The sequence below is a fragment of the Micromonospora sp. NPDC049049 genome, assembly GCF_040649115.1.
Taxonomy (GTDB): domain Bacteria; phylum Actinomycetota; class Actinomycetes; order Mycobacteriales; family Micromonosporaceae; genus Micromonospora.
Genome location: NZ_JBEZEX010000017.1, coordinates 56,193 through 112,852, shown reverse-complemented (window position 1 = coordinate 112,852; position 56,660 = coordinate 56,193). Strand labels below are relative to the sequence as shown.

The following is a 56,660-nucleotide window of genomic DNA, read 5'->3' as shown; positions in this document are numbered from 1 at the left end:
GCGCCGGGACGTGGACACCGCCGCGGACCTGGCCGCCGCCGCCCGGCTCGGGCTGGGGCCGCGCACTGCCGCGCTGGTGGCCGCCGGTCGCCCGGCCCGCGCCGCAGGCTGAGCCGCCCGGTGGGCCGAGCCCGCGCCACAGGCCGAACCGCCCGGTGTACGGTGCCAGCATGCAGGGCACGGTGGCCAGCTACGACGCGGCGACGCGCAGCGGTGTCCTGCTGCTCGACGACGGCACCGAGATGCGTTTTCCCGCCCGGGCCTTCGACGCCTCCGGGCTGCGGCTTCTCCGGCTCGGGCAGCGGGTCCGCATCGACACGGATCCCGACGGCGAGGTTGTCCGGGTGACATTGCCGACGATGATCTGAGCCGGCGAGCCCAAGTTCATTTTGCGTTTACCGTAATCGGGTGATTATGAGCGGGTGAGCACCCCTCGCGAGCAACCGGCCCGCCCGCCCGCCACCGACCTCCGCAACGGCTCCCGTACGCGCGGCACCGATGGGCGCTTCCGCCCGTCCCGCGCCGAACGTGCCGGTGCCGCCCGCGCCGACACGCTCGCCGACGATCCCGGAGCCGCCTCCTCCGGGCTGGACGAGGTCATCGACCCCGCCCCGAAGGTCGAAGCGGACGGCCCCGCCGCCGGTGGCGTCCACCAGGTCCTGCCCGACGACCTGCCGACCCGTGCCGCGCCTGAGGACGACGACGAGGCCGCAGCGCCCCCGCCGCTGCCCGAGGACCGGTTTCTCAACCGGGAGCTGTCCTGGCTCGACTTCAACGCCCGGGTGCTCACCCTGGCCGAGGACCAGCGCACCCCGCTGCTGGAGCGGGCCAAGTTCCTGGCCATCTTCGCCAGCAATCTCGACGAGTTCTACATGGTGCGCATCGCCGGTCTGAAGCGGCGGCTCTCCGCCGGCCTGCCGGTGCGCGGCGGAGACCGGCTGCCCCTGCGTACGCAGTTGGAGCTGATCGCCGAGCGGACCGCCGCGCTGGGCGCCCGGCATGCCGCCTGCTTCGTCGACGACGTGCTGCCCAAGCTGGCCGACGAGGGCATCCGCATCCTGCGCTGGGGCGAGCTGGGCGACGGCGAGCGGGAGCGGCTGCGCACCTACTTCCGGGAGCACATCTTTCCGGTACTGACCCCGCTCGCGGTGGACCCGGCGCACCCGTTCCCGTACATCTCGGGGCGGTCGCTGAACCTGGCGGTGGCGGTCCGTGACCCCGACGGCGGTTCGGAGCTGTTCGCCCGGGTGAAGGTGCCCAACAACGTCCCCCGTTTCGTCCGGGTGGACCGGGACCAGCCGGGCGTCCGGATGTTGCCGGTGGAGGACCTCATCTCGGTGCACCTGGGGCAGCTGTTCAGCGGCATGCAGGTGGTCGAGTGCCACCTGTTCCGGGTCACCCGCAACGCCGAGGTGGAGGTCGACGAGGACCGCGACGAGGACCTGCTCCAGGCCCTGGAGCGGGAGCTGGCCCGACGGCGGTTCGGTCCCCCGGTCCGGCTGGAGGTCGCCGCGTCCATCTCCGACCACATGTTGGAGCTGCTCGTCCGCGAGCTGGACATGGACGACCAGGACGTGCTCCGGGTGCCCGGCCTGCTGGACCTGTCCGCGCTGTGGCAGGTCTACGGCGAGGCGGACCGGCCGGACCTGAAGGACCCGCCGTTCGTGCCGGCAACCCATCCCCGGCTCGCCGAGGGCGAGGTGCCGCGCAGCGTCTTCTCCACCCTGCGCGACGGTGACATCCTGGTGCACCACCCGTACCACTCGTTCGCCACCAGCGTGCAGCGCTTCATCGAGCAGGCCGCCGCCGACCCGAACGTGCTGGCCATCAAGCAGACCCTCTACCGGACCAGCGGCGACTCCCCGATCGTCGACGCGCTCGTCGACGCGGCCGCCGCCGGCAAGCAGGTGGTGGTGCTGGTGGAGGTGAAGGCCCGCTTCGACGAGGTGGCGAACATCGGCTGGGCCCGCACGCTGGAACGCGCCGGCTGCCACGTCGTCTACGGCCTGGTCGGCTTGAAGACGCACTGCAAGACCGCGCTGGTGGTCCGGCAGGAGGGCAACCAGATCCGTCGCTACTGCCACATCGGCACCGGCAACTACCACCCGAAGACGGCCCGACTGTACGAGGACTTCGGCATGCTCACCGCCGACCCGGAGATCGGCGCCGACCTCACCGACCTGTTCAACGTGCTCACCGGGTACAGCCGGCAGACCGCGTACCGGCGGTTGCTGGTGGCCCCGCAGGGCATCCGCAGCGGCCTCATCGAGCGGATCGAGCGGGAGATGTCGCACGTCCGCCTGGGGATGCCCGGCCTGGTCCAGTTCAAGGTCAACTCCCTGGTCGACGAGGGGGTGACCGACGCGCTGTACCGCGCCTCCCAGGCCGGCGTCCACGTCGACCTGCTCATCCGGGGCATGTGCACGCTGCGCCCGGGGGTGCCGGGGCTGTCGGAGAACATCCGGGTCCGCTCGATCCTCGGCCGGTTCCTGGAACACTCCCGGGTCTTCCGGTTCGGCAACAACGGTGAGGCCGAGTTCTGGATGGGCTCGGCCGACCTCATGCACCGCAACCTGGACCGGCGGGTGGAAGCGCTGGTGCAGGTGAGCGACCCGATCGCCCGCGCCGAGTTGGACCAGGTGCTCACCGCCGCGATGAGCCCCGAAGTGGACGCGTTCGAGCTGGCCGGCGACGGGACCTGGACCCGGCGTACCGGCGATGACAACGCGGCCCGGGCCCATCTGCAGGAACTACTGCTGCGCCGCGTCGGTGGCACGGCCAGCTGACCGCGCAGCGCATAGGCTGAGCTGATGGTCGAGGAGGAGCAGAAGTACGAGGTGGACGACGCCTACGTGCTGCCGGACCTGGCCGGCACGGCCCCGGCCGGCGGCCGGGTGCGGGCACTGCCACCGGTGACGCTAGTCGCCCGCTACCTCGACACCGTCGACCTGCGGCTGGCCCGGGCCGGTGCCTCGCTGCGCCACCGCAAGGGTGACGAGCTGCCCTGGACGGTGAAACTGCCGACCGGGACCCCGGGCGTCCGGCACGAGATCTCCCGCCCCGGGGGGAAGGGGCAGCCGCCGCCGGAGCTGGTGGAGTTGGTCACCGTCCTGCACCGGGGTGCGCCGCTGGCCCCGGTGACCGTGGTCCGCACGCTGCGGCACGCGTACGAGGTGTGTGACCGGGCCGGCACCGTCCTCGCCGAGGTGGTGGACGACCGGGTGACGGTGCTCGACGACTCCGGCACCACCACCGACACCTTCCGCGAGGTGGAGGTGGAGCTGAAGGCCGGCGACCGGGAGCTGCTCGACCGGGTCGGCGGGGTGCTGCGGGAGGCCGGCGCCCAGGGCGGGTCGTTCACGCCGAAGCACGTACGGGCGCTGGGCGCGGCGGCGCAGGCCGATCCGGATCTGGTCGCGCCGGCCGGGCTGACCGCCGAGCCGAACGCCGGTGACGTGGTGACCGAGTCGCTCCGCAAGGAGATCCGCCGGCTGTTGGCGCACGACCCGCTGGTCCGGCTGCGCGCCCCGGCAGCCGGTGGCGACACCGCAGTGCATCAGATGCGGGTGGCCTGCCGACGCCTGCGCAGTGACCTGCGCACCTTCAAACCGTTGCTGCGAAAGACCTGGTCCCGCCCGCTGCGCGCCGAGCTGCGCTGGCTGGCCGACGTGCTCGGCGCGGCCCGCGACGCCGAGGTGCTGCGCGCGCGGCTGCGCCGTACCGCCGACGCCGATCCGCTGAGCCCGCTCGACCGGGGCGCTGTGGACCGGCTCGACGAGGTGCTCGCCGAACGACAGCGGCAGGCGCTCACCGCCATCGACGAGATGCTGCGCTCCGCGCGCTACCTGGCCCTGGTGGACTCCCTGGTGCTGGCCGCCCGCGCGCCCCGTTTCACCCGAGGGGCGGCAGCGCGCGCCGCGCAGGCGCTACCCGCGCTGGTGGCCCGCCCCTGGCGGCGGTTGACCGGGCCGGACGGCGTCGGCGGGCTCGACGCGCAGTCGCCGGACGACCGCTGGCACGCCGTCCGCAAGGAGGGCAAGCAGACCCGGTACGCGGTCAACGCGGTGGCCCCGACTGTCGGCAAGGGCGCACGGCGGCTGTCCCGCGCACTCGCCCAGGTGCAGGACGTGCTCGGCGAGCATCAGGACGCGGCGGTGGCGGCGGACACCTGGTTGGAGATCGCCGCCGAGCGACCGGGCGACCACGAGCTGGCTGTCACCGCCGGGCGGCTGGCCGAGCGGGAACGCCAGTCGGTACGCCGGACGCGGGGTCTCCTCCCGGCTGCCTGGCACCGGGCCACCCGGCGACGGCGCACCAGTTGGCTGCCGTGACGGGCATCCGGGCAGCGGGCGGGGTGGCCTGGCGGCCGACCGACGACGGCGTACGCGTCTGCGTGGTGCACCGTCCCCGTTACGGCGACTGGACGCTGCCGAAGGGCAAGCTGGAGCCGGGCGAGCACGCGCTGGCCGCGGCCGTGCGTGAGGTGGCCGAGGAGGCCGACGTGCGGGGCGTGCCGCAGGTGCGGCTGCCGTCGGTGCGCTACCGCAGCGAGGGGCAACCCAAGCTCGTCGACTACTGGTCGATGCTCGCGGTGGCCAGCGGCGGTTTCCAACCCGACACCGAGGTGGACGACATCCGCTGGCTCGCGGTGGACGACGCGATCCGGTTGGTCAGCTACCCGCACGACGCCGAGGTGTTGGCGGCGTTCGCCGCGCTGCCGTCGGTGACGGCGACTGTCGCGCTGGTCCGGCACGCGCACGCCGGTAAGCGGGCCACCTGGTCCGGCCCGGACGTCGGGCGACCCCTGGACGCCGAGGGGTGGGCCCAGGCGAGCACGCTGGCCGGGCTGATCGCCCTGATCCGGCCGGCCCGGCTGGTGTCGGCGTCGCCGCGACGGTGCGTGCAGACACTCGATCCGGTCGCCGCGTTGCTCGATCTGCCGATCGAGGTCTGTGGCGACCTGGACGAGCCGCAACCCGGCCAGCAGGGCGACGAGCAGATCCTGCACACCGCCGCCCGGCTGTTGGAGTTGGCCGGCACCGGTGGGCAGTCGGCGGTGTGCAGTCAGGGCAAGGTCCTGCCGGGCGCCCTGGAGCGGCTGACCGGCCGCACCGATGAGGACTTCACCACGCCGAAGGGCGGCGGTTGGCTGCTCTCCTTCGCTGCCGACCGGCTGTTGGCCGCCGATCGCCTGTAGGGCCGGCCTTCGTCAGCGGGGCGGCAGGGTCACTGTCACCGCGACCGGCAGGTGGTCGCTGGCGGTGCTGCGCGGCGCGACCGGATCGCCGGGGGTCAGGCCGGGCGAGACGAAGATGTGGTCGATCTGCTGGCGCGGGTCGTCCGCCGGGCTGGTCGCCAGTGGTCGGGCAGCGGCCAACGCGTCGACCAGGCCGGCCTTGGTGAACTCCACGAACGCCTCGTCGCCCGGTTCGGTGTTCAGGTCACCGGCCACCACCAACGGCCGACCGGCCGCGTACCGGGTGGCGAAGTCGGCGACCGCGCGGGCCTGGACCACCGGGCCCTTGCCGGGCGGCGGTTGCAGGTGGGTGCTGACAACGGCGGTACGGACACCGTCGCTGAGATCGAGCGTGACGGCGAGGGCCTGCGCGCCGGTGGGGGCGCCGACGGCGGCCAGCGGCAGGGTCCGCGGATCGTCCACCGGCCAACGGCTGAGCACCGCGTCGCCCCAGACCGGGTCGGCGGCCGGCCCGAAGACGTACGGCATACCGAGCCGGTCGGCCAGCAGATCCAGGGTGTCGTGCCCGCCGTTGAGCAGCCACGCCCGGTCCACCTCGCTGAGCAGCACCACGTCGGGCCGTTGCCGCTCGACCACCTCGGCGAGACCGGCCAGGTCGAACCGGCCGTCCAGCCCGAACCCCATCCGGATGTTGTACGCCACCACTGTCAACCGTTCCGGTGGGCCGTCCCGGTTGCTGGCCACCGGCACCTCGTCGGCGAGCACCGGCGCCAGCAGGGCCAGCGCGGTGACCACGGCGGCGGCCCGGAGCGGCGGAAACGGCCCGGGAAGCCGGTCGACGACGGCGCGGGCGGTGAACGCCACGGCGGCGATCAGCACAGCCACCACCACCGGCACCGCCGCGTTCGGGTAGCCGAGGTCGTAGGCCGAGTAGTAACCGACCGCCCCCAGCGCGAAGACGAGCATCCCGGCGGCCACCGCGTACCCCCGCCGGGCGGCGCTGGTGCCGGCGCTCGCGGTGTCGGCGGCGGGCTGGCCGGTGTCGTCGGTCAGCGCGAGGCAGGCACCGAGGCCGACCGCGGCGAGGAGGATGGCCGGCAGGAGCAGGTCGCCCCGGTCGAGGGCGAACAGCACCGCGCCGCCGAGCAGCGCCACCGGACCGTACGCCCGGCCCCACCCACGCGGCGGCCCTGTCAACGCGGCGCAGAGGAACCCGGCGACCGCCACCGGCACCGGCGCCAGGCCGAACAGTGGCGAACGAGCCACCCCGTCTCCAGCGACCAGGTACGACATTCCGGTTCGGGCCAGCGCCGGGGAGAGCGCCACCATCCCGGCCAGCAGCAGCGCCGGCCCGGCCAGCAGCCAGGCCCGACCACCACCAGGGCCGGCAGGGGCCTCAGCGGGGCCGACAGGGGCGTCAGCGGGGCCGTTTCCCGCACCGCCGCGGCCGGGTTGCGCCGTGCCGACCAGGAACACGGCCACCGCGACGGCGCTGAGCAGCCAGGCCACCCAGTCACCCCGCCAGACCAGGTCGACGGTGTCCAGCACCGCGTGCAGGGCCGCGTTGACAGCGAACCCCAACGCCAGCCCCGGGACCGGGCGGTCGGTGTCGGCCGCGACGCCGACCAGCCAGACCAACCCGGCGAGCAGACCGGCGGTGGCCAACCAGAGCTGCGTACGCCCGCCAGGAGCGGCGGTGAGCGCGAGCCGGGCGACGGCGAGCGCGACGGCGGCGACGACAGTGACCGGGCGGGCTCCGACCCGGCGGACCACGGTGGGTGCGCCCATCGCGAGCACGAACCAGCCGAGGGCGAACGCCCCCATCAGCTCGGCCGGGGTGGACGCCGCCTGACCGAAGATGGTGATGATGCCGGGCAGCCAGACCCGCAGCACGTCGATGAGGAGGAGCACGCCCAGCGCGAGCGTGCCGGTGGTGAGCTGTCGGTAGCGCACCGGCGCCCCATTTCCCGTCGACGGGCCGGCCCAGGGGTGGCCGGCACGGCGATTCTGCGCGAGCGGGCCAACCCGGTCAACGGTCCCCGTACGCCGAAAAGTCGTCCTGGTACACCGAAAGGGCGCCCACCCACTGGTGGACGCCCTCGCGGTACCTGTCGGTCAGCGCTTGCTGGCCGCCTTCTTGGCCGGAGCCTTCTTCGCCGGCGCCTTCTTGGCCGCCGTGCTCTTGCTCGCCGCCGCGGTGGTCTTCTTCGCCGCGGTCGACCGGGTCGCGGCGGTGGTCTTCTTCGCCGCTGTGGTCTTCTTGCTGGCGGCCGTCTTGGTCGCCGTGGTGGTCTTGCTCGCCTTGGCCGGGGCGGTCTTCTTGCTGGCGACCGTCTTGGTCGCCGTGGTGGTCTTGCTCGCCTTGGCCGGGGCGGTCTTCTTGCTGGCCGCCTTCGCCGTGGTCGCCTTGGTGCCCGCCGCCTTGGCGGTAGCCGCCTTGGTGCCGGTCGCCTTCGTGCCCGCCGCCTTGGCCGTGGCAGTGCTGGTGGCGGTCTTCTTCGTCGCCGCCGCGGCCTTCGGCACCTTGCCGCTGGCCACCATTTCCTTGAACCCGGCGCCGGGGCGGAAGGTCGGGACTGACGTCTTCTTGACCTTCACCGCCTCGCCGGTACGCGGGTTGCGCGCTGTTCGCGCGCCACGCACACGCTTTTCGAATGCTCCGAATCCGGTGATCGCCACCTTCTCGCCCTTGGTGACCGCCGCCTGGACCTCGGTGAGGACCGCGTCGAGCGCGGCCGTCGCCATCTTCCGGTCCCCCAGGCGAACGGCGAGCGCCTCGATGAGCTCGGCCTTGTTCACGACTTCCTCCCGATTGTGCAACTGACTCGTCGCGAGCCATTCTGCGCGCACGGTATGCCCTGTGCTGCCGGGACACAAACATTCGGTAGAAAAAAGCCCTTGTGTCGTAACGGATTCACCCCCACCGGATGGACCGATGGGGGTGAAATCCGCTGCGCGGGCGGCCTAACGGCTATGCCACGGAGGGCAGGAAGGGCAGTCGGCGCGCCTCGTAGGAGTCGATGTCGGCGGCGTGGCGGAGGGTGAGTCCAATGTCGTCGAGGCCCTCCAGGAGGCGCCAACGGCTGAAGTCGTCAAGCGGGAACGACCAGCTGGCGTCCCCCGCCCGGAGCTGGCGGGCGGTCAGGTCGACCGTCACCGGAGTGGTGGGATCCGCTTCGACCAGGTCCCACAACTCTTCGACGGCTTTCAATTCCAACTCGACCGGCAACAGACCTTCCTTGAGGGCGTTGCCGCGGAAGATGTCACCGAAGCGCGGGGCCACCACGGCACGGAAGCCCCAGTCCCGTAGCGCCCAGACCGCGTGTTCCCGGGAGGACCCCGTGCCGAACTCCGGACCGGCGATGAGGATCGACGCTCCGGAATAGTTTTCATCGTTGAGCACGAATGCCGGATCTTCCCGCCAGGCGCTGAACAGCCCGTCGGCGAAGCCCGTCCGGGTCACCCGCTTGAGGTACACGGCGGGGATGATCTGGTCGGTGTCCACGTTGGACCGGCGCAGCGGCACGGCGGTGCCGGTGTGGGTGGTGAACTTGTCCATCTCGTCGGTCCCTTCTACAGGTCGGCGGGGGCGGCCAGCCGGCCGACCACGGCGGTGGCGGCGGCCACCGGCGGGGAGACCAGGTGGGTGCGCCCGCCCCGGCCCTGACGGCCCTCGAAGTTGCGGTTCGAGGTGGAGGCGGAGCGCTCGCCCGGCTTCAGCGTGTCGGGGTTCATCCCCAGACACATGGAGCAGCCGGCGAACCGCCACTCCGCCCCGGCGTCGGCGAAGACCTTGTCCAGGCCCTCGGCCTCGGCGGCCTCGCGCACCGCGGCGGAGCCGGGCACCACGAGCATCCGGACGCCGTCGGCGACCCGGTGGCCACGCAGCACGTCGGCGGCGGCCCGCAGGTCCTCCAGGCGACCGTTGGTGCAGGACCCCACGAACACCACGTCGATCGGCAGCTCCCGAAGCGGGGTGCCGGGACGCAGGTCCATGTACTCCAGGGCGCGGCGTGCGGCGGCACGCTCCGAGTCGGTGACGAACTCCTCCGGGTCCGGCACCGGCGCGCTCAGCGGCGCGCCCTGCCCCGGGTTGGTGCCCCAGGTGACGAACGGGGTGATCTGGCTGGCATCCAGGGTCACCTCGGCGTCGAAGCTCGCGCCCTCGTCGGTGGGCAGCGTCCGCCACCACGCCACCGCCGCGTCCCAGTCCGCGCCCTGCGGCGCGTTCGGTCGACCCTTGAGGTACGCGAAGGTGGTCTCGTCCGGCGCGATCATGCCGGCCTTGGCGCCCCACTCGATGGACATGTTGGCGATGGTCATTCGCCCCTCCATGGAGAGGGCGCGGATCGCCTCGCCGCGGTACTCGACGATGTGCCCGCGACCTCCACCGGTGCCGACCTGCGTGATCAGCGCGAGCACCAGGTCCTTGGCGGTCACGCCTGGCGCGAGCCGGCCGGTGACGTTCACGGCCATCGTCTTCGGCCGGCTCTGCGGCAGCGTCTGGGTGGCCAGCACGTGCTCCACCTCGCTGGTGCCGATGCCGAAGGCGAGCGCTCCGAAGGCGCCGTGGGTGGCGGTGTGCGAATCGCCGCAGACGATCGTCATGCCCGGCTGGGTGACACCGAGCTGCGGGCCGATCACGTGCACGATGCCCTGGTTGTCGTCGCCGAGCGGGTGCAGCCGCACCCCGAACTCGGCGCAGTTGCGGCGCAACGTCTCGATCTGCGTACGCGACGTGGGGTCCGCGATGGTGAGCAGGTCACCACGGCGGAGGCGGAACGCCGGGTCGTCGTACCCGGTCGGGGTGTTGTGGTCCTCGGTCGCGAGGGTCAGGTCGGTACGACGCACCCGGCGCCCGGCGAGCCGAAGCCCGTCGAAGGCCTGCGGGCTGGTCACCTCGTGCAGCAGGTGCAGGTCGATGAAGAGCAGGTCCGGCTCACCAGCGGCGGACCGTACGACGTGCGCGTCCCAGACCTTCTCGGCCAGGGTCCTCGGCTCAGGAGTGACTCCCACCATCTGGACATCCTAAATTCTGGGAGGTAAGTTTCGGCTTGTGGGACACAGTATGAGCGGTGTCGGCGTTCTCGACAAGGCGGTGGTCATCCTGGCCGCCTGCGTGGACGGCGCCAGCCTGGCCGAACTCGTCGAACGCACCAAGCTGCCCCGGGCCACAGCACATCGCCTGGCCCAGGCCCTGGAGATCCACCGAATGCTGGTGCGTGACACCCAGGGCAGATGGCGGCCCGGCCCCCGCCTGGGGGAGCTGGCAAACGCCGCACCGGACGTTCTGCTGACCGCCGCCGAGCCGCTGCTGGCCGCGCTGCGCGACGCCACCGGTGAGAGCGCGCAGCTCTACCTGCGCCGTGCCGACGAGCGGATCTGCGTGGCGGCGGCGGAACGCGCCAGCGGTCTACGGGACACCGTTCCGGTGGGCTCGGTGCTGCCGATGACGGCCGGCTCAGCGGCCCAGATCCTGCTCGCCTGGGAGCCGCCGGAGGCGGTCATGCCGCTGCTGCCGCGCAGCAAGTTCACCGGCCGCACCCTCGCCGAGGTACGCCGTCGCGGCTGGGCGCAGAGCGTCGCCGAGCGGGAGGCCGGTGTGGCGAGCGTCTCCGCCCCGATCCGCGACCGCACCGGCCGGGTCATCGCCTCGGTCAGCATCTCCGGCCCGATCGAGCGCCTGGGCCGCCGCCCCGGCGAACGCCACGCCATGGCAGTGGTGAGAGCCGGCCAACGCCTGTCCGGCCTCTAACCCCCACCCCCCTGCCCCCTCCAACCAGACCCGCCCTCGTTGATCATGAAGTTATTGCCACGACACGCCGAGGGCGAGGGCAATAACTTCATGATCAACCGGGGCGGAGGTGGGTGCGGCAGAGAGGGCGGTGGGGTGGGGTGGGGTGGGGTGGGGTGGGACGGGAAAAGGCTCATCTCGCTGGGCGAGATGAGCCTTTGGTTGTAGCCCCGACCGGATTCGAACCGGCGCTACCGCCTTGAGAGGGCGGCGTCCTGGGCCGCTAGACGACGGGGCCAGAACTTTTCCGTTCACCACCCTCGCGGGCGGTGCGAATGTAGTCTAGCGGCACCGTGCCCGGGCGCGAGCGCGGGGTGCGCCGCCACCCCAGGGCCCGCCGGGGGCCGGACCGGACGCCGCCGGGCGGACACGAAACAGCCCGCCTCACGAGGTGAGACGGGCCGTGCACGCTGTAGCCCCGACCGGATTCGAACCGGCGCTACCGCCTTGAGAGGGCGGCGTCCTGGGCCGCTAGACGACGGGGCCAGAACAACTTTTGCTCCCCCACCTTGGCGGCGGAGGAGCTGCACTCTACCGAAGACCACCCTCCGCCCCCGAAGGGGCGGAGTCGAACTCCGTCAGAATCCAGCGTCTGGAAATTCTCGCGAACTCCAGCAGCGCTGGGGTACCAGGACTCGAACCTAGACTAACTGAACCAGAATCAGTCGGGCTGCCAATTACCCCATACCCCATTGGCCCCTTGCGGCGCCGGGAGTGAACTTTACCCTCCCGGTGCCGGCAGGCCAAATCCGATCCCCCCGAACCACCCGTGAGCTGCGGAAACAGGGGCATCAGACGGATCAGGCGACGGGAACCACCGGGTTGGTGAGCTCGCCGATGCCGTCGATCCGCACGGTGACCGTATCCCCCTCGACAAGCGGGCTAACCCCGGCTGGAGTGCCGGTGAGAACGACGTCACCGGGCAGCAGAGTCATGACGTGCGAGATGTACGACACCAGGCCCGGCACGTCGAAGACCATGTCCTTCGTCCGGCCGAGTTGGCGTACCTCCATCTCCTCCGGGTTGCGACCCACCTCACACCGGATCTCCAGGTCGGACACGTCCAGCCCGGTGGTGATCCACGGGCCGATCGGGCAGAACGAGTCGAAGCCCTTGGCCCGGGTCCACTGGCCGTCCGACCGCTGGAGGTCCCGAGCGGTGACGTCGTTGGCGCAGGTGTAGCCGAAGATGGCGCGTTCGGCGGCGGCGCGGTCGGCGCGGCGCGCACCCGGCGCCCCGATCACGACCGCCAGCTCCGCCTCGTGCTCGACCTGCTTGGAGAAGATCGGCAGCCGGATGGCGTCCCGGGGGCCGATCACCGAGGTGGACGGCTTGAGGAAGAGCAGCGGCTCCTTGGGCACCTCGTTGCCGAGCTCGGCGGCGTGGTCGGCGTAGTTGCGGCCGACACAGACCACCTTGCTGGGCAGGATCGGCGAGAGCAGCCGAACGTCGGAGAGGGCCCAACGGGCCCCACTGAAGGAGAGATTGCCGAACGGGTGGCCCTCGATCTCGGCGATGGTCAGACCCTGCGGCCCGGCCTCCGCTTCGCCTTCGACGGCACCGAACGACATTCCCTTGGCATGGGCGAAACGAGCGATACGCACCCGGCCAATCTAGCGCCGTCGGCACCCCGGACGGCCAGGACAGGCGGTCGGGTGTGCTCAACCCGTCAGCGCGCGGCACCCTACCGGAGCTGGAGGTGACCGGGGCGGACTTCTCGACTTCGTACCCGCACGGAGGCGGCTGGCCCCTAGCGTCGGCTCCGGAGGTTCGTCGTATGCCTGCATCGACACGACACCACAGAGCCCTCGCAGTGTTCGTGCACTGCCTCGGCATCCTCGCCGCCGTGCCGGCCCTGCCGACGGCGGCGCCGGAGGCGGCGGCCACGCCACGACCACCGGCGGCCACGCCACGACCAACGGCCGCCGCACCACCGGCCGCCACACGACCACCAATGGCGGTCGCACCACCGGTCGCCACACCAGCACCAGTGGGAACCCGGCCGCCGGTGGCGATGGTCGCGCGGGTGACCGACCCCACCCCGCCCTCGGCGCCACCGGCGATGGCACCACCGACCCAGGCACCGGCTTCGGCTCCCCCGCAACAGGTCACTGTGGCGGTCGCGACAGAGAGCAGCCCGGCACCGAGGTACCGGATCCAGGTGCGCAACGTGAGCAACTCGCCGCTGGAGACCACGGTGCGTCAGGAACTGCCGCCCGGCTCGTCGACGACCGCGATCAGCGGTGGTGGCCGATCCAGCTCGGCCGGCGGATCGGCCACCGAGGTGACCTGGCGGCTGCGGCTACCCGCGCACAGCACCACCACCCTGGGCACCGCGCTCGCGGCGACCGCGCCGGGCCGGCCGCTGACCGCGCCGACCTGCGCGTTCACCAGTGACGGCAGCCGGCCGTACGACTGCGCCACGGCCACCTGGCAGGCGGCAGCGGCACCGCCGGCCGAGGTGAGCGAGGCGCCACCGTGGCGCCGCTACCCGGTGCTGCTCGCCGGACTGGCGGTCCTGCTGCTGATCAGCGCCGCCCTGGTCTGGGTGTGGCGACGTCGGCGCGGGCGTCGGGTGACGGCTGCCGCGCTCTCCACCGGCGGCGGCGCTGAGCATGGCCGCGGGACGGTCTATCCCCGGCCGGCGGCCCCAAGTCCGGTGCGACGTCGGCGTACCCCGCCGGTGTGGATGTTGGTGGGTGCCGCCGTGGTGGTGCTCGCCGGCGTGGTCGGCACCGCGGGCTGGACGGCGACCCGGCAGGTCGCGGCAATCGACACGCAGAAGCAGCCCACCAGCGGCGCGTGGGTGGGCACCGGGGTCGCCGGGGCCATGGGAGTGCCGCTGCGCGAGTCGGCGTTCGAGTTCACCGTGTACCGGATGACCTGCGGCGCGCCCGGCACCGCCGGGAAGACCGACGGCGGCGGTGCCGCACCGGCCAACGGGCGACGCTGCGAGGCCACCGTCGGAGTGCGCAACCTCACCGGGGACCACCAGCCCTGGCACAGCGAGCTGCAACGGGCGTACCTGCCCGACGGACGCTGGGTGAGCACCGACGAGCCGGCCACCCGGACGGCGAACCTGGGTCGGGACGTCTTCGCCGCCCCGATGGCGGCGGGCACCCGGATGGTGCTCCCGCTGATCTTCACCGTCGACGGGCGGGACCCTCCCCAGCAGTTGGAGCTGCGCAGCGGGGTGTTCTCCGCAGGCGTCCGGGTGCAGATGCCCTGACCGGGTGCGCGGGCGGCGGTCGTACCCTGGGGTGCGTGACCGCCGCCCTCGCCCCCGCCGTGCTCGACGCGGCGCAGTGGCAGGCCCGCCGACGGGCCCACGAGGAGCGGGTGGATGTCTGGCTGACCCCGCACCTGGCCCGGCGACGACGCGGTGAGCGGCATCCGGTGGCCGACTTCCTGTTCACCTACTACTCGCACCGCCCGGCCCAGCTGCGGCGCTGGCATCCGGGGCCCGGGGTCGAGCTACGGGACGCCGACCCGGCCGAGTTCGGCCGCGACTACCGCGCCGGCACCGCCGGGGTCACCCTCGACACCGAGGGGGTACGCGCGCGGCGCGGCGAGTCGATCGCCTGGATCCGCTCCCTGCTGGAGGCGACGCGCGGACGGGCGCCGCACTTCGGCTGCTTCGGGATGCACGAGTGGGCAATGGTCTACCGGCAGACCCGGGAGGAGTTGCGGCACAACGCCTGGCCGCTGCGGCTCAGCGCGGAACGCACCGCCGAGGTCGTCGAGGAGCGGGGCGTGCGGTGCAGCCACTTCGACGCGTTCCGGTTCTTCACACCGCCGGCCCGCCCGTTGAACCTGCTCACCCCCACCCGGGAGACGCAGCACGCGCACGAGCAGCCGGGCTGCCTGCACGCCAACATGGATCTGTACAAGTGGGCGTACAAGCTGTCGCCGTTGGTGACCTCGGAGCTGGTGGCCGACGCGTTCGACCTGGCCCGGGACATCCGCACCCTGGACATGCGGGCCAGCCCGTACGACCTGGCGGCCCTCGGCTACCCGCCGGTGCGGGTGGAGACTCCGGACGGCCGGGCGGAGTACGCGGCGGCGCAACGCGGCTTCGCCGAGCGGGCCGCCGTGCTGCGCGACCGGCTGCTCGCCGCCGTCCCGCGATAGTCGTCGGCGCGGCGCTGTCCCCGTTTGCGCTGGGACCGGCCTAGTCGTCGTCGGCGCGGCGGTCCCGTTTGCGTTGGGACTGGCGCTTCTTCTCGGCCAGTCGGCGTTCCTTGGCACCACGGGACGGCCGGGTGGCGCGCCGGGTCGGCGGTGGAGGCGCGGCGGCCTCCCGCAGCAGAGCTGTCATCCGGGCCCGGGCCGCCTCCCGGTTGGCCAGCTGGGCCCGGTGCTCGCTGGCGGCGATCGTCAGCACCCCGTCGACGAGGCGGTTGGCCAGCCGGGCCAGCGCCCGCGACCGCAGCCACTCGGGCACGGCCGGCGAGTTGGCCACGTCGTAGCTCAGCTCGACCCGGGAGTCCGCGGTGTTCACGCCCTGCCCGCCCGGCCCCGACGAGCGGGAGAAGCGCTCCCGCAGCTCCCCGGCGGGGACGACCCACCGGTCGGTCACCCGCAGTCCGTCGTCCACGCCCCGAGGCTAACCCGCGACGACCTACCGGGGGTCATCGGTGCGGAGGCTCACTCTGCGTCGGGGACTGGCTGGGCGGCGGCCCGGCGGTCTCCTCGTCGGAGCCGACGGCCGCGTACGCCACCGCGCCGAAGAGCAGCACCCCGATGACCGCGGCCTTCACGACGACGCCGCGGATCAGTGACCAGGCGCCGCGGCGGGCGCCTGGCACCGATTTCTTGACGGTCTGGTAATCGTTCCACCCGCGCCGTGCCCGGGCGTACGCCGACCCCACTGCACATCCGATGACCAGGCCCACCAGCAGGAGGACCGTGAGAAGAGGACGCTCCACCTCAGCCAGTATCCATACCGAGCGTAATATTTCCATTGTCCGATGCCGTCCGGCCGGATATCCGACAGTGCTGGCACCGTCAGGGTGTTCGGGCAGCTCAGCCGCCCTTGCCGATGATCGTGTCGGCGGTCTGCTGCACCTGGTCGATCGGGATGGCGAACCCAATGCCGATCGAGCCGTTTCCATCGATGGTGGCGATCGCGGTGTTCACCCCGACCACTTCCCCGCGCGCGTTGACCAGTGGCCCACCGGAGTTGCCGGGGTTGATTGACGCGTCGGTCTGCACCGCGGTGTGCCGGCTGTTGCCGAGCCGCACCTCCCGGTCGAGGGCGCTGACGATGCCCGCGGTGACCGTCCCCGCCAGACCGAGCGGTGAACCGACAGCGAGCACCGGCTCACCGACCCGGGTCGCGCCGGGCTTGGCCAGGGGCAGCGGGGCGAGACCCGCCGATGCCGGCACCTTCAGCACCGCCAGGTCGCTGCGCGGCTCCCGTCCGACCACCTCGGCGGCGAACCGGCGGCCGTCGGGCAGCTCGACGGTCACCGGTCCGCCACCCCCCTTGGCCAGGATGTGGTCGTTGGTGATCAGGTGCTGCTGGTCGTCGACGGCGAAGCCGGAGCCGGTCGCGGACCCGCTGGTCGCGCCACCGGCCAGCACCGATACCACCCCGGGTACGGTCCGTGCGGCCGCGGTGACCAGCTCGGCCGGCACCGGAGCGGCGGACGCCGCGGCCGGACCACCAGCCCCGTCCCGACTGGCCACCACGCCGCCGGCGAGAGCACCGGAGACGGCCGAGACCGCCACCACGGCCAACACGGTGAACAGCCTCCCGGGCCCTCGCCTGCCCGGGTCGCGCTCGGGCGCGTCCCACCACCCGCGCCCTTCCGGGTCGAGTTCCGGTGAGATGAACCAGGGACCGCGCGGTTCGCCCAGTCCGGTCTGCACTGCCATGCGCACTCCTCACTGTCGACGTCGGTTGTGCGTGCAGGTCAGGGCAGCCGGGAGAACCAGCGCATCGAGCCGGCGGCGGCGCCCATCGCGAACACCAGTCCGAGGCCGATGAAGCGGGCCGAGATGTCCTGTCGCTCCGTGCGGTAGCCGACCGAACTGCCGATGTCGTCGTAGACGGCCCGCAATTCGTCGGTGGTGCTGGCCTCGTGGAACATGCCGCCGGTCTCCTCGGCGACCGCCTTGAGGGTCTGTCCGTCCACCGGCACCTGGATGGGCCGTCCACCTCGGTCGACGAACCCGGACGGGGTGCCGAACGAGATGGAGTGCACCGGCACCTCCGCCTTCACCGCTTCCGCCGCCGCCTCCATGGGGTCCATCCCGGAGGTGTTGGCGCCGTCGGAGAGCAGGATGACCCGGGCGGGTGGCGTCTCCTTCGCGGCCTCGCTGTCCAGGCTCTTGACCGCGCCGAGTGAGGTGTTGATGGCCTCGCCGATCGCGGTGCCCTGGACGCCGGTGATGCCCTCGGCGAGCCGGTCGATCCCCTCGTCGAGGGCGTCCCGGTCGGTGCTCGGAGGCACCAGGACGGCGGCACTGCCGGCGAACGCCACGAGACCGACGTTGAACTCGTCGGGCAGGCCATCGACGAATCGCCGGGCGGCTTCCTTCGCCGCGCCCAGCCGGTCCGGTTCGACGTCGGTGGCGAGCATCGACGTGGAGACGTCCACCGCCACCATCACGGTGGCCCGTTCCCGGGGCACCCGGACCTCGGCGCTCGGGCGGGCGAAGCCGACCACGAGCAGCGCCAGCATGGCCAGGAAAAGCCCGGCCGGTACGTGCCGACGCCAGGCGGGCCGCTGCGGCGCAACCCGGTCCAGCAGCCGCAGGTTGGTGAAGCGGACCGCGTACCGGCTGCGTCGCCGCTGCAGCACCAGGTAGGCGACGACCAGGGCGAGCACGCCGAGCAGCAGCCAGAGGCGCAGCGGCGACTGCCAGATCACGCGGCACCTCCCCGAGGCCGGCCGGCCGGCGCGGCGGCCAGCCGACGCTGGGCGTGCACGTGCCGGACGATGTCGGCGCTCCAGTCGCCGTCGGTGCGCAGCGGCAGATGAGTCGCCCCGCTGCGGCGCAGCGCCTGGTGGACCTGTTCGCGCTGGGCGGTGGCGGCCTCGGCGTACCGCTCGCGCAGTCCACGGTCCGATGTGCACACCTCACGGTGCCGACCGGTCTCCGGGTCGACGAGCGTGATCAGGCCGACGTCCGGTAGTTCGAGCTCACGCGGGTCGGTCACCTCGATCGCCAGCACCTGGTGCCGGACGGCCAGCCGGCGCATGGTCCGTTCCCAGGGTGCTGTCTGGGCGGGGTCGTCGGGCAGTCCGTCGAGGAAGTCGGAGACCACCACGACCAGCCCACGCCGGTTGGCGATCCGGTGCAGCGCGTCGAGGCCGTCCGCCAGGTCGGGCGGTCGGGTCGCCGGCCCACGCCCCGGCCGGTCGGTGGGCGCGGTGGCCCGGGGGGCGGCGAGCAGCGCGCGGAGCAGGGAAAGCAGATGGGTACGCCCGCTGCGGGCCGGGAAGCGGCGTACCCCGTCGGCGCGGAGCACCTGTGCGCCGAGGCGGTTGCCGACGCCCGCGGTCAGGAACCCGACCGCCGCGACGGCAGCTACCGCCAGTTCCCGTTTGTCCAGTTCGGCGGTGCCGAACTCCATGCTGGCGCTGCCGTCGACGAGCAGCCAGGTGGTCAGTTCCCGGTCGGCGTCGACCTGCCGGACGTGCGGCACGGCGGTGCGGGCGGTCACCGCCCAGTCCATCCGGCGCACCTCGTCCTCGCCCGGCCGGTATTCGCGACTGCCGGAGGGTTCACTGCCGGGACCGGGCAGCAGACCACGGTACTGGCCGTGCAACAGGCCGTTCAGCCGGCGCGTGACGGTCAGCTCCAGGCGACGCAGGCGCTGGTCCGGGGCCAGCTCGGCCAGACCGGGGTCGGCTGGCGCGACAGTGGCGCGTCTCATGCCGCCGCCAGATCCGGTGTCTGCAGCGGGTGGCCGGTGGCCAGCCGGGGCGGCGGTACCGCCTCGACGAGCCGTCGCACCACGCTTTCCGCCGTCACCCCGTCGGCCACCGCGTCGAAGGAGAGCACCAGCCGGTGGGCAAGGACGTCGACGGCCAGCTCGCGAATGTCCTCGGGCAGCACGTACTCCCGCCCTCGCAGCAGGGCCTGTGCCCGGGCCGCCGCGACCAGGCCCAGTGTTGCTCGGGGACTGGCCCCGTACGCCAACAGCGGGGCGATCTCCGGTAGCCCGAACCGGCCCGGGTCGCGGGTGGCGAGGATCAGCCGCACCACGTACTCGGCCAACGCGTGGTGGACGAAGACCCGCTCGGCGTGGATCTGGAGGTCCCGCAGCCGTTGGGCGTCGAGCACCTGACGCGGGGTAGGCCGGTCGGTGCTCATCCGGTAGAGGATGGCCAGCTCGTCGGCGTCGCTGGGGTAGTCGACAACCACCTTCATCAGGAACCGGTCACGCTGCGCCTCCGGGAGCTGGTAGACCCCCTCGGACTCGATCGGGTTCTGGGTGGCCAGCACCAAAAACGGCTCCGGCACCGGCCAGCTGCGCCCGCCGATGGAAACCTGCCGTTCGGCCATCGCCTCCAGCAGCGCCGACTGGACCTTGGCCGGGGCCCGGTTGATCTCGTCGGCCAGCACCAGGTTGGCCATGATCGGGCCCAGCTCGATGTCGAAGGTCTCCTTCGACGCCCGGTAGATCCGGGTGCCGACGATGTCGGAGGGCACCAGGTCCGGGGTGAACTGGATCCGGGAGAAGGTGCCGCCGACCACCGTCGCGAGGGTCTGCGCGGCCAGTGTCTTGGCCACGCCGGGTACCCCCTCCAGGAGGCAGTGTCCGTTGGCGACCAGGGCGGTGAGCAGGCGTTCGACGAGGCGATCCTGCCCGACGATCACGCGTTTGACCTCGAAGAGGGTCTGTTCCAGCTCGATGCCGGTCGGCTCCGGATCGACCGGGCTGGGCATGCTGGCCAGGGTGTCCGAGATGTCCGTCACGGTGCTTGCTTCCCGGGCACAGGCCCGGCAAACGTGGGATTGTGCGGGCCGGACCGGCCCGGAGTGGCCGGAACGGGGATGAGCCGCGCGGAAGGGTGACGACCATCGCGAGCCTGCCGAGGGCTGGCCAACCGGCAGGTGACCGACCGCAGGGCGCCCGACCGGGGACGAACCGGTCGAATACGGCCCTCGCCGACCGCCGAACTCGCGGCGGCGGCGTCCAGCGCGCCGATCCGCTCGGGTTCAGGGAAGTCGGGGCGTCCCCGTACTCAGGGCACCCCGACTTGGGCGAAAGCCGAGCGAATCGGGTTGTCCGAGGTAGCGGCCAGCGGGCCGGCACGCTGAGCGGACAGGGTCCGGCCCCCGCGCCGGAGGCGACGGGGGCCGGGTGCCGGTTCGGTCAGGGTGTGTGGGTGAGCAGGGTGAAGCCCAGGTTGGCCGGTGTCCCGGCCGAGTTGCGGGTCTGCACGAAGACCGCGTTGGGCGTCAGCAACCGCGGGGCGACCGAGACCTCACCGCCCGGCGGAATGCAGCAGGAGCCGGACAGGGACAGGGTGGCCAGGAAGGCACCGGCCGAGACGTTGTAACCGAAGATCACCTCGTACTCCCCGACGCCGTACTTGACCACGGTGCCGGTGCCGCGCGCCTTGGTGCCGTTGGAGTTGACGACGGTGAAGACGTTGGTGGCCACCAGTGGGGTGGCCGCGCTCGCCTTCAGCGCGGCTTTCGCGATACGCGCCGACTCGGCGCTGACCGGCGGCTGCGAGTTCGTGCCGCGTGCCGGCTGGACCGTTTCCTGCGGCGCCAACGCCTGCGGCTGGGCGATAGCGATGCCGCCGCCGGCGAGACTGAGCCCCAGGACAGCGAACGTGACCGCCGCCACCTTACGTCGGAAGGATGTGCTCATGACAGGTCCCCCTTGTGTGAGCGTGCGAATTCGGCCGACCCGCGGGGCGGGACGGATGACTGCCAACAAATAGGCGTACGACGACAGTTGGGCAGGGAAAGCTGCCTTGCTCACACCCGGCGAGATTGATTTCTCAGCAATCTGCATCCCCTCTGAGCTGCTGTTACTACTCAGAGTTGCGTCGTTTAAGCCAGATGGAACGTAGCACCGGAAAAAGCTGGCAGTCAATAGTTGATCTCGCTTTTTCGGGGTGTCAACCAACCGTCAGACAATTGTGAAATGTGAGCGGATCACCATTCATGAAATGGGTTCGTCGGGCCCGACTACGATCATCTTCGTGATCGTCGACGCTCCACCCGCGCACCGGAACGCCCGGCTCGGCACTGCGCTCTGTTGGCTTGCTGTCGTACCCACCGCCCTCTGGGCAGGGGCCCGACTGCTCGGCCTGGACCGGGGGCCGTTGGTGCAGGCGCTCGCGTTCACGCCGTACGTCGCGGGAGTCAGCGTGCTGGTCCTGGCCCTCGCGCTCGCCCTGCGGCGCTGGTGGCCGGCGGCGGTCGCGGCCCTGGCGGCGGTGGCGTTGCTCGGTACCGTCGCACCTCGGGCTCTGGCCAACCCGCAGCCGGCGGCCGCCGGGCCGACCGTGCGGCTGCTCACCGCCAATCTGCTCGCCGGCGCCGGCGATGCGCGCACACTGGTGGAGCTGGTCCGGCGACACCAGGTGGACGTGCTCACCGTGCAGGAGTTCACGCCGGACGCGCAGGCCGCCCTGGATCAACTCGGCCTCACCACGCTGCTGCCGCACCGGCAGCTCAACCCCGAGATCGGCACACCTGGCTCCGGGCTCTACTCGCGGTGGCCCATCACCGACGGCGGCGTCCGACGCAACCTCGAGGGCTGGGGCTTCAGCCAGGCGTACGCGACGGTGTCCGTCCCCGGAGGGCCCCCGGTCCGCGTCGAGTCGGCCCACCCCTCGGCGCCGTACGCGCTGGACCAGGTGGGTGCCTGGCGTGCCGACCTGACCGCCCAACCACCGGCCACCCCGGACGGTGGCCTGCGGATCCTCGCCGGAGACTTCAACGCGACCCTCGACCACGGTCCACTGCGGGCACTGCTGCGCAGCGGTTACGTCGACGCCGCCGATGCCACCGGGGCGGGCCTGACCGGCACCTGGGGTCCCTACGACGGTGACCTCATCCCACCCGTCACCATCGACCACGTCCTGGTCGACCACCGGATAGCGGTCCGCTCAGTCGAGGTGTTCACCCTGCCCGGCAGCGACCACCGCCCCGTCCAAGCCACCCTCACCCTCCCCCAAACCACCCCCTAACCCCACCCCCAAGCCCCCCACGCCCCCACGCCCCCACGCCCCCACGCCCCCACGCCCCCACGCCCCCACGCCGATCATGGACTTGTGGTGGGGGTTTTGGGCACCGAAGCCCGGTACGTACACCACCACAACTCCATGATCGACCAGGAAGGGGCGGGCGGGGCGCAGGGCGGGGAGGGGCTGGGAGGGAGGGCGGGCGGGGAGGGGGTGGGCGGGGCTGGGAGGGGTGTGGGGTGGGGTTAGACGGAGGTGGGGGCTAGGCCGTAGGTCAGGGCGTCTACCAGGGCGTGCCAGCTGGCCTCGACCACGTTGGGGTGGACGCCTACCGTGGTCCAGTCGCGGCCATTGCCGTTCGAGGTTTCCAGCAGGACCCGGGTGACCGCGCCGGTGCCGTGACTGCCCTCCAGGATCCGCACCTTGTAGTCGGCCAACTCGAAGTCGCGCAGTTGCGGATAGTGCCGTGCCAGCCCCACGCGCAGCGCCTCGTCGAGGGCGTTGACCGGGCCGTTGCCCTCGGCGGTGGCGATCACCCGCTCACCGCGAACCCGGATCTTGACGGTCGCCTCGGAGACCACAGCGCCGTCCTCACGGTGCTCGACCAACACCCGGTACGACTCCAGGGTGAACGGTCGGGCCGGGCTGCCCTCCGGCATCTCGGAGCGGACCAGCAGCTCGAACGAGGCGTCGGCCGCCTCGAACGACCAGCCACCCGCCTCCAGCTCCTTGACCCGCTTGGTGACCCGGTTCAAGGCGTCCGGGCTGGCGGCCAGGTCCAGGCCGAGCTCACGACTCTTGAGCTCGACGCTGGCCCGACCGGCCATCTCCGTGATGAGGATCCGCATGTCGTTGCCCACCACCGACGGGTCCACGTGGTTGTAGAGCAACGGGTCGACCTTGATCGCGCTCGCGTGCAGCCCCGCCTTGTGGGCGAAGGCAGCGGCCCCGGCGTACGCCTGGTGGGTGTCGGGGGCGATGTTGGCGATCTCGGCGATGGCGTGCGAGACCCGCACCATCTGTGCCAGGCAGCCCTCCGGTAGGACGGGCATGCCGAGCTTGAGTTGAAGGTTGGCGACGACAGCGAAGATGTCGGCGTTGCCTGGGCGCTCGCCGTACCCGTTGGCGGTGCCCTGCACGTGGCGGACGCCCGCCTCGACGGCGGCGATGGTGTTGGCCACCGCGCAGGAGGTGTCGTTCTGGGCGTGCATACCGAGCAGCCCGGCGTCGATCCCCAGCCTGTTCGTCAGGTCCTGGATCACGGCGGTCACCTGGGACGGCAGCATGCCGCCGTTGGTGTCGCAGAGCACCATCCGCTCGGCGCCGGCGGCGAGCGCGGTCTGCACCACGGCGGCGCCGTACGCGGGGTCGTGCCGGTAGCCGTCGAAGAAGTGTTCGCCGTCGACGAAGACCCGTCGACCCTCGCGGACGAGGTGGTTGACGGTGTCGTGGATCATCGCGAGGTTCTCCGCGCCGGTGGTGCGCAGCGCGCGCTCGACGTGCCGGGTGTCGGCCTTGGCGACCAGGGCCACGGCCGGGGTCTGCGCGTCCAGCAGGGCGCGTACCTGGGGGTCGTCCGCAACCGCGACGCCGGCCTTGCGGGTGGCGCCGAACGCGACGAGTACGGCGTGCCGCAGGTCCAGTTCGGTGCGGGCGCGGCGGAAGAACTCGGTGTCCTTGGGCACCGCGCCCGGCCAGCCGCCCTCAATGAAGCCGACGCCGAACTCGTCGAGCAGCCGGGCCACGGCCAGCTTGTCGACCACCGAGTAGGTGAGCCCCTCGCGCTGAGCGCCATCGCGCAACGTGGTGTCGAAGACCTGGAACGTCATCAGGATCCTTTCTCGGAGCAACAAAAAGACCTCCCGCGGATGCGGGAGGTCTGCGCGCTCGGCAGAGGGGAGAGCCGGCGCGCTAGGTCGCAATAATCAGGGCGGTGCTGGTCACGATGGCCACTCTGCCACCCCTCCCCCGAATGTGGGAGGAACAATCCATATAGCGGGATGGTGACGGAGGGTTCGTACGCCCCGAACCACCGCTCGTGATCGGCTTCACAAGCCACCTGGGCCACTCATCGGGGGAACCAGCCATGCGGAAGCATCTGGAACGGATCCGATGATGGCCACCGCGCCGTCTGCAAGGAGGACCTGTGCTCACCGTCAGTGACCGCTTACCTGAGCACGGCCTCGCCGCCTGCGTATCGCTGGACGCGAACAACGCGTCCACGGCGGTCAACCACACGTCCCACGAGGGCACGTGGTGTGTGGTCTTCGTCGGGCCGATGGGTTTCACCTCCATCAGCCCGACGGGGATCGCCGACGAGACCTCCGCCGCCGGATCCTGACCATGGGCCTGGACGCGATCAAGGCAGCCCTGCCGGAGTACGCCAACGACATCAGGCTCAACCTGGGCGCCACGATCGGTTCCTCGGCGTTGACCCCGCCACAGACCTGGGGCGTCGCGCTGGCCTGTGCGGTGACCGCTCGCAACCCGGTGGTGCTGCGGGAGATCGCAGCCGAGGCGCTCGGGCACCTCGGGCCGGAAGGCGTCGAGGCGGCCAAGGGCGCTGCGGCGATCATGGCGATGAACAACATCTACTACCGGGCCAAGCACCTGATCGGCGATGAGCGGTACGCCTCGATGCCGGCCCGACTGCGGATGCGGATCATCGCGAGGCCGGGGGTGGACAAGGGCGACTTCGAACTCTGGTGTTTTGCCGTGTCGGCCATCGCCGGCTGTGAGGTGTGCCTGGAGTTGCACGAGAAGAAGCTGCGCGGCAGCGGCTTCACCAGAGAGCAGCTGCACGAGGCCCTGCGGATCTCCGCCGTGGTGCACGCCGCGGCGGTCACCCTGGACGCCGAGACCGCCCTGGCCTGAACACGTACGCCCGAGACGGGCCGACGCCGCACCCCGCGGCCCCGGCCCCTCGCCGTACAGCGGCCTGTCGCCGCGCCGCGGTCTGATCGCCGTTTCCGGCCCCCGACGGCCGGGTAGCTCCTGCGGGGACGCACCCACCTTCGGCGAGACGATCGGCGACAGTCAGGAGTGAACGGCATGGACAGGATCGATCCGCACGCCACCCACGCGGGGCCGGACCCGCTGCGCGGCGGCGACCAGGGCGCGGTGCCCGGCGGCGCGCCGGCCGGCACGTTCGACCCCTGGCGCTACCGGGACCACGCCGGCGTGGCCGACGTCGACCTGGTCGGCTACAAGGTCGAGGCCACCGACGGGGGAATTGGCAAGATCGACAGCGCCAGTCACGAGGTGGGCGGCAGCTACCTGGTCGTGGACACCGGGCCCTGGATCTTCGGCAAGAAGGTGATGTTGCCGGCCGGCACCGTCAACCAGGTCGACCACGACCAGCGCACCGTCTCCGTCGACCGGACCCAGGACCAGATCAAGGCCGCCCCGGAGTACGACGAGACCAGCCACAGCGACCCGAGCTACCGGGATCAGCTCGGCGGCTACTACGACGAGACGTACGGCGCGCTCCCGCCCGGCACCGCACGCTGACTGTTCGACCCGACGGCCGGTGGGGCACTGTCCCACCGGCCGTTACCGTGTGAACGTGGACGTCACCGAGAACAACCCCCAGCTCTCGCTCCCCGCCACCTTCAACTTCCGCGATGTCGGTGGCTACCTCGGCCACGGCGACCGGTCGGTACGCCGAGGTCGGCTCTACCGCTCCGACTCGCTGCACCGCCTCACCGAGCAGGACCGCGACGCGTTCGCCGCGATCGGGATCCGCACCGTCATCGACCTGCGCCGCCCCACCGAGGTGGAGCGCGACGGCCGGGTGCCGGAGTACCAGGGACTGACCTACCGGAACATCCACCCGGAGCACGCCGACTGGGCGGGTACGCCGCACGAGGAGGGCGCCAGCCTGGCCCGGTACCTCGCGGACCGGTACGCCGACCTGGCCCAGACCGGCACCGCCGGGCTGGCCGAGGCGGTCGGCCTGATCGCCGACTCCGTCAACGCCCCGGTGGTGGTGCACTGCGTCGCCGGCAAGGACCGCACGGGCATCGTGTGCGCGTTGACCCTCGCCGTGCTCGGCGTCGACGACGCGGACATCACCGCGGACTACGCGTTGAGCAGTGTGGCGTCGGCCCGGTACAGCGCCTGGCTGGCTTCCGTCACCCCGGGCGGCGTGGACGTGCCGGCGCCCTTCCTGAGCTCACCCGCGGAGGCCATGCAGATCTTCCTCGACGAGTTGCGCGCGGGGCACGGCTCGGTCGAGGCGTACCTGCGCCACGCCGGGGTGACCGAGGAACAGCTCGCCGCGCTCCGCGACCACCTGCTCGACGAGCCCACTGAGGCGCAGCCCAGCGACGCGTAGCGCCGCCGCCGCCGGCCCGTCCGGGTGGACGGGCCGGCGCGGCGACGGAGATCAGAAGACCCGCTGCACCCAGCCGTGCGGGTCGGCAGCCTTGCCCCGCTGGATGTCGACCAACTGCTGACGCAGGGCCATGGTGACCTGACCGGGCTCGCCACCACCGATCAGGAACTCGCCGTCGGGGAAGCGGACCCCACCGATCGGGGTGACCACCGCGGCGGTACCGCAGGCGAACACCTCCTTCAGGCGTCCGCTGGCGGCGTCGGCCTGCCAGTCGGCGAAGCTCACCGGCCGCTCCTCGACCTGGTGTCCGGCCCCGGCGGCCAGCGCGAGGACGGCGTCGCGGGTGATGCCCGGCAGGATCGTGCCGCTCAACGGTGGGGTGACCACTGTGCCGTCGTCGTAGACGAAGAAGACGTTCATGCCGCCCAACTCGTCGACGAACCGGCGCTCCACCGCGTCCAGGAAGACGACCTGGTCGCAGCCGGCCTCGATGGCCTCCGCCTGGGCGGCGAGCGACGCGGCGTAGTTGCCGCCGCACTTGGCCGCGCCGGTGCCACCGGGCGCGGCCCGGGTGTAGTCCGGGGAGACCCAGACGGTGACCGGCTTGACGCCACCGGTGAAGTACGCCCCGACCGGTGAGGCGATCACCATGTAGAGGTACTCGTTGGCCGGCCGGACGCCGAGGAAGACCTCGCTGGCGAACATGAACGGCCGCAGGTAGAGGCTGCCGTCCTCGCCGGTCGGGATCCACTCCCGGTCGATCTCGATGAGCTTGTGCAGCGAGTCGACGAACACGTCCGGCGGCAGCACCGGCATCGCCATCCGCTGCGCGGAGGTGGCGAAGCGGGCCGCGTTGGCGTCGGGCCGGAACATCGTCACGCCGCCGTCGGCAGTGCGGTACGCCTTGAGCCCTTCGAAGATCTCCTGCGCGTAGTGCAGCACCGCGCTGGCCGGGTCCATCGGGATCGGGGCTCGAGCCTCCACCCGGGCGTCGTACCAGCCCTTGCCGTCGGCGTAGCGGACGGTGACCATGTGGTCGGTGAAGACCCGACCGAACCCGGGGTTGGTCAACAGTGCGGCCCGATCGGCGACGGATACCGGCGCGAGATTCGGACGGATCTCGAAGTCGAGCTTGTCACCACCGCTCATCGCGCTGACCTCCCTGCGGGACAACGGCATGCGCGACCGCACACCGACATGGCTGTGCCAGAAACTTACCCCGAACGCTCGTTCAGCGGGTAACGCCGGTCGGGCTGCCTGCGGCAGACCGGTCGCCCCGCGGGCCGGGATGATCAGGCTACGGCGTGGGCGGCGAGCCGGTCGCCGACCTCTTCGGTACGCAGCGTCACGCCCGGCACGCGGCTGGCCAGCTCGGCGGCGACCGCCGCGTTGACCCGGGCGGCCGACTCGCCGTGCCCGAGCTGCTCCAGCAGCAACGCGGCGGAGAGCACCGCGGCGACCGGGTCGGCGATGCCCTGCCCGGCGATGTCCGGCGCCGAGCCGTGCACCGGCTCGAACATCGAGGGGTACGCCCCCTCGGGGTTGATGCAACCGCTGGCGGCCAGCCCGATACCGCCGGTGACGGCTGCGGCGATGTCGGTGAGGATGTCGCCGAAGAGGTTGTCGGTGACCACGACGTCGTAGCGCTGCGGCTGGGTGACCAGGAACATGGCCGCCGCGTCGACGTGCTGGTACTCGGTCTCGATGTCCGGGTGCTCGGCGGCGACCGCGTCGAAGGTACGCGCCCAGAGCGACCCGGCGTGGGTGAGCACGTTGGTCTTGTGCACGAGGGTGACCTTGCGCCGTTCCCGGCGGCCGGCGCGGGCGAACGCGTCGCGGATCACGCGCTCCACGCCGTGCCGGGTGTTCAGGCTCTCCTCGGTGGCGACCTCGGCCGGGGTGTCCCGGTGCAGGGAACCACCGGCGCCGGCGTAGAGCCCCTCGGTGCCCTCGCGCACCACCACGAGGTCGACCTCGCCCGGCTTCACGTTGCCCAGCGGGCCGGCGACCCCGGGCCAGAGCCGAGACGGGCGCAGGTTGACGTACTGGTCGAAGGCGAAACGGAGCTTGAGCAGCAGCCCACGCTCCAGCACACCCGGCGGGACCGTCGGGTCACCGACCGCGCCGAGCAGGATCGCGTCGTGCCCGGCCAGCTCGGTCAGCACCGAGTCGGGCAGCACCTCCCCGGTACGGTGCCAGCGGGCGGCGCCGAGGTCGTACTCGGTGGCCTGCACGTCGGGCAGCACCGCGTCGAGGACCTTGCGGGCCTGCGCGACCACCTCGGGCCCGATGCCATCTCCGGCCACCACCGCGATCCGCGCCACGACCGCACTCCTCTGCTCAACGGTTGTTCGGGCAACGGTACGTCGCCGTCCCGCCTCCCGGTACGCGGCGTCCACGATTTGGGATGGCCGAATGCACAGCACCCTCTCAGCTGGGACTCATGAGGCGGTCATCTCCGCTGCCTACGGTAGTACCCAGTGGGTCGCGGGGGCCTGCTGACCGACGGGGTCGCGGTGACGCGGCACCATGTGCGAGGGGGCAGATGCGATGCGCATCGACGAGCAGCCGCGGACCAGCTGGCCGGACACGTCCGCGTTCCGCCACCGCCGGCCGGACCTTCGACTCGGCAGCCGCCGGCACCGGATCGACCCGGCCGCCGCCACCGAGGGCCGGATCGCGGTGCAGCACACCGTACGCACCGCGACCGCCGAGTACACCCTGCTGCTCAACGCCCCCGAGTGGCTCGGCCGCCGGGGCGTGGGCGAGGCGCTGCGGGACAGCGTCGCCGAATTGCGCGCCATCGACCTCACCTACGGGCCCAACCGGCCGGAGAGCCTGGTCTCCCGACTGCGTCGGGGCGAGATCAGCCCGGAGTCGTACCCTCCGCTCGCCGATCTGGTGGACCGCTGCGCCGCGATGCGCGCGGCCACCGACGGGTGGTTCGACGCCTGGGCGGTGCCCGGCGGCTTCGACCCGGGCGGCCTGCTCGGCGGTTGGGCTGTGGAACGGGCCGCCGAGCGACTGCGCAACGCCGGCATCCACGACTACGCCGTACTCGCCGGCGCTGACCTCGTCGTCCGGGGCCGCGCGCCGCACGGCGGTCCCTGGCGGGTCGCGGTGCACCACCCGACCGCACCCGAGCGCGCGCCGCTGGTGCTGGAGATGACCGCCGGTGCGGTCGGCACCTCCGGGGTGAGCGGGCGGCAGGGGCACGTGGTGGACCCGCACACCGGCGAGCCGGCCGATCACCTCGTCGCCGCCACTGTGGTGGGCCCCGACCTGACGATCGCCGACGCTTACGCCACAGCGCTATACGCCGCCGGCCCCACCGGCCTGGCGTGGTTCCGGGGCAACTCCGACTATCGCGCGCTCTTCGCCCACCGTCGCTGAGCGGAACGACGTAGCGATCGGCCCCCACGGTCTCGGCAACGACAGTGGGGGCCGGTCAGCGACGAGTGCGCGTGGCTCGCACAACCGAGGGGTGCGGACCGGTCGGGCCGGACGTCGACCGCGCCACCCGAAGACGGGCCGGCGCCTCGAACTCGGCCAGTGACCGCAGTGCGTACGCTAGCGAATCGACGCAACTCGACGCAAGAGTCTCCACACCGGACCGTCGCTACCGGAGACTGCGTTGATCGGTGGTTGACCGGCGGCGAGGCAGTTTCGACATGATGAACGACGGATGGCACGCTATCCGCCGTGAGTTTCGATCTGAGCGTGTGGGCCCTGGAGGACGGGGCGACGCCCGAGGACGTGCGGACAGCGGTCAACGGTTGCCGGCAGGGGCGGCACGTGGACCGCTACCCCGATCCGCGGGTGGTCAGCTTCTACCGGGCGATCACCGCCTCCTATCCGGACCGTCACCCCGGCCCGAACAGCCCGTGGGCGGTGGCACCGCTGCACGCGGCCCACGACCACGTCGAGCTGAACCTGCACCCGACCTGCGCGGACCAGGTGCTACTGGACATCGAACGGCTGGCCGGCGAGCACGGGCTGATGCTCTTCGACCCGCAGGACGGCTCCGTCTACCCGCCGCCGGCGCGGCTGCCCGGCTGACCTGACCGGCGGCACGGACGGGAAATGACGAGGGGCCCGGCGAATCGCCAGGCCCCCCGCGGTGTTTGTCGTCTACTTACTCGTCGCGCAGGTCGGCGGCGCTGGCCGCCGTGGCGCCGATCGAATCGGCGGCCGACGTGAGCAGGTCGGCGCCGAGCGCCTGGTCGACGGTGAGCGTCATCAGCGTCTCACCGCCCGCCTCCCGACGAGCCACCTGCATGGCGGCGATGTTGATGCCCGACTCGCCGAGCAGGGTACCGACAGTCCCGACCACACCGGGCCGGTCGGCGTAGCGAAGGAAGAGCAGGATGCCCTCCGCGCCGATCTCCACGTCGAAGCCGTCCACCTCGGTCAGCTTCAGCACGTCCCGAGCGCCCGAGTGGGTGACAGTGCCGGAGACACTGACCGTCCGGCCGTCCGGCAGCGCGCCGCGCACCGTGACCAGGGTCGGCTGCTCGGCCGTCTCGCCCAGCGTGGCCAGGGTGACCTCGACGCCACGCTCGGCGGCCAGGTGCGGGGCGTTGACGTAGGTGACCTGCTCCTCGACCACGGAGCTGAACAGGCCCTTGGTGGCGGCGAGCTTGAGCACCGACACGTCGTGGCTGACGATCTCACCGCGGACCTCGACAGTGACGCTGGCGGCGACCCCACCGGCGACCGCGGTGAACGCCCGGCCCAGCTTCTCCGCCAGCGGCAGCAGCGGCCGAACGTCCTCGGCGACCACACCGCCGGCCTGCACGTTCACCGCGTCCGGAACGAACTCGCCCTGCAACGCCAGCTTGACGCTCTTGGCCACGGCGAGACCGGCCTTGTCCTGCGCCTCGTGCGTGGAGGCGCCCAGGTGCGGGGTGGCCACCACGTTGTCGAAGGCGAACAGCGGCGACGAGGTGCACGGCTCCTTGCTGTACACGTCGACACCGGCGCCGGCGACCCGACCCTCGGCGATCGCGTCCGCGAGCGCCTGCTCGTCGACCAGCCCACCACGGGCGGCGTTGATGATTCGAACGCCGGGCTTGACGAGCGCCAGCTCCTTCTCACCGATCAGCCCCACCGTCTCCGGCGTCTTCGGCAGGTGGATGGAGATGAAGTCGCTCTCCCGCAGCAGCTCCTCCAGCCCGACCAGGCGGACGCCGAGCTGCGCCGCGCGGGCCGGCTGGATGTACGGGTCGTACGCGATCAGCCGGGTGCCGAACGCGGCGATGCGAGACGCGAAGAGCACCCCGATACGGCCGAGCCCGACCACGCCCACCGTCTTGCCCTGCACCTCGACGCCTGTGTACTTCGACCGCTTCCACTCCCCCGCCTTGAGCGCGGAACTGGCGCTCGCGGTGTTACGGGCGACGGCGAGCAGCAGCGCGACGGCCTGCTCGGCGGCGGAGACGATGTTGGAGGTGGGCGCGTTGACGACCATGACGCCCCGCGCGGTGGCGGCCGGCACCTCGACGTTGTCCAGCCCGACGCCCGCCCGGGCGACCACCTTGAGTCGCGGCGCGGCGGCGACCGCCTCGGCGTCGATCTGGGTCGCGCTGCGCACGATGACGGCGTCGGCCTCGGAGAGCGCCGAGAGCAGGGCCGGACGGTCGGTGCCGTCGACGTGACGGACGTCGAAGTCGTGGGCGAGCACCTCGATGGCGGCGGGGGCGAGTTCTTCGGCGATCAGTACGACAGGATTCATCGGTCCTCGTAGAGGTCGTGTATGCGATCGGCCCGGGCGGCGGGGGCGCCGCACTGCGCCCTGCGCTGATCCGTGCCGTGGCCGTCAGGTGCCGGCTGCTGCACCTACAGGCGATCGTAGGGGCCCCGCTGGTCGGCGTGTTCCGGTCTTCGGGGTGAGTGCCCTCACACGCCCGGTCGAGCGACGGACATCGGCCGTTCACCGCACCGACACGGTTGCTCCGGCCGCGCCGAGCACCGGCGGCGCTGGTCAGCCGGTCACTGCGGGAGAGTCGAGGCGCACGAACACTGCCGCCCGACGTATCGACGGGCGGCAGCATGCCGGGCAGCCCCGGGGCGGCGCTGGGGAGAGCGCCGGCCCAGGGGCTGTCGGTGGATCGTCGGTCGGACGGGTCAGGCGGTCTCGGTGATCGGGCGGTCGACCCAGCTCATCATGCCGCGCAGCTTCTTGCCGGTCTCCTCGATCGGGTGCGCCGCACCCTCGGCCTGCCACTTGGTGAAGTTGGGCCGGCCGGCCTCGTCCTCGGCGACCCACTCGCGGGCGAACTCGCCGGACTGGATCTCACCCAGGATCTTGCGCATCTCGTCCTTGACCCGGGAGTCGATGATGCGCGAGCCGCGGGACAGGTCGCCGTACTCGGCGGTGTCGGAGATGCTGTAGCGCATCTTCGCGATGCCGCCCTCGTACATGAGGTCGACGATCAGCTTCAGCTCGTGCAGGCACTCGAAGTAGGCGACCTCCGGGGCGTAGCCCGCCTCGGTGAGCACCTCGAAACCGGTCTGCACCAGCGCCGAGGCGCCGCCGCAGAGCACCGCCTGCTCGCCGAAGAGGTCGGTCTCGGTCTCCTCGGTGAAGGTGGTCTTGATCGCGCCGGCACGGGTGCCGCCGATCCCCTTGGCGTACGCGAGGGCGAGCGCGAGCGCGTTGCCGCTGGCGTCCTGCTCGACGGCGACGAGACAGGGCACGCCCTTGCCGTCGCTGTACTGGCGGCGGACCAGGTGGCCGGGGCCCTTGGGGGCGACCATCGCCACGTCCACCTCGGCCGGCGGCTTGATCAGGCCGTACCGGATGTTGAAGCCGTGGCCGAAGAAGATCGCCTTGCCGGGGGCCAGGTGCGGCTCGATCGACTCGGCATAGATCTTGCGCTGGGCGGTGTCCGGTGCGAGCACCATGATCACGTCGGCCTCGGCCGAGGCCTCGGCCGGCGTGAGCACCCGAAGGCCCTGCTCCTCAGCCTTGGGACGGCTCTTCGAGCCCTCCGGCAGACCGATCACCACGTCGACGCCGGAGTCGCGCAGCGACAGCGCGTGGGCGTGACCCTGGCTGCCGTAGCCGATCACCGCGACCTTCTTGGCCTGGATCAGGCCGAGGTCGGCATCGTCGTCGTAGTACACCTCAACGCTCATGAGAACTTCCCTTTCGTACGACGGCCGGGGCGGCCCGTCGTGGTCTGTGCGGATGAATGCGCCGGACGGTCGGCCGAGGCCGACCGGTGGCGGGTCAGGCGGCCCGCAGCGCGGGACCGGCGGTGATCGAACGCGAGCCGCGCCCGATGGCCACCAGCCCGGACTGGACCATCTCCTTGATGCCGAAGGCCTCGAGGTCGCGCAGGAGCGCGTCGAGCTTGTCCGGGGTGCCGGTGGCCTCGATGGTCAACGTGTCCGGTGCGACGTCGACCACCCGGGCGCGGAACAGGTTGACGGTCTCCAGCACCTGCGACCGCGCGGCCCGGTCGGCGCGCACCTTCACCAGCAGCAACTCCCGGGCGACCGAGACCTGGGGATCCAGCTCAACGATCTTGAGCACGTTGACGAGCTTGTTCAGCTGCTTGGTGACCTGCTCCAGAGGGGACGACTCCGCGTTGACCACGATGGTGATCCGGGAGACGTCCGGGTTCTCGGTCTCGCCGACCGCGAGGCTGTCGATGTTGAAGCCGCGCCGGGAGAACAGGCCGGAGACCCGGGCGAGCACGCCCGGCTTGTTCTCCACCAGCACGGACAGGGTGTGCATGGTCATGCCACGGCCTCGCTTCGCTCGGTCATGGCATGACCATGCGCAACACTGAGCTTGATGATTCGTTCGCTTCGCTCACTCATTAGATGTCATCCTCGTCGAAGACCGGGCGGACGCCACGGGCGAACATGATCTCGTCGTTGCTGGTGCCGGCGGCGACCATAGGCCAGACCATCGCGTCCTTGCCGACCACGAAGTCGATCACCACGGGGGCGTCGTTGATCTCCATGGCGGCGGCGATGGTCTTGTCCACGTCATCGGCGCTCTCGCACCGCAGCCCGACGCAGCCCAGGGCCTCGGCGAGCTTGACGAAGTCGGGGATGCGGTGCTTGTGGGTGCCGAGCTCGGTGTTGGAGTAGCGCTCGTTGTAGAACAGCGTCTGCCACTGCCGGACCATGCCGAGGTTGCCGTTGTTGATGACGGCGATCTTGACCGGGATGCCCTCCAACGCGCAGGTGGCCAACTCCTGGTTGGTCATCTGGAAGCAGCCGTCCCCGTCCACCGCCCAGACCACAGTGTCCGGCTTGCCGACCTTGGCGCCCATCGCCGCCGGCACCGCGTAACCCATCGTGCCGAGACCGCCGGAATTCAACCAGGTGTACGGCTTCTCGTAGGAGATGAACTGCGACGCCCACATCTGGTGCTGGCCCACCCCGGCCACGAAGATCGCGTCCGGGCCGACGATCTCGCCCAGCCGCTTGATCACGTACTGCGGGGACAGCGTCCCGTCGACCGGCTCGTCGTAGCCCAGCGGGTAACGGTCGCGCAGGTCGTTCAGCTGCGTCCACCAGTCACCGAGGTCGGCGGTGCGCCCCGACGACCGCTCGGCGGTGACAGCGGCGATCAGCTCGTCGATGACGTGCTTGGCGTCGCCGACGATCGGGACGTCCACGTGCCGGTTCTTGCCGATCTCGGCGGGGTCGATGTCCGCGTGCACCACGACCGCGTCCGGGGCGAACGAGTCCAGTTTGCCGGTGACCCGGTCGTCGAAGCGTGCGCCGAGCGCGACGATCAGATCCGCCTTCTGCAGGCCGTAGACCGCGGCGACGGTGCCGTGCATGCCGGGCATCCCCAGGTGCTGCTGATGCGAGTCGGGGAACGCGCCGAGCGCCATCAGCGTGGTGACGACCGGGATGCCGGTCAGCTCGGCCAGCCGCCGCAGCCCGTCGGTGGCACCGGCTTTGAGGACCCCGCCGCCGACGTAGAGCACCGGGCGTCGGGCTGCGGCCATCAGCCGCGCCGCCTCCCGGATCTGCTTGCCGTGCGGGTGCAGGGTGGGCCGGTAGCCGGGCAGGTCCAGGGTGGGCGGCCAGGAGAAGGTGGTCGACGCCTGGAGCACGTCCTTGGGGATGTCGACAAGCACCGGGCCGGGTCGCCCGCTGCTGGCCAGGTGGAACGCCTCGGCCAGCACCCGGGGGATCTCCTCGGCGTTCTGCACGAGGAAGTTGTGCTTGGTGATCGGCAGGGTGATGCCCTGGATGTCCGCTTCCTGGAAGCCGTCGGTGCCGATCAACGGGCTGGCCACCTGCCCGGTGATGGCCACCATCGCCACCGAGTCCATGTACGCGTCCGCGATCGGGGTGACCAGGTTCGTCGCGCCCGGGCCGGAGGTGGCGATGCAGACCCCGACCTTGCCGGTGGCCTGCGCGTAGCCGGTTGCCGCGTGCCCCGCGCCCTGCTCGTGCCGCACCAGGATGTGCCGGACCGTCGAGTCGTAGAGCGGGTCGTATGCCGGCAGGATCGCGCCGCCCGGAATGCCGAAGACGACGTCGACGTCGAGCGCCTCGAGGGACCGCACGAGCGAGCCGGCCCCGGAGATCGGGGTCGCGGCGGCGGGCCGTACCGCCGGGGCGGCCGGGTTGGCCGTGCGCGTGGCGGCCTGGTCGACGTCGACGGTCGGGTCGGCGGTCGCGCGGGCCCGGCGGGCGGTGTGGGCGAGGGTCTCGGGCGTGGGTCTCGTCATGGCGGTTCTGGCCTTCGGCTGGAGTGGCTGGTGGCTAGTCAAGCGATGCGACGCGGGCGGGGCCCGCTCGCCAGGTTCCGATGGCAATAAAAACGGCCCTCGTGCAGATGCACGGGGCCAGCGCACTCTCGGTGAGGGAGAGTGCGCTCAGGTAAGTACTCGCAGCGACCGGTACGACGACATGCGGCTAAGCCTGACGCATCTCACGCGATGAGTCAACTGATCCCACATGTTGGTTAACGGAGGTCGGCGCGTCGACCGGCGACGCGCCATCGGCGGGCGGGTTGAGCTGCCCGGACATACCCGGAACGCGGCGTGGCGCGGGCACCGGAGCGGGACGCGCACCCGGTGACGTGGCCGCCTCCAGCATCGCCTCCAGGTGCTCGGCCGGCACGCCCCAGCCGAAGAGCGCGCCCTGGCCGAAGCGGCAACCGGCCGCCACCACCGCGGCCAACTCGGTCGGGGTGGTCACCCCCTCGGCGATCACCTCCAGCCCCAACTGGTGACCCAGGCGCATAACGATGTCGACCATCGGGGCGAACGCCGGGCCGTCCTGGCCGACCGGGCGGACCGGCTCGTGCTCGGCGACCAGGCTGTGGTCGATCTTGAGGATGTCGATCGGCAACCGGCGCAGCTGCCCCAGCGACGAGTAGCCGGCCCCGAAGTCGTCGAGCGCGATCCGGACACCGGTCAAGCGCAGCGCGGTCAGCCGCCGGATCAGCTCGTCCAGGTCGGTGGCGACCGCGTGCTCGGTGACCTCCAGCACCAGCCGCTGCGGCGGCACGTGGTGGGCGCGCAGCGCCTCGGCGACCTGGACCACGTACTCCGGGGCGTGCAGCTCGCGCGGGGAGACGTTGACCGACACCCAGACGTCGTGCCCGTCCGCGAGCCACCGGGAGAGCTGGTAGCAGGCCTGATGCAGCACCCAGGCACCGAGCGGGGCGATCATCCCGCACTCCTCGGCGAGCGGGATGAACTCGTCCGGACGCACGTTGCCCAGCTCAGGATGGTGCCAGCGGAGCAGCGCCTCGGCGCCGACCGGCCGCACCGACGGCAGCGACGCCACCGGCTGGAACGCCAACCGCAGCTCGTCGCGGTCGATCGCGCCGCGCAGCTCGTGCTCCACCGTCGTACGCCGGCGCAGCAGTTGGTCGTACGCGGCGTCGTACCGCTCGATCCGGTTCTTGCCACGCTGCTTGGCGTAGCGCAACGCCAGGTCGGCGTGGCGCAGCAGCAGCTCCACGTCGGGCTCGTCGGCCCAGTCGGCCACCCCGATGCTCACCGACAGGAAGACCGGCCCCTCCGGCTGGTCGTAGGGGCGGTTGATCACCCCGAGGAGCCGTTCGGCGACCCGGTCCGCCTCGACCGGCCGGCCCTGCATGAGTACGGCGAACTCGTCGCCACCCAGCCGGGCGGCCACGTCGCCGGGGCGCAGGTTGCCGCGCAGCCGCCGGCCCACTTCGGCCAGCACGGCGTCGCCCACGTCGTGGCCCCGCATGTCGTTGACGTTCTTGAAGCCGTCCAGGTCCAGGCCGAGCAGCACACACGGGTTGTGGTCGGCGGCGTTGCGGTGCAGCGCCCGGAGCAGCCCGCGCCGGTTGGCCAACGACGTCAGCGGATCGGTGTGCGCCAGCTCACGGAAGTGCGCCTCCCGCTCGGCCAGGCGGCTCGCGTACCCCCGGACGTCGCGAAGGGTGAGGTACTGCCGTGCCACCAGGGCGAAGCCCTCCACGCTGCCGGCCACGATGCCCGCCGCGGTGAACCGGCCGTCCTGGGCGAGGTGGTACATGGCCGAGGCGGCCATCGCCAGCATAGGGGCGATCGCGTACTCGCCGTCGCTACCGACCAGGTCGAGGTCGATCTGCCCCGGCCGGTCGGCCCGGTAAACAGTGAGCGCCACGGTCAGCAGGCCGGCGGCGAGCACCACCGCGCCGGTCAGCGCCATTGTCGGCCCGGCCTGGCAGAGCCCGGCGCTCAGACCCAGCCCACCGCAGGTCACCGCGCTGATGCCGGCGCCGAGCGCGGCGAGCCGTCGACGTGGGGTGGCGGCCCGGAAGACGATGATCACGACGAGCCCGGCGCTGAGCGCGGCGCTCACAGTGGCCACCAGGATCGCCGGGCAGGCCATCGGGGTGGCGGCACCGAGCAACCGGGTGGGCTCGGAGAAGAGCACCCAACCGACGAACCACAGCGCCGCCGCCATGACCAGGCCGTCCAGGGCGAGCCGGGCCGTCCCGGCCGCGGTGGCGGCCACCCCGGGCAGCCGGAGCAGACCAGCCGCGAAGGCCAGCCCGCTCACCGCCGTGCCGATCGCCACCATCGTCGCCCAACCGGTGCGCTGCCCCTGCTCGTGGGCCCAGTGGTCGTTCGCGCTGATCGCGGCGACCACCCCGGCCAGGAGGCTGAGCAGGGCAACTGCGGCGGCGCCCGCGAGCAGCACGTGTGCCGGCCGACGCGGCACCGCCCGCCGCCGGGCGACGACGGTCAGCAGCACGGCGGCCACCGCGGCGACGAGCCCGCTGAGCGCCGCGACAGCGACCATGCCCGGTGGAAAATGCACGCCTCCAAGAGTGCCGGATGGGCGCACCTCATGGGGGGCTGGGTGTGCATCTGTTGGGACACGGCAGATACGGGGGCGGGCCGGCGCGTCGACGGTGTCATGCTGGTATGCATGCCTGAGCTGCGGTCGAGGACTTCCACACACGGTCGGACGATGGCCGGCGCCCGGGCCCTCTGGCGGGCCACCGGGATGACCGACGACGATTTCGGCAAGCCGATCGTCGCCATCGCCAACAGTTTCACCCAGTTCGTGCCTGGTCACGTACACCTCAAGGACATGGGTGGCCTGGTCGCCGACGCGGTCGCCGAGGCAGGTGGGGTGGGCCGGGAGTTCAACACCATCGCTGTCGACGACGGCATCGCGATGGGCCACGGCGGCATGCTCTACTCGCTGCCCAGCCGTGAACTGATCGCCGACGCGGTCGAATACATGGTCAACGCGCACTGCGCGGACGCCCTGGTCTGCATCTCCAACTGCGACAAGATCACCCCCGGGATGCTGCTGGCCGCGCTGCGGCTCAACATCCCGACCGTCTTCGTCTCCGGCGGCCCGATGGAGGCCGGCAAGACGATGGCGATCGAGGGCGTCGTGCACAGCAAGATCGACCTGATCGACGCGATGATCGCCTCCTCCAACGAGGCGGTCACCGACGAGCAGCTCGGTGAGATCGAACGCTCCGCCTGCCCGACCTGCGGTTCCTGCTCCGGCATGTTCACCGCGAACTCAATGAACTGCCTCACCGAGGCGATCGGGCTCGCGCTGCCCGGCAACGGTTCGACGCTTGCCACCCACGCCGCCCGCCGGTCACTGTTCGTCGAGGCCGGCCGGACCGTCGTGGAGATCTCCAAGCGGTGGTACGACGGCGACGACGACTCGGTGCTGCCGCGTACTGTCGCCTCCAAGGCCGCCTTCGAGAACGCTGTCGCCCTGGACGTGGCGATGGGCGGCTCCACCAACACGGTGCTGCACCTGCTGGCCGCCGCCCGCGAGGCGGAGATGGACTTCGGCGTTAGCGACATCGACGCGATCTCCCGCCGGGTGCCGTGCCTGGCCAAGGTCGCCCCGAACTCGCCGAACTACCACATGGAGGACGTGCACCGGGCCGGCGGCATCCCGGCGATCCTCGGCGAACTGGACCGGGCCGGGCAGCTCAACCGGGACGTGCACGCCGTGCACTCCCCCTCGCTGGCGCAGTGGCTGACCGACTGGGACGTGCGCGGCGGCTCCCCCACCCCGACGGCTGTCGAACTGTTCCACGCCGCGCCGGGCGGAGTGCGTACCGTCGAGCCGTTCTCCACCACCAACCGGTGGTCGTCGCTGGACACCGACGCGGCCGGCGGCTGCATCCGGGACCGCGAGCACGCCTACTCCGCCGACGGCGGGCTGGCCATCCTGCACGGCAACCTGGCACCCGAAGGCAGCGTGGTGAAGACCGCCGGCGTGCCCGACGACTGCCTGACCTTCCGCGGCCCGGCGAAGGTCTACGAGTCGCAGGACGACGCGGTGACAGCGATCCTCGCCAAGCAGGTGGTCGCCGGGGACGTCGTGGTGATCCGGTACGAGGGGCCCAAGGGCGGCCCCGGCATGCAGGAGATGCTCTACCCCACCTCGTTCCTCAAGGGCCGTGGGCTCGGCCGCTCCTGTGCGCTGCTCACCGACGGCCGTTTCTCCGGTGGCACCTCCGGGCTCTCCATCGGGCACGTCTCACCCGAGGCGGCCTCCGGCGGGCTGATCGCCCTGGTCCGCGACGGCGACGAGGTCGTCATCGACATCCCGGCCCGGTCGATCGAGCTGAACGTGCCCGCCGAGGAGTTGGAGGCCCGCCGGGTGGCCGAGGAGAAGCGCGACAAGCCGTACACCCCGACCGATCGGCAGCGGCCGGTGTCGGCGGCGCTGCGCGCGTACGCCTCGATGGCCACCTCGGCCAGCGACGGCGCCTACCGCCGCGTCCCGGAGTAACCACCCGTTCCCACCGGTACGGCGACATACGTGATGTCGGGGTGTCCCGTCGGACGGGACACCCCGACATCAACGTTCTACAGCGCACCTAGCCGGGTCGAACATCGGATCCTCGATCGCCTTCAGCAGCGGTCGGGATGCCACGTGCTCCGGCCTGATGTGCCGCCCGAGCACCACGACCGCCACCGACGACGCGCCAGCGCTCTTTAACGCGTACGCCAGCGACTGTGCCCGGGAACCGGTCGTCCAGGTGTCGTCCAGGACCAGCGGCCGAACGCTGCCGCTCTCGACCGGAAGCTGGACGGTGAACCAGTCGCGCTGGAACGTCCGCGTTTCAGATCCGTGGCGGGGATTGGACAGCGCCGCGAGCCACGGCAGTCCAAGACGATCGCCGATCAGATTCTGCAGGGGGTGCGGATGAGCCCGGCCCTTGGTGCTCGGCACGATCACCACGTGGGTCGGCGCACCGCCCATCCGGTCAGCGACGCAGTCGAGGTGCCGCTGCAGGAACAGCAACAGCAGTGCGAGCAGATTCCACCTAGCCTGGGCCGACCCCGGCGTGGACTTGTACAAGCGCAAGTGGTGGTGGTGCTGACTGGTACGCGGCGAGTAAGCGATTGGAGCAACCACGTCGGCGAGCAGGCCACCAGACGCCGTCTGGTGTTCCTGACAGGGGTAGCAGTAGTCGAACCCGGGAGTGCGGACACCGCGACACGTCGGGCAGATCCACGGAAGGGTGGGCAGGGGATTTCGAAGGAAGTTCCGCTGCGTCTCGACGTACTCCCGGACCCTGGCCCACGGGTCAGAGGCTGGCGAAATCAGGAAAGCCCTCCAACTCGGCCGCAGCCGGTGAACGGTCGAGAATGGCGTCGACCGCGTCCACCAGATCCATGGTCCCGTGCGCGACGTGGACGCCGGGTCGGGCAGCGAAGGCGCGTGCCCAGTCGTGTCGCATCACCTGACTGGTGAGTACCACGGGACGACCGTGCTGAAGAGCGAGCCGCGCCTGGATCCGGGCTCCACTGCGTTCACCGGCTTCGATGACCACGGTGGCAGCGGCGTAGCCGCTCATCACCGCGTTTCGCATCGGGAAATTCTGCTTTGTCGGGGCGGCATCGGGCCAGAACTGGCTCAGCACCAGTCCGACCTCTGCGATGTGCTCTTGAAGCGCGCGGTTGGCCGTGGGGTAGTGGTGACGAATTCCGGTGCCGATGACCGCGACGGTTCGGCCCCCCGCCGCGAGTGCCGCCTGGTGGGCCGCGGTGTCGATCCCCTTCGCCAGTCCGCTGACCACCGTCACGCCACGGCGGGCCAGCGATTCTGATACCGAGCTGGCGATCTCGACTCCTCGATCGCTCGCTTCACGGCTGCCGACCACCGCGATGGCCCGAGCGTCGGGGCGCGACTCACCACGGGCGAAGAGCACCGGCGGCATTTCGCGGATGTCACGCAGCTGGGAGGGGTAGTCGTCGTCGAAGAAGGCACGCACTGTGATGCCCTCGGCGCGCCAGCCCGCTAGGTCGCCGGCTGCGGCCTCGATCAGCGAGTCGACGGAGCGGGTGTCGGGAAAGAGCGTGTCGGTCTGCCCGACGACCCGGCGCAGGACTGCCAGCGCGGTGCCGACCTCTTGAATGTCGTGCACGACATCAGACCAGCCGAGGTCTGGCTGCCGCAGCAGCGCGATCAGCGCAGCCCGCTCCACCGTCACCCGGTCCATGCCCCTGATCGTAGAGGCAACTCCCGGCCGCCCGGCCCACCGGCCACGCGGAGCCGGCAGAGAAGCTTGGCGCACCTCAGATCGCCCCACGTGATCGAACATATGTTCCCTCAGCGCTCAGGTCAACCGAAGATCGCGCAGGTCGGGGGCAGCGGCGAGGAGCCGTACTCCGTCGTCGTCGTGCCGGTGGACGGTGCAGCCGGCGCGGGTGAAGCGCACGGTGATCACCTGCCCGGCGTGCCGGGCCGCCAGGCGCACCAGGTCCTGCACGGGATCGGCGACATGACGCGGCCCGGAGCAGGGCACCGGAATGGGCGCCCTCGGGTCGGTTGGGGCGGCTCCGGCGACGGCGTCGGTCAGGCACTCGACGCACCAGGAGAGCGCGGCGGCCAGGCTCGGCTGGTAGGGGAGGTCGTCGGGGCGGACGGGTGCGTCAGGCGGCTTCACCTCGACCGACCAGCGCATTCCGTCGGCCAGCAGTGGGTCTGCGGCGTTGTGCCGCAGGTCGCACAAGGCCACTACGAGGGCCAGGTCAAGGCCGAGGGCGAGCCGCAGCAACTCGGCCAGCGGTGGCGCGTCGGGAGGCGTCGCTACCACGATCAGACGGCCGGCCCCCGTGCCCCGGCCTGCGCTGCGGACGTGCTCCCCGACCGGGTCAGCCCCGGCCCAGGGCAGGGTTACGTAACCGTCGCGGAGGTCTTTGCCGATCTGCTGCCCGCCGTCGGCGTCGGCCAGGTCGTCGGGCCGCGCGCCGAGCACGGCCGCCCAGGAGCCGAGCCGGTAACGATCGGGAAGCTGGACGACGGGCCTGCCGCCCGGTTGGGTGGCGACCAGCGGAGCCACTTCGGGCGTACCGGCCTGCCAGGCCAGGTGCACCACCCGGTGCCGCAGGTCGGTGACGGTGACCGACACGGTCCGAAGCAGACGGTGGGTGTCGCCGCAGGTGAAGCAGTGCAACGCGGATGGGCGCAGGCCGGCGCCGCAGCAGTGCGGGCAGTCGGGGTCGGCCGCGCGACCGCCGAGCCGGCAGTCGCAGGCGCGTAGCCGACTGTGGGGTCGGCAGTCCGGGCAGGGCCGCCAATGGACGGGTTCACCCAGCCAGGGCGGGTCGGGTGGTTCGTAGCCGCGGCTCACCGGCACCCGCACCCGGCGGACGACCTGGCCGGTGGGCTGCTCCGCGAGGGTCTCCACCGGCTCGCCAGTGCGCAGAGTCGTGTGCCACCAGCGGCCGTTGCGCCACAGGGCCTGCGCGCCGGGCAACTCGTCGCCGTGGGCCGCGTCGACGCAGTCAGCGAGGACGCGCCGTTCGAGTTGGTCGACGTCCACGGCCGGGGCGGCGGGTGGGCGCGGCGAGTCGGGGCGCAGCAGCCGGGCGGGAGCGGCCAGGCCACGCTCGGCAAGGCCGCTAAGCGCGTCGGCCACGTCGGTGCAGGCCAACACCTCCAGCAGGTCCCCGCACCAGCCGGGCGGAGCGAGCGGCACCGGTGAGCCGGGCACCTCGTATCGAATGGCCCAGCAGAACCCCGCATCCTGCCGGCGGGCCTCGACGACCAGGTCGAGCAGCAGCAGGTCGGCCAGCGCGCACAGCCGGGCCAGCCGTGCGGCCGGCTCGACGGTCGCCGATGCGGTGGATCGGCCCAGCACCAGCCGCCAGGGAGCGTGATCGGCCCGCAGGATGGCGTGCGCCTCCAGCTCGTGCCGCTGCGCTGCGGGCAGGTCGGGTCGCCACTGCCGGTCCAACCACAGCGAGGGCACGTCGGCCTCGTTCAGGACCGCGCCGACGGTCGCGGCGAGTTCGCGTACCCGGGAAGCAAGGTCGACCACCCAGTGGCCCGCCGGGTCGGGGTGGGGGTCGAGGCCGCCGGGCACGACCTGGTGGGACGCGACCGCGCCGGTGTCCAGGTTGGCGACGGTGACCACAAGCTGCGCCCGCCGCCGGCCGCGCCGCCCGCAGCGATAACAGGGGTACGCGACGGTGCCCGCGCCGCGACACTGCTCGCAGCTCCGGTACGCCTCCCGGCGCGGCCCGAGCACGTCGGCGTCGGCGTCGGCGTCGGCGAGGAACCGGTCGCCGTAGGTGGTGCACCGGCACGGTTCCAGCGTGAAGGTCATCCCGTCGCAGTCCGGGCAGACGACGACGGGCACGGTGGTCACCGACACCACCTGGCCGCGCAGTCACCGTCGTGTTCCACCCGCCGCACGCACCGCCGGCCGCCGTCGAGCGGAAGGTCGCAGAACACCCGATGGCGTACGCCCTGAGCGTCCTCGGCGGACACGGTGGTCTCACCAGCGTCCACTTCGGTGAGGAAGCTCAGCGAGCGGGCCAGGGTGCCGGCGAAGTGCTGGGCTGCCGGCAGGTCGGCAGCGGTGAACGGCAGGTGCGCCACCCAGCGGGCGCTCACCGGCGGGCCGCCAGGTCCTCGCCGGCCCGCTGGGACTGCCAGCACCTCAGCGCATCCTTGATCCGCTCGGTCTCCCGGCGGCTGCTGCCCAGCGCCGCGTACACCTCGGCGAGATCGTGAGCGACCCGGTCGAGGAACTCGGCGACCTCCACGGCGTCCACGCCACGCCGGCCACGCCGGGTGAACCGGCGCCCGCGGACCTGCCAGGGCTTCAGGGGTACGTAGTTGGCCGCCCGATAGGGCACCGGCCGGGGTGGCTCGGCCCGGAGATGACGGAGAAACGCGCGCACGAAAGTGCCTCCTCGGCAGGTGACCCTGGACGCGACGTCGCCCGAGCAGCATCGCTAAGGCGTCGCCCACCCCATCGCCGTAGCCTGTTCAGCCGTACAGCAGCGGAGTGCTGCCCAAAGCAGACCGGGTGTCATAGGACTGCGATAGACAACAGGGGTTAACCCGCTGCTGTTAACCGCTGCCACTTGGAATAGGGACACGGTTACGGCAAGCTGAACCCACCAGCATCGATCGGCAGAGGGCTATGGCAAATCACTTGCGTCGCGCTCGCCTTGCCAGGGGTTGGTCCCAGGCAAGGTTGGTCCATGAGATCGAGCAGTATGCCCGCCGACGCATGGTAATGATCGCTTCCACGAACAGCCTTGGGGTATACGTCTCCGAATGGGAAAACGGCCGACGGAAGATCTCAAGCAGTTACGCGGCCATCCTGCGGAGCCTCCTCGGCACGACCGATGACGAACTATTTTCCGATAGCGTGCCCGTTGACGACGACGGGAACGGTTACGCACGACTGGTCGAACGACTCGACGCCTCGCACTCGGTCGGTCAATCAATGGTGCACACCCTTCGGCATCAGACGGAACTTCTCCGCACCATTGACCGTCAGCTCGGGGCGGCGCAGTTTGTCGACCAGATGCAGAGCCATCTGTCCCGTCTTCAGGAGAGCCTGTCATTTGCCGTGCTGCCATCTGCCAGGCAACCGCTCGCACGCGCTCTGGCAGAAGCCGCATCGCTCGCGGCATGGCAGGCCCTCGATGTCGGAGCGGCGGATCGCGCCTGGCGGCACTACGAACTGGCGAAGAGCGCCGCACGGGAGGCTGACGACCCGCTTCACCTCGCTCACGCCATGGGCGAGCAGGCATACGTCCTGGCCGATGCCGGTCGACCGGAGCTGGGGGCGCAGCTCGTGCAGGAAGCACAGGCCTGCGGAGGAAGTCGGTTGTCGCCTCGACTGTCGTCCTGGTTGGCCGCCGCCGAAGCAGAGCTGTGGGCGCTCAGCCGACGCCCGGACAACTGCCGCCACTCCCTTGACCGAGCGAGCCGACATCTCTCAGGCGTCACAGGAGTTCGCGACCCCAATCTGCCAGGGATTTTCCTCGACGAAACTCACCTCCGCCGATGGCGGGGACATTCGCTGGCGCTGCTGGGCGACCCTCGGTCTATCGACGAGTTGTCGGCGGCTTTGGTCGCGATGGACGACACCTTCGTGCGAGCCGCGGCGGGAATGCGCTGCGATCTCGCGCAGGCGCATTTGGTCCGGGGAGAAAGTGAGGAGGCCCGCTCTCATCTACGAGAAGCCGGCTCGCTGGTGAACCTGACCGGATCTGTGCGATATCGACGCCGGATAGATCGGATCAAGGGCTTGACGGATTGGGCGCCAGGCCAGCAATGACGTGCAGGATGGCGACCAAGGTTCCCGACCCCGCCAACTCGCCGCGCGCCATCAGGTCCTGCATCTCACTCAGCGGCACCCACTCGACGCGACCGGCCTCCTCCGCGTCTGTTGGCGGGCCGACATAAGTGGCACCACGCCCAACGAAGATTTCATGTGGCGAGTCGACCATGCCGATCATCGGCTGGTAGGTGACCACACGGGTCAGAGACGAGGGCCGCCAGCCGGTTTCCTCCTCCACTTCCCGGCTTGCCGCCGCTACCGCCCCCTCGCCCGGTTCGACGATGCCGCCGGGCAGTTCCCAGCTTGTTTTACCGGGAATGAATCGGTAGCGCCGCAACATCAGAACTCGATCGTGCTCGTCGAGCACGGCGACGACGGCGACACGATCCAGCCGAACGACATGGTGGGCGAAGGGTTCGAGTCCTGGCGGCTCCACGTCGACCAGATCAAGTCGCAGCCAACGGTCCTCATACACCGTCCGCTCGCCCAGAATCCGCCATGGCCCCGGCTCGCCCGTCGTGTTCTCGTGCACCCCGTGAAGCTACCGTCGCCCACTACACCGGACATCTCATCTGTAGCGGCAGCACCTGATCTTGACTCGTGAATGCAGGGCTGCGTGCCGACTTCCTGTCGGATAGTGTCCGTCCGACCACGCAAACGGAACCGTTAGCGCGATCGGAAGACGGAGGCGGCATGGCCAGCATCGAGGAAGTCAAGGCGGCGCTGATGCAGGCCGCCGAGCAGGGCAACGCCACCATCAACCAGATTCGTGCCGCCGCCGACAACACCGAACAGATGCTTGCCCGGCTACGCGCCATCTCCGCAGGCACCGGGCACCCGACCATCGCCGAAGCCATCGCCCGCGGCGAACAGAGCAAGCAGCGCCTGGCCGAAGCCATGGCCCTGGTGCAGGGCAGCTCGGAGGCGGCCCGCCGCTACATCAGCGTCCTCGGCTGAGCATCGGCCACAGCGATGAGCGTTGGCGAGGTCAAGGCGTCTCTTCGCGCCGCCATCGAAGCCGCCCGCCAGGGGCGGCGGGTTTTCGACCAGGCAGCCTCTGACGCGGAGGCGGCCACCCGAATGGCGGACGCCGTGCTGCGGGGCAGTCGGAACGACGACGTGAAAGCGGTACATCAGGCGCTTGCCGCTGCCAGCGCGGAGGCCGAACCGACCCGCCGTCGCTTCGACAACACGGCCATACACGCAGCGGCCTACCTCAACCGGCTCGGATGAGCGCCAGCATCGCCGCACTGGTCGCGCAGCTTCTCGCCGTACGCGAAAAGCTTGATGCCACCGCCATCACGGCGCTACGGGCCCGGACGGATGCGGAGCAGGCCGTGACGCACCTGACCGCGATAACGCGGGGTAGCAGTGACCGGCGGGTGAGCGCCGCTGTCGCGGACGCCGAGGTGGCCCGCGACAAGGCTGGCCGCTACGCCCGCCTCCTGGCCGACGCTGCCCGACACATCACCGTGTATGTCAACACCATCGCCCCCGGCGCCGCGTCCTCCGGCCCAGTTGATAGGGCATCGCCGTCCGGCGAGCGCCTGGTAGAGGAAGCAGAAGGCCGCAGTCGGAAAGCCGAGGCATTCCTACGCCGGCACGTCAGGAAGGCGGACGATTCCGAGGACACCCTCAAGCAGACTGAACAGTCGATCACCACCGGTCTTCGCGAGCTGCAAAAGAGCTTTAAGGGCTCGGGATCGACAGGAAGTACGGCATCTGCATCCGCCAGCCCCGGAACGCCGGTTGACCGCCCTCAGTTGGAGCATCCGGCCACATCAGTCATCATGGCTGCTGGCGCAGTCGTGGTGGGCCTCCGAGGTGTCTGGAGAATGGCCAAGAAGCGCCGCGAGAGGAAGCAATCTGATGAGCAGCCCTGAGATGGTCGACTACATCCGGACGATGGTCAGAGGCGACCACGAGGCCAACGACCGAGTCGAGGCCCGCCTTGACCAGCTCGGCTGGGACGGCTTCCCAACCCTCCTCGGTGCCGTCTTCTACTTTGCGGTCAACCGACGCTTCGACGAACGGACGCCTCCCGGAGAGATCATGCGGTTCGTGGCCGACATACGAGCGGCAGCTCCGGCCGGCGCGCCAGAAATCGACGCCAATGCCGCCGAGACGCTGATCCGGGCGGCCGTGGATCCCGATGTCGAGACAGCCATCGATCCGCAGATGGCCGGCCGCGTCCAGGGGCTGGTGATCCTAGCCATCTTGGGCAATGACGCCATTGCCGACGACGACCTAGACGCACTGCTCGCCGATGCCGTAGCGCTGGCCAACCGAGTGTGAGCCGACACTGGACAACTGCGACCGAGAGAACGGCAAGATTAAGAGGGCTGACCCGTCTACGCTCCAGCTCCGGCTGCTGGCGCGAACCCCAACGCCTTGATCCCCGATCGCGCCAGCAAACCAACCCGCAGTCAGTTACCGGACAGAAGCGCAGACACAGACCAAACTGCTGACGCCTAGGTCTCCGACCGGCAAGCGGAATCGGCCACGCGGATCCCCCGACATCCAATTGGGCAACTCTTTCCGTTCGTACGCGCCGACGGTCACGCCGCTTTCCGCGCCGGATCGCGAGTAACTTCTCGTACCACCGCCTTTACGAGGAGTCACTTGCATGTCTGAGGAGACCTGGCTCGCTGCCCGACTGATCCCTACGTCGGGCATCAACGGCGCGGAGGAACAAGAGCGTCGAGCGACCTCCGCCCTGCTGGCGGTGATGAGCGCGGTCCGGGAGTTCGGGCGTGCGCTGACCCAATCCCTCGGCGCACCGGCCGGATCGGTGCAGACCTTCATCGAAGTCCCGTTCAAGCTCGGAAACCAGCAGCTCTTTCCGGACGGTCTTATCCGTGTCACGCGAGGACAGCGGCAGTGGACGGCGCTGGTGGAGGTAAAGACCGGCAGTAACGCGCTGAAGACCGAGCAGTTGGAGGCATACCTGGATATCGCCCGGGAGCAGGGCTTCGACGCCCTTATCACGATCTCCAATGAAATCGCCCCCGTTCCGGGTCAGCATCCGACCGCGATCGATCGCCGGAAGTTGCGCAAGGTCGCCCTGTACCACCTGCCCTGGACGGAGATCCTGACCCAAGCGGTGATCCAGAAGGAATACCGCGGCGTCGCTGATCCGGACCAGGCGTGGATCCTGGGCGAGCTGATCAGGTATCTCGAGCATCCCCGTTCAGGCGCGCTGGAATTCAGCGACATGGGGCCGGCCTGGGTGCAGGTGCGCGACGGAGTGTCAGCCGGAACGCTGCGGGCCAGTGACAGCGGAGCGGCGGACGTGGTCGGGCGCTTCGACGCCCTGATCCGTTACGCCTGCCTGCGTCTCGGACGACAGTTGGGCACTGATGTCACCCCTGCGCTGAGCCGCCGCGATCTTAGCGATCCGGCCGCGCGCACTCAGGCGCTGGTCAACCAACTCTGCACTACCGGAACCCTGACCGGCAGCATCAGGATTCCAGGCGCGGTCGGCCCTCTCCAGGTCATGGCCGACCTGCGGGCCGGGCAGATCGTCTGCCATGTCGATGTCGACGCCCCTCGTACCGGCAGACCGACCACGAGGGTGAACTGGTTGATTCGCCAACTGAGGGACGCGCCGGAGACGGTCCGCATCGAGGCGTTCGTCATGCATGCCCGAGGCGGTGGTGCGACTGATCTCCTGCGCCAGGTCCGCACCGAGCCCACGACGCTGATCGTCGACCCCACCCGCGAGCTTCGGGCGTTCCGGGTCGCCCAGAGCACGGCGGCGGGAACGAAGCGTGGCAGCGGACGGGGCGCCTTCATCGATTCTGTATTACAAGCGATCGACGACTTCTACGAGCAGATCATCCAGAACTTGAAGCCGTGGATGCCCGCCCCGCCGCGCCTGCGTACGCCCGAAGACGTCGCGCCCGTGCAGCCGGTCGCGGCCAGCCTCGTCTCCACCGCCATTTCGTCCCAGGACAGCCCAGAGTTCGATACGCCGACGGCGAGGGACAGCAACTCTGCAGTTGGCAGCCAGTCGGTGGAATGATCCGAACCCGGTGAGCCCCGTACCTCAGACCTTTCACCCGACATGACCGGTCGAGCGTCGATCAACGTTGCGGCTGGGGCGGGGATTCACCAGGTCAGGACGGCGCCCACGGTCCGCTGACGAACTGGCCGTTGCCGACGAACGGCTTGACGTTGGGCACGCACCCGCCCAGGCCCATCGTCTGGGTCATCATGACCGGGGCCGGTTTGCCGCGACCGCCACACTTCATGTGGGCGAAGCCGAGGAAGTGGCCGAACTCGTGATTGATCACGCCGGCGTGGTACTCGTCGATGCTGACCGGGTATCCCGGTGACCCCTGGAGCCACCGCCGCAGGTTGATCATGATGGTCTTGCCGTACTTGCAGGAGTAGACCCCCTCGGTGTCGACGCCGCTCGCGCCGCAGAGCCTGTCCACTGTCCTCGGTGTCGCGAGCCGCACGTCGACGTCGACAGTCGAGCTGCCCACCCGCTGGAAGGACCACGACGCCCGGTTCAGGTTCACCGCCGCGTTGGTGACCGGGTGCTGCGCCGACGTGGCCCATCCGTTCGGTGCGGCCAACACCTGCTCGATGCTCGCGGCGAACCGGGCCGGCTTCCAGGCGGGGATCTCACCCCAGGCGATGCCCTTCTCCACCGAGACGCTGTAGCGCACCCGCTTCTTGCCCTTGCCGATCACGCGACCGTTGCCGGTGGCGGTGGTGAAGGTGCCGGCGGCCCTGGTGGGGACCTGCGCGTCGGTCGGGATGTCCGGGGTCGGGCTGGAGGTCGGCGTGTCGTCGAGGCTCGGCGCTGAGCTCTGCGTACTCGGGCCGGAACGTGGGACTTCGGCCTGCCCGGACGCCGGTGCCGACAGGCCACAGGCGGCGGTCGCCAGCACCGCTGCCAACGAGATCGGCACGAGCAGCCGTCCGTTGATCCGCACGTCGGAACCTCCAGGAGCAGTCACGGGTGAGTGAGGAACACCGGAAGGCTACGTGACTGCCTGTAAGGAAAATGTCAGGATGATCGGTGCCGACGCACGCGCAAAAGCGCATAGATCCGGCATGAAACACAGATGCGAGTCACCCTAGGTGAGCGACGCGGTCGCTGTGAGCGAGGTCAGGCGGCCGCTACGACGTGGTCGATCACCAGGTGGGCGGCACCGGTGATGCCGACGTCCTGGCCGGCGGCGACCCGTTCGATGAGCAGGGTCTGAGTGGCCAGCGGGAGGCACCGCTCGTAGAGGGTGGCCCGCATACTGGCCAGCAGCGGCTCACAGTCGGCGAGCCGACCACCGATGGCCACCACCTGCGGGTTGAAGAAGTTGACCACCACGGCCAGGATCTCGCCGACGGCGCGGCCGGCCTGCCGGGCGAGAGCGGTGGCCTGTCGGTCACCGTCGTCGATCAGCCGGATCACACCGGTCAGGTCGGAGACCGGCACGCCCTGCTCCCGGAGCGCGGTGACCAGCGCGGCACCACTGGCCACGGCTTCCAGGCAGCCGGCGTTTCCACAGGTGCACGGTGGCGCGGGATCGGCCACCACCCGGCAGTGGCTGATGTCCCCGGCCGACCCTTGCGCGCCCCGGTGCAACCGTCCACTGGAGATCACACCGGAGCCGATTCCGGTGCCAGCCTTGATGTAGACGGCGTGGTCCAACTCGGAATGCGCGGTGCGGTGCGCGCCGAGTGCCATCAGGTTGGCGTCGTTGTCCACGACGACCGGCACGTCGACGCGACCGGCGCAGAACGCGGCGACGTCGAAGCCGTTCCAGCCGGGCATCCGCGACGGGCTGACGATCCGCCCGGTGGAGTGCTGCACCGGGCCGGGGATCCCGATGCCGACGCCGCGGAGCGCACCTGGCGCCGAGCCGCCGCCGGCCGCCGGATCGCCGCCGACCAGCGTGGCGACCTCGGCGAGTAGCGCGCCGAGCACCGCCTCCGGGCCGTCCTCGATGCGGACCGGCAGGGTGCGGGCCTGGACCACCCGCCCGGAGAGATCCAGTGCGCCGACGCGGGCGTGATGCGCGCCGAGGTCGATGGCGCCGACCACCGCGCCGCCGGTGGGCACGGCGAGTTGACGGGGCCGCCGTCCACCCCGGGACCGCCCGGCACCAGCCTCCTCCAGCAGCCCCTGGCTGATCAACGCCTCGACCCGCTGGGAAACCGTCGACGGGGAGAGCCCGGAGAGGCGGGACAGGTCGGCCCGACTGACGGCCGCACCGGTGGCCACCCAGCGCAGTAGCTCCCGGGGGCCGCCCCGGAGGGCATCGCGTGGCGCGTCGTCAATCGTCACGTCAGCTTCTTAGCACCCGCAGTTTGTTCAAGCAACCGGTTGACTTAGTTTGCTAGCTACCTTTAGATGACGCTGTTGGTTCGATATGAAGCTGACTTAGTTTTGTAGTCGAAGGAAGTGAGGCCGTCTGGTGGCACCGGAGACGACGGGTGCGAACCGACCGATGGTGTCGGTACGCGGCCTGAACAAGTGGTTCGGTCCGCTGCACGTGCTCAAGGACATCGACCTCACGGTGGCCGCCGGCGAGGTGGTCGTCGTGGTGGGGCCCTCCGGCTCCGGCAAGTCGACACTGTGCCGCTGCCTCAACCGGTTGGAGACCATCGGGCAGGGCAGCGTCGAGATCGACGGTGAGCCGCTGCCCGCCGAGGGTCGCGCGCTGGCCCGGCTGCGCGCCGACGTCGGCATGGTCTTCCAGTCGTTCAACCTCTTCGGCCACAAGACGGTGCTGGACAACATCACCCTCGGCCCCACCCGGGTCCGCCGGATCCCTCGACCCGAGGCGCGGCAGCAGGCGTTGGCCCTGCTGGAGCGCGTCGGCATCGCCGACAAGGCAGACCACCACCCGGCCCAACTCTCCGGCGGGCAGCAGCAGCGGGCCGCGATCGCCCGAGCCTTGGCGATGCAACCGAAGGTGCTGCTCTTCGACGAGCCGACCTCGGCCCTCGACCCGGAAATGGTCAACGAGGTGCTCGACGTGATGGTCTCCCTCGCCGCCGAAGGGATGACCATGATCGTGGTGACCCACGAGATGGGCTTCGCCCGTCGCGCCGCCGACCGGGTGGTCTTCATGGACGACGGCCGGATCGTCGAATCCGGCGAACCCGACGACTTCTTCGCAGCTCCGCGCACCGAGCGGGCCCGCGACTTCCTATCCAAGATCCTCCAGCACTAGCCCCCAACGGGAGGGTGTCATGTCAATCCTCAAGATGAGCTTCACCGGGCGGCGGTCGCTCGCCCTCACCGCCACCGCGGTGGCGGTGGCCCTCGCCGCCGCCGGCTGCGGCGGCGACAGTGGCGGCAGCGCTCCGACGCTGCCCGGCAACCCCGGTCTGGGCGGCGACGGCGTGGTCGCTCAGTCGGTGTACGACGCGGCTCCGGTCGCCACCGACGCGGACATCCCGGCCGGTTCGACGATGGAGGCGATCCGCAAGCGCGGCTACCTGAACATCGGCGGATCCCTGGACGCGCCGCTGCTCGCCCAGCAGAACCCGGTCAGCGGCACCATCGAGGGCTTCGACGCCGACATGGCGAAGTTGCTGGCGAAGTACATCATCGGCAAGCCCGAGGTGAAGACGACGACCATCGGCACCCAGACCCGGGAGGCCATGCTCCAGGCCAAGTCGGTGGACGCGGTCTTCCAGACGTACACGATCACCCCGCAGCGGGCCACCCAGGTCGCCTTCGCCGGGCCGTACCTCACCTCCGGCCTCGCGGTCGGGGTCCGCAAGGACGACACCTCGATCAAGAGCGTCAAGGACCTCGCCGGCAAGACCGTGATCGTCGGGGCGAACACCCCCGCCGTCACCGCGCTGCCCACCGCCGCCCCCGGCTCGAAGCAGATCGCCTTCGGCACCGACCCGCAGGCGTTGCAGGCGCTGCTGCAGAAGCGCGGCGACGCGTACGTGCAGGACTTCACGCTGCTCGCCTCGGGCGCCAAGGCGAACCCGGGGATGAAGGTGGTGGGCGAGCCGTTCACCACCGAGGCCTACGGCATCGGCCTCAACAAGGAGGACGCGCAGTTCAAGGAGTTCGTCAACAACTGGCTGAAGAAGATCCAGGCCGACGGCACGTGGGCGAAGGTCTGGGAAGGCACCCTCGGCTCGGTGGTGGAGGGTGGGGCACCCACCCCGCCCGCCCTCGGTTCCGCCGACGGCTCCTGAGCAGCCTCTCGTACCGATGGAAGCCCTCACCGCCCACCTGAGCGAGCTTGGCCACGGCCTGGTCACGACGGTCGAACTGACCGTCGTGACCACCGTCGGCGCGATGCTGCTGGGCATCGTCGTGGCCACTCTGCGGATCGCCCCCGTCCCGCTGCTGCGCGCCATCGGCACCGCGTACGTGGAGGTGTTCCAGAACCTGCCGCTGCTGGCGCTACTGGTGCTCTTCGTGTTTGCGCTGCCGACGATCGGCATCACGTTCCCGCTGTTCACGTCCGCCGCGATCGTCATCGCGGTGTACGAGGGGGCGTATCTGGCCGAGGCGATCCGAGCCGGGATCAACACGGTCGGTGTGGGCCAGGCTGAGGCGGCCCGAGCCATCGGGCTCACCTTCGGCCAGTCCCTGCGGCACGTGATCCTGCCGCAGGGACTCCGGGCGGTGATCCAGCCGATCGGCAACATCTGCATCGCGCTGCTGATGAACACCTCGCTGGCCGCCGCCGTCGGCGTGGTCGAGCTGACCCAGGCGGCCAACACCGTGAACCTGGTCGAGGCTCAACCGATCGCTGTCTTCACCGGCGCGGGTCTCGCCTACATGCTGCTGGCGCTGATCATCGGTCAGGTCACCGGCCTGCTCGAACGAAGGCTGGCGATCGTCCGATGAACAAGACGCAACAGATCCTCTTCGACGAACCCGGCCCGCGCGCCCAACGGCGGATCCGGATCGCCACAGTGCTGGGCGCCGTCGTCCTGGCCGGTGCCCTGGTCGCGGCGGTCTACCAGTTCGCCAGCCACGGCGAGTTGGCCGCCGCCCGGTGGGAGCCGTTCACCACCTGGCCCATCTGGCGGTACCTGCTCAACGGCCTGTGGGCCACGGTGCGCGCCGCCGCCGCGACCGCCGTGCTGAGCGCCGCGCTCGGGCTGTTGCTGGCGCTCGGCCGGCTGTCGACACATCGACCGCTGCGCTGGCTGGCCGGCGCGTACGTGGAGATCTTCCGGACCGTCCCCACCCTGCTGCTGATCTACGTGACGCTGTTCGCGCTGCCGCAGTACGGGCTGAACTTCCCGCTGTTCTGGAAGCTCGTGGTGCCGCTGGTGGTCTCCAACTCGGCGGCGTTCGCGGAGATCTTCCGGTCCGGCATCCTGGCGCTGGACCGGGGGCAGACCGAGGCCGGCCTCGCGGTCGGGCTGCGCCGCGGGCAGGTGATGGCACTGGTGGTCCTGCCGCAGGCGCTGCTCCAACTCGCCCCGTCCCTGGTCAGCCAGCTGGTCGGGCTGCTCAAGGACACCTCGCTCGGCTTCGTGGTCAGCTACACCGAGCTGCTCTACAGCGGGCAGGTGCTCTCCTCGTACACCCACCTGCTGATCCAGACATTCCTGGTGGTGGCGCTGATCTACCTGGTGGTCAACGCCTCGCTGTCGAAGTTCGCCCGCGTACTCCAGGCCCGTAACGGCCGCTTCGGCGGACGGCGCGGCCGGCGGGCCGCCGAACTGCCCCCGCCACTCCTCGAAGGGAACACCCCCCGGTGAGCATCTTCCGCTACGCCGAACTGGCCCGGGTCGTGCGCAACGGCTTCGTGGAGAGCCGGCACTACGGCAGCGTCGTGGTGCTCGCCCCGGACGGGGCGGTCGCCCTCGCCGCCGGCGTACCCGACGAGCCGGTGCTGCCCCGCTCCACCCTCAAGCCGGTGCAGGCACTGGCCTGCCGGATCGCTGCTGGCGACGAGCTGACCGGCCCGGCACTGGCCGTCGCCGCCGGCAGTCACACCGGCGACGACCGGCACGTCGATGTGGTTCGGGCGATGCTGGCCGGGGCCGGCCTGACCGAGGACGCGCTCGGCTGCCCGGTGGACTGGCCGGAGGACGAACCGACCCGGGACCGGCTGATCCGCGCCGGCGGACAGCGCGACCGGATCCGGATGAACTGCTCCGGCAAGCACGCCGCGATGCTCGTCGCC

The 56,660-nt window shown here is 71.0% G+C and carries 55 protein-coding genes and 3 tRNA genes (2 of these 58 cut by a window edge); 27 read left to right on the top strand and 31 right to left on the bottom strand.

Annotated features, from left to right (window positions below):
- The 5 genes in view from cofC to AB0B68_RS18980 are tightly spaced (at most 58 nt apart) and all read left to right on the top strand, a layout consistent with a single transcriptional unit that may run on beyond the window.
- Positions 1 to 112: the 3' portion of a 2-phospho-L-lactate guanylyltransferase gene (gene cofC / locus AB0B68_RS19000; RefSeq protein ID WP_355005280.1), read on the top strand. The gene continues 536 nt to the left of window position 1, outside the view; 112 of the gene's 648 nt are visible here — the last part of the coding sequence; the start codon falls outside the window, past its left edge; it ends in the stop codon at positions 110 to 112.
- 58 nt (positions 113 to 170) lie between these two features.
- Positions 171 to 368, top strand: coding sequence for a hypothetical protein (locus AB0B68_RS18995; protein ID WP_030335323.1), 198 nt, complete (start codon positions 171 to 173; stop codon positions 366 to 368).
- A gap of 54 nt (positions 369 to 422) precedes the next feature.
- Complete coding sequence (locus tag AB0B68_RS18990; RefSeq protein ID WP_357198907.1) at positions 423 to 2,786, top strand: RNA degradosome polyphosphate kinase; 2,364 nt, start codon at positions 423 to 425, stop codon at positions 2,784 to 2,786.
- Between the two features lie 24 nt (positions 2,787 to 2,810).
- A complete protein-coding gene (locus AB0B68_RS18985; protein ID WP_357261413.1) occupies positions 2,811 to 4,331 on the top strand; it encodes a CYTH and CHAD domain-containing protein in 1,521 nt (506 codons plus the stop codon).
- Positions 4,319 to 5,197, top strand: a complete 879-nt coding sequence (locus tag AB0B68_RS18980; RefSeq protein WP_357198901.1) for an NUDIX hydrolase — start codon at positions 4,319 to 4,321, stop codon at positions 5,195 to 5,197. Before AB0B68_RS18985 ends, AB0B68_RS18980 begins: the two co-directional genes overlap by 13 nt.
- 12 nt (positions 5,198 to 5,209) lie before the next feature.
- Here the strand turns inward: AB0B68_RS18980 and AB0B68_RS18975 are convergent, their stop codons facing one another.
- From AB0B68_RS18975 to leuC, 4 genes are all read right to left on the bottom strand, one after another.
- A complete protein-coding gene (locus tag AB0B68_RS18975; RefSeq protein ID WP_357261410.1) occupies positions 5,210 to 7,150 on the bottom strand; it encodes an endonuclease/exonuclease/phosphatase family protein in 1,941 nt (646 codons plus the stop codon).
- Positions 7,151 to 7,312: 162 nt separating this feature from the next.
- Entirely contained in the window at positions 7,313 to 7,996 is a 684-nt protein-coding gene (locus tag AB0B68_RS18970; protein WP_357261407.1) for an HU family DNA-binding protein, read from the bottom strand.
- A 172-nt stretch (positions 7,997 to 8,168) separates the two neighbouring features.
- The gene (leuD, locus tag AB0B68_RS18965) at positions 8,169 to 8,756 is read right to left on the bottom strand and encodes a 3-isopropylmalate dehydratase small subunit (RefSeq protein ID WP_355005286.1); all 588 of its coding nucleotides are present in this window, start codon (positions 8,754 to 8,756) and stop codon (positions 8,169 to 8,171) included.
- A gap of 14 nt (positions 8,757 to 8,770) precedes the next feature.
- Positions 8,771 to 10,216: a 3-isopropylmalate dehydratase large subunit gene (leuC, locus tag AB0B68_RS18960; RefSeq protein WP_355005287.1), complete on the bottom strand. Its 1,446-nt coding sequence runs from the start codon at positions 10,214 to 10,216 to the stop codon at positions 8,771 to 8,773.
- 49 nt (positions 10,217 to 10,265) lie between these two features.
- Between leuC and AB0B68_RS18955 the strand changes: the two genes are divergently transcribed.
- Positions 10,266 to 10,952 carry an IclR family transcriptional regulator gene (locus AB0B68_RS18955; RefSeq protein WP_007456408.1) on the top strand — a complete coding sequence of 229 codons (687 nt, stop codon included), beginning with the start codon at positions 10,266 to 10,268 and terminating at the stop codon, positions 10,950 to 10,952.
- Positions 10,953 to 11,156: 204 nt separating this feature from the next.
- Here AB0B68_RS18955 and AB0B68_RS18950 read toward each other — a convergent pair.
- From AB0B68_RS18950 to AB0B68_RS18935, 4 genes are all read right to left on the bottom strand, one after another.
- Positions 11,157 to 11,229: transfer RNA gene (locus tag AB0B68_RS18950), tRNA-Glu, on the bottom strand.
- A 175-nt stretch (positions 11,230 to 11,404) separates the two neighbouring features.
- A tRNA-Glu gene (locus tag AB0B68_RS18945) sits at positions 11,405 to 11,477 on the bottom strand.
- 134 nt (positions 11,478 to 11,611) lie between these two features.
- Positions 11,612 to 11,683, bottom strand: a tRNA-Gln gene (locus tag AB0B68_RS18940).
- Positions 11,684 to 11,791: 108 nt separating this feature from the next.
- A complete protein-coding gene (locus tag AB0B68_RS18935) occupies positions 11,792 to 12,595 on the bottom strand; it encodes a fumarylacetoacetate hydrolase family protein (protein ID WP_091393135.1) in 804 nt (267 codons plus the stop codon).
- Between the two features lie 173 nt (positions 12,596 to 12,768).
- On the opposite strand from AB0B68_RS18935, the gene AB0B68_RS18930 reads away from it, so the two are divergent.
- Positions 12,769 to 14,220, top strand: a complete 1,452-nt coding sequence (locus AB0B68_RS18930) for a hypothetical protein (protein WP_357261404.1) — start codon at positions 12,769 to 12,771, stop codon at positions 14,218 to 14,220.
- Between the two features lie 35 nt (positions 14,221 to 14,255).
- The gene (locus AB0B68_RS18925) at positions 14,256 to 15,122 is read left to right on the top strand and encodes a 3-methyladenine DNA glycosylase (protein WP_357200790.1); all 867 of its coding nucleotides are present in this window, start codon (positions 14,256 to 14,258) and stop codon (positions 15,120 to 15,122) included.
- 40 nt (positions 15,123 to 15,162) lie between these two features.
- Here AB0B68_RS18925 and arfB read toward each other — a convergent pair whose 3' ends face one another.
- The 7 genes from arfB to AB0B68_RS18890 form a co-directional block, all read right to left on the bottom strand.
- Positions 15,163 to 15,588 (bottom strand): alternative ribosome rescue aminoacyl-tRNA hydrolase ArfB, encoded by a 426-nt coding sequence (arfB, locus tag AB0B68_RS18920; protein ID WP_357200793.1) that lies wholly within the window; start codon positions 15,586 to 15,588, stop codon positions 15,163 to 15,165.
- Between the two features lie 34 nt (positions 15,589 to 15,622).
- Complete coding sequence (locus tag AB0B68_RS18915) at positions 15,623 to 15,919, bottom strand: hypothetical protein (RefSeq protein WP_355005291.1); 297 nt, start codon at positions 15,917 to 15,919, stop codon at positions 15,623 to 15,625.
- A gap of 97 nt (positions 15,920 to 16,016) precedes the next feature.
- Entirely contained in the window at positions 16,017 to 16,871 is an 855-nt protein-coding gene (locus tag AB0B68_RS18910; RefSeq protein WP_357200796.1) for a trypsin-like peptidase domain-containing protein, read from the bottom strand.
- 38 nt (positions 16,872 to 16,909) lie between these two features.
- A complete protein-coding gene (locus AB0B68_RS18905; protein WP_357200799.1) occupies positions 16,910 to 17,869 on the bottom strand; it encodes a VWA domain-containing protein in 960 nt (319 codons plus the stop codon).
- Positions 17,866 to 18,879, bottom strand: coding sequence for a DUF58 domain-containing protein (locus tag AB0B68_RS18900; protein ID WP_357261400.1), 1,014 nt, complete (start codon positions 18,877 to 18,879; stop codon positions 17,866 to 17,868). The genes AB0B68_RS18905 and AB0B68_RS18900 overlap by 4 nt, the downstream gene beginning before the upstream one ends.
- A complete protein-coding gene (locus AB0B68_RS18895; protein ID WP_357200805.1) occupies positions 18,876 to 19,925 on the bottom strand; it encodes a MoxR family ATPase in 1,050 nt (349 codons plus the stop codon). The genes AB0B68_RS18900 and AB0B68_RS18895 overlap by 4 nt, the downstream gene beginning before the upstream one ends.
- A 400-nt stretch (positions 19,926 to 20,325) precedes the next feature.
- On the bottom strand, positions 20,326 to 20,832 hold the full coding sequence (locus tag AB0B68_RS18890; RefSeq protein WP_357261397.1) for a hypothetical protein: 507 nt from the start codon (positions 20,830 to 20,832) through the stop codon (positions 20,326 to 20,328).
- A 340-nt stretch (positions 20,833 to 21,172) separates the two neighbouring features.
- On the opposite strand from AB0B68_RS18890, the gene AB0B68_RS18885 reads away from it, so the two are divergent.
- The gene (locus AB0B68_RS18885) at positions 21,173 to 22,162 is read left to right on the top strand and encodes an endonuclease/exonuclease/phosphatase family protein (RefSeq protein WP_357261463.1); all 990 of its coding nucleotides are present in this window, start codon (positions 21,173 to 21,175) and stop codon (positions 22,160 to 22,162) included.
- A gap of 239 nt (positions 22,163 to 22,401) precedes the next feature.
- Here AB0B68_RS18885 and cimA read toward each other — a convergent pair whose 3' ends face one another.
- Positions 22,402 to 23,985: a citramalate synthase gene (cimA, locus tag AB0B68_RS18880; RefSeq protein ID WP_357200811.1), complete on the bottom strand. Its 1,584-nt coding sequence runs from the start codon at positions 23,983 to 23,985 to the stop codon at positions 22,402 to 22,404.
- Between the two features lie 317 nt (positions 23,986 to 24,302).
- On the opposite strand from cimA, the gene AB0B68_RS18875 reads away from it, so the two are divergent.
- The 4 genes from AB0B68_RS18875 (at position 24,303) to AB0B68_RS18860 (ending at position 26,492) form a co-directional block, all read left to right on the top strand.
- Positions 24,303 to 24,497: a hypothetical protein gene (locus AB0B68_RS18875; protein WP_357200814.1), complete on the top strand. Its 195-nt coding sequence runs from the start codon at positions 24,303 to 24,305 to the stop codon at positions 24,495 to 24,497.
- Between the two features lie 2 nt (positions 24,498 to 24,499).
- Positions 24,500 to 25,030, top strand: a complete 531-nt coding sequence (locus tag AB0B68_RS18870) for a carboxymuconolactone decarboxylase family protein (RefSeq protein WP_357200817.1) — start codon at positions 24,500 to 24,502, stop codon at positions 25,028 to 25,030.
- Between the two features lie 177 nt (positions 25,031 to 25,207).
- A complete protein-coding gene (locus AB0B68_RS18865; protein ID WP_357200820.1) occupies positions 25,208 to 25,666 on the top strand; it encodes a PRC-barrel domain containing protein in 459 nt (152 codons plus the stop codon).
- 55 nt (positions 25,667 to 25,721) lie between these two features.
- Positions 25,722 to 26,492 carry a tyrosine-protein phosphatase gene (locus AB0B68_RS18860; protein WP_357200822.1) on the top strand — a complete coding sequence of 257 codons (771 nt, stop codon included), beginning with the start codon at positions 25,722 to 25,724 and terminating at the stop codon, positions 26,490 to 26,492.
- 51 nt (positions 26,493 to 26,543) lie between these two features.
- Here AB0B68_RS18860 and AB0B68_RS18855 read toward each other — a convergent pair whose 3' ends face one another.
- On the bottom strand, positions 26,544 to 27,641 hold the full coding sequence (locus AB0B68_RS18855) for a branched-chain amino acid aminotransferase (protein ID WP_357261394.1): 1,098 nt from the start codon (positions 27,639 to 27,641) through the stop codon (positions 26,544 to 26,546).
- 143 nt (positions 27,642 to 27,784) lie between these two features.
- The gene (locus tag AB0B68_RS18850) at positions 27,785 to 28,816 is read right to left on the bottom strand and encodes a 3-isopropylmalate dehydrogenase (protein ID WP_328650614.1); all 1,032 of its coding nucleotides are present in this window, start codon (positions 28,814 to 28,816) and stop codon (positions 27,785 to 27,787) included.
- A 226-nt stretch (positions 28,817 to 29,042) separates the two neighbouring features.
- Here AB0B68_RS18850 and AB0B68_RS18845 point away from each other — a divergent pair, with 226 nt between their 5' ends.
- The gene (locus tag AB0B68_RS18845; RefSeq protein WP_357200827.1) at positions 29,043 to 29,885 is read left to right on the top strand and encodes an FAD:protein FMN transferase; all 843 of its coding nucleotides are present in this window, start codon (positions 29,043 to 29,045) and stop codon (positions 29,883 to 29,885) included.
- 309 nt (positions 29,886 to 30,194) lie between these two features.
- On the top strand, positions 30,195 to 30,551 hold the full coding sequence (locus AB0B68_RS18840) for a hypothetical protein (protein ID WP_091393184.1): 357 nt from the start codon (positions 30,195 to 30,197) through the stop codon (positions 30,549 to 30,551).
- Between the two features lie 76 nt (positions 30,552 to 30,627).
- Here AB0B68_RS18840 and serA read toward each other — a convergent pair whose 3' ends face one another.
- The 5 genes from serA to AB0B68_RS18815 form a co-directional block, all read right to left on the bottom strand.
- Complete coding sequence (gene serA, locus AB0B68_RS18835; protein ID WP_357200830.1) at positions 30,628 to 32,226, bottom strand: phosphoglycerate dehydrogenase; 1,599 nt, start codon at positions 32,224 to 32,226, stop codon at positions 30,628 to 30,630.
- A gap of 392 nt (positions 32,227 to 32,618) precedes the next feature.
- Positions 32,619 to 33,632, bottom strand: coding sequence for a ketol-acid reductoisomerase (gene ilvC / locus AB0B68_RS18830; protein WP_357200833.1), 1,014 nt, complete (start codon positions 33,630 to 33,632; stop codon positions 32,619 to 32,621).
- A gap of 94 nt (positions 33,633 to 33,726) precedes the next feature.
- The gene (ilvN, locus tag AB0B68_RS18825) at positions 33,727 to 34,242 is read right to left on the bottom strand and encodes an acetolactate synthase small subunit (RefSeq protein WP_088991111.1); all 516 of its coding nucleotides are present in this window, start codon (positions 34,240 to 34,242) and stop codon (positions 33,727 to 33,729) included.
- 79 nt (positions 34,243 to 34,321) lie between these two features.
- Entirely contained in the window at positions 34,322 to 36,202 is a 1,881-nt protein-coding gene (locus AB0B68_RS18820; RefSeq protein ID WP_357200838.1) for an acetolactate synthase large subunit, read from the bottom strand.
- A gap of 187 nt (positions 36,203 to 36,389) precedes the next feature.
- On the bottom strand, positions 36,390 to 38,762 hold the full coding sequence (locus AB0B68_RS18815) for a bifunctional diguanylate cyclase/phosphodiesterase (RefSeq protein ID WP_357261391.1): 2,373 nt from the start codon (positions 38,760 to 38,762) through the stop codon (positions 36,390 to 36,392).
- Between the two features lie 111 nt (positions 38,763 to 38,873).
- Here AB0B68_RS18815 and ilvD point away from each other — a divergent pair, with 111 nt between their 5' ends.
- Positions 38,874 to 40,721, top strand: a complete 1,848-nt coding sequence (gene ilvD, locus AB0B68_RS18810) for a dihydroxy-acid dehydratase (protein ID WP_357261389.1) — start codon at positions 38,874 to 38,876, stop codon at positions 40,719 to 40,721.
- Positions 40,722 to 40,790: 69 nt separating this feature from the next.
- Here ilvD and AB0B68_RS18805 read toward each other — a convergent pair whose 3' ends face one another.
- From AB0B68_RS18805 to AB0B68_RS18785, 5 genes are all read right to left on the bottom strand, one after another.
- Positions 40,791 to 41,300 (bottom strand): phosphoribosyltransferase, encoded by a 510-nt coding sequence (locus AB0B68_RS18805; protein WP_357203111.1) that lies wholly within the window; start codon positions 41,298 to 41,300, stop codon positions 40,791 to 40,793.
- Positions 41,301 to 41,523: 223 nt separating this feature from the next.
- Positions 41,524 to 42,540, bottom strand: coding sequence for a DNA-processing protein DprA (locus AB0B68_RS18800; RefSeq protein WP_357261386.1), 1,017 nt, complete (start codon positions 42,538 to 42,540; stop codon positions 41,524 to 41,526).
- Positions 42,541 to 42,555: 15 nt separating this feature from the next.
- A complete protein-coding gene (locus AB0B68_RS18795) occupies positions 42,556 to 44,592 on the bottom strand; it encodes a hypothetical protein (RefSeq protein WP_357261383.1) in 2,037 nt (678 codons plus the stop codon).
- Entirely contained in the window at positions 44,589 to 44,840 is a 252-nt protein-coding gene (locus AB0B68_RS18790; RefSeq protein WP_357203120.1) for a hypothetical protein, read from the bottom strand. Before AB0B68_RS18790 ends, AB0B68_RS18795 begins: the two co-directional genes overlap by 4 nt.
- On the bottom strand, positions 44,837 to 45,130 hold the full coding sequence (locus AB0B68_RS18785) for a DivIVA domain-containing protein (RefSeq protein ID WP_357261380.1): 294 nt from the start codon (positions 45,128 to 45,130) through the stop codon (positions 44,837 to 44,839). The genes AB0B68_RS18790 and AB0B68_RS18785 overlap by 4 nt, the downstream gene beginning before the upstream one ends.
- Before the next feature lie 299 nt (positions 45,131 to 45,429).
- On the opposite strand from AB0B68_RS18785, the gene AB0B68_RS18780 reads away from it, so the two are divergent.
- Complete coding sequence (locus AB0B68_RS18780; protein ID WP_357261377.1) at positions 45,430 to 46,524, top strand: XRE family transcriptional regulator; 1,095 nt, start codon at positions 45,430 to 45,432, stop codon at positions 46,522 to 46,524.
- Here the strand turns inward: AB0B68_RS18780 and AB0B68_RS18775 are convergent.
- Positions 46,487 to 47,059 carry an NUDIX hydrolase gene (locus tag AB0B68_RS18775; RefSeq protein WP_357203129.1) on the bottom strand — a complete coding sequence of 191 codons (573 nt, stop codon included), beginning with the start codon at positions 47,057 to 47,059 and terminating at the stop codon, positions 46,487 to 46,489. The two genes, AB0B68_RS18780 and AB0B68_RS18775, sit on opposite strands and share 38 nt — an antisense overlap.
- A gap of 161 nt (positions 47,060 to 47,220) precedes the next feature.
- Between AB0B68_RS18775 and AB0B68_RS18770 the strand changes: the two genes are divergently transcribed.
- The 5 genes from AB0B68_RS18770 (at position 47,221) to AB0B68_RS18750 (ending at position 50,551) form a co-directional block, all read left to right on the top strand.
- Complete coding sequence (locus tag AB0B68_RS18770) at positions 47,221 to 47,484, top strand: hypothetical protein (RefSeq protein WP_141908162.1); 264 nt, start codon at positions 47,221 to 47,223, stop codon at positions 47,482 to 47,484.
- Between the two features lie 15 nt (positions 47,485 to 47,499).
- On the top strand, positions 47,500 to 47,760 hold the full coding sequence (locus AB0B68_RS18765) for a hypothetical protein (protein WP_357203132.1): 261 nt from the start codon (positions 47,500 to 47,502) through the stop codon (positions 47,758 to 47,760).
- A complete protein-coding gene (locus AB0B68_RS18760; RefSeq protein WP_357203134.1) occupies positions 47,757 to 48,410 on the top strand; it encodes a hypothetical protein in 654 nt (217 codons plus the stop codon). Before AB0B68_RS18765 ends, AB0B68_RS18760 begins: the two co-directional genes overlap by 4 nt.
- Before the next feature lies 1 nt (position 48,411).
- A complete protein-coding gene (locus tag AB0B68_RS18755; protein WP_357261374.1) occupies positions 48,412 to 48,822 on the top strand; it encodes a hypothetical protein in 411 nt (136 codons plus the stop codon).
- Between the two features lie 331 nt (positions 48,823 to 49,153).
- A complete protein-coding gene (locus AB0B68_RS18750; protein WP_357203140.1) occupies positions 49,154 to 50,551 on the top strand; it encodes a stress response protein in 1,398 nt (465 codons plus the stop codon).
- Positions 50,552 to 50,645: 94 nt separating this feature from the next.
- Here the strand turns inward: AB0B68_RS18750 and AB0B68_RS18745 are convergent, their stop codons facing one another.
- Positions 50,646 to 51,473, bottom strand: coding sequence for a DUF3152 domain-containing protein (locus tag AB0B68_RS18745; RefSeq protein ID WP_357203143.1), 828 nt, complete (start codon positions 51,471 to 51,473; stop codon positions 50,646 to 50,648).
- Positions 51,474 to 51,649: 176 nt separating this feature from the next.
- On the bottom strand, positions 51,650 to 52,825 hold the full coding sequence (locus tag AB0B68_RS18740; RefSeq protein WP_357203146.1) for an ROK family transcriptional regulator: 1,176 nt from the start codon (positions 52,823 to 52,825) through the stop codon (positions 51,650 to 51,652).
- Positions 52,826 to 52,988: 163 nt separating this feature from the next.
- Here AB0B68_RS18740 and AB0B68_RS18735 point away from each other — a divergent pair, with 163 nt between their 5' ends.
- The 5 genes in view from AB0B68_RS18735 to AB0B68_RS18715 are tightly spaced (at most 19 nt apart) and all read left to right on the top strand, a layout consistent with a single transcriptional unit that may run on beyond the window.
- Positions 52,989 to 53,717, top strand: a complete 729-nt coding sequence (locus AB0B68_RS18735; protein WP_357203175.1) for an amino acid ABC transporter ATP-binding protein — start codon at positions 52,989 to 52,991, stop codon at positions 53,715 to 53,717.
- A 19-nt stretch (positions 53,718 to 53,736) separates the two neighbouring features.
- The gene (locus AB0B68_RS18730) at positions 53,737 to 54,705 is read left to right on the top strand and encodes a glutamate ABC transporter substrate-binding protein (protein ID WP_357203148.1); all 969 of its coding nucleotides are present in this window, start codon (positions 53,737 to 53,739) and stop codon (positions 54,703 to 54,705) included.
- 16 nt (positions 54,706 to 54,721) lie between these two features.
- Positions 54,722 to 55,366, top strand: a complete 645-nt coding sequence (locus AB0B68_RS18725) for an amino acid ABC transporter permease (RefSeq protein ID WP_112582064.1) — start codon at positions 54,722 to 54,724, stop codon at positions 55,364 to 55,366.
- A complete protein-coding gene (locus AB0B68_RS18720) occupies positions 55,363 to 56,232 on the top strand; it encodes an amino acid ABC transporter permease (protein WP_357203151.1) in 870 nt (289 codons plus the stop codon). The genes AB0B68_RS18725 and AB0B68_RS18720 overlap by 4 nt, the downstream gene beginning before the upstream one ends.
- A protein-coding gene (locus AB0B68_RS18715) for an asparaginase (RefSeq protein WP_357203154.1) crosses the window boundary here: on the top strand, positions 56,229 to 56,660 show its 5' end (the start). Its footprint extends 588 nt past the window's final position; 432 of the gene's 1,020 nt are visible here — the first part of the coding sequence; the start codon lies at positions 56,229 to 56,231; the stop codon falls past the right edge of the window. Before AB0B68_RS18720 ends, AB0B68_RS18715 begins: the two co-directional genes overlap by 4 nt.

Excerpts from the sequence above, each read along its gene's own strand:
- AB0B68_RS18995 (WP_030335323.1), top strand. The coding sequence starts at position 171 with ATGCAGGGCACGGTGGCCAGCTACGACGCGGCGACGCGCAGCGGTGTC.
- AB0B68_RS18985 (WP_357261413.1), top strand. The coding sequence starts at position 2,811 with ATGGTCGAGGAGGAGCAGAAGTACGAGGTGGACGACGCCTACGTGCTG.
- leuD (WP_355005286.1), bottom strand. The coding sequence starts at position 8,756 with ATGGACAAGTTCACCACCCACACCGGCACCGCCGTGCCGCTGCGCCGG.
- leuC (WP_355005287.1), bottom strand. The coding sequence starts at position 10,216 with ATGGTGGGAGTCACTCCTGAGCCGAGGACCCTGGCCGAGAAGGTCTGG.
- AB0B68_RS18955 (WP_007456408.1), top strand. The coding sequence starts at position 10,266 with ATGAGCGGTGTCGGCGTTCTCGACAAGGCGGTGGTCATCCTGGCCGCC.
- AB0B68_RS18930 (WP_357261404.1), top strand. The coding sequence starts at position 12,769 with ATGCCTGCATCGACACGACACCACAGAGCCCTCGCAGTGTTCGTGCAC.
- AB0B68_RS18910 (WP_357200796.1), bottom strand. The coding sequence starts at position 16,871 with ATGGCAGTGCAGACCGGACTGGGCGAACCGCGCGGTCCCTGGTTCATC.
- AB0B68_RS18900 (WP_357261400.1), bottom strand. The coding sequence starts at position 18,879 with ATGAGACGCGCCACTGTCGCGCCAGCCGACCCCGGTCTGGCCGAGCTG.
- AB0B68_RS18890 (WP_357261397.1), bottom strand. The coding sequence starts at position 20,832 with ATGAGCACATCCTTCCGACGTAAGGTGGCGGCGGTCACGTTCGCTGTC.
- cimA (WP_357200811.1), bottom strand. The coding sequence starts at position 23,985 with ATGACGTTCCAGGTCTTCGACACCACGTTGCGCGATGGCGCTCAGCGC.
- AB0B68_RS18870 (WP_357200817.1), top strand. The coding sequence starts at position 24,500 with ATGGGCCTGGACGCGATCAAGGCAGCCCTGCCGGAGTACGCCAACGAC.
- AB0B68_RS18865 (WP_357200820.1), top strand. The coding sequence starts at position 25,208 with ATGGACAGGATCGATCCGCACGCCACCCACGCGGGGCCGGACCCGCTG.
- AB0B68_RS18855 (WP_357261394.1), bottom strand. The coding sequence starts at position 27,641 with ATGAGCGGTGGTGACAAGCTCGACTTCGAGATCCGTCCGAATCTCGCG.
- AB0B68_RS18845 (WP_357200827.1), top strand. The coding sequence starts at position 29,043 with ATGCGCATCGACGAGCAGCCGCGGACCAGCTGGCCGGACACGTCCGCG.
- serA (WP_357200830.1), bottom strand. The coding sequence starts at position 32,226 with ATGAATCCTGTCGTACTGATCGCCGAAGAACTCGCCCCCGCCGCCATC.
- ilvC (WP_357200833.1), bottom strand. The coding sequence starts at position 33,632 with ATGAGCGTTGAGGTGTACTACGACGACGATGCCGACCTCGGCCTGATC.
- ilvN (WP_088991111.1), bottom strand. The coding sequence starts at position 34,242 with ATGACCATGCACACCCTGTCCGTGCTGGTGGAGAACAAGCCGGGCGTG.
- AB0B68_RS18820 (WP_357200838.1), bottom strand. The coding sequence starts at position 36,202 with ATGACGAGACCCACGCCCGAGACCCTCGCCCACACCGCCCGCCGGGCC.
- ilvD (WP_357261389.1), top strand. The coding sequence starts at position 38,874 with ATGCCTGAGCTGCGGTCGAGGACTTCCACACACGGTCGGACGATGGCC.
- AB0B68_RS18800 (WP_357261386.1), bottom strand. The coding sequence starts at position 42,540 with ATGTTCGATCACGTGGGGCGATCTGAGGTGCGCCAAGCTTCTCTGCCG.
- AB0B68_RS18770 (WP_141908162.1), top strand. The coding sequence starts at position 47,221 with ATGGCCAGCATCGAGGAAGTCAAGGCGGCGCTGATGCAGGCCGCCGAG.
- AB0B68_RS18765 (WP_357203132.1), top strand. The coding sequence starts at position 47,500 with ATGAGCGTTGGCGAGGTCAAGGCGTCTCTTCGCGCCGCCATCGAAGCC.
- AB0B68_RS18760 (WP_357203134.1), top strand. The coding sequence starts at position 47,757 with ATGAGCGCCAGCATCGCCGCACTGGTCGCGCAGCTTCTCGCCGTACGC.
- AB0B68_RS18755 (WP_357261374.1), top strand. The coding sequence starts at position 48,412 with ATGGTCGACTACATCCGGACGATGGTCAGAGGCGACCACGAGGCCAAC.
- AB0B68_RS18750 (WP_357203140.1), top strand. The coding sequence starts at position 49,154 with ATGTCTGAGGAGACCTGGCTCGCTGCCCGACTGATCCCTACGTCGGGC.
- AB0B68_RS18735 (WP_357203175.1), top strand. The coding sequence starts at position 52,989 with ATGGTGTCGGTACGCGGCCTGAACAAGTGGTTCGGTCCGCTGCACGTG.
- AB0B68_RS18730 (WP_357203148.1), top strand. The coding sequence starts at position 53,737 with ATGTCAATCCTCAAGATGAGCTTCACCGGGCGGCGGTCGCTCGCCCTC.
- AB0B68_RS18725 (WP_112582064.1), top strand. The coding sequence starts at position 54,722 with ATGGAAGCCCTCACCGCCCACCTGAGCGAGCTTGGCCACGGCCTGGTC.
- AB0B68_RS18720 (WP_357203151.1), top strand. The coding sequence starts at position 55,363 with ATGAACAAGACGCAACAGATCCTCTTCGACGAACCCGGCCCGCGCGCC.